Genomic DNA, 56,323 nt, shown 5'->3' on the forward strand with positions numbered 1-56,323 from the left:
GGGCTCCACTCGGCTCCAGAAGGCATCCGACAATTCCCAGCTCGCCAATCGCGACATGGCTGACTCCTCCAGTTGTGATGGAGGAAGCTGGCTCAACGGAATCGAAATGTCAACCTATTTACGGATAAGCTCTAAGTCCGATGGCACGATCGTGGCATGGGGATCAAACATAGAGTATGGCGGCGGCGGTTATACTGGCCAATGCGATGTCCCGGCGCCCAATACGAACTTCATAGCGATCGCCGGTGGCGAGAACCACAGCTTGGGGTTGAAGACGGACGGTTCGATTGTGGCATGGGGGAGTAACGAGGCTGGCCAGTGCAATGTCCCCGCGCCCAATGCGAACTTCGTGGCGATCGCCGCTGGCGAGCTTCACAGCCTGGGCCTGAAAGGCGACGGATCGATTATGGCCTGGGGAGCCAATTGGGATGGCCAATGCAATGTCCCCGCGCCCAATACGAACTTCATAGCGATCGCCGGTGGCCTTCTTCACAGCAGCCTGGGCCTGAAGGCCGACGGCTCGATTGTGGCCTGGGGGTGGAATGAGTATGGACAATGTGATGTCCCCGCGCCCAACGCGGACTTCGTGGCGCTCGCCGGAGGCGCGTACCATAGCCTGGGACTGAAGGACGACGGCTCGATCGTGGCCTGGGGCAGTAACGAGTATGGTCAATGCAGCATTCCCGCGCCCAATGCCGGCTTCATGGCGCTCGCGGCAGGCGGATACTCCTCACTGGGATTGAAGTCCATGAGCACCGGAATCGAAGCGCCTGACTTGGTTTCGTCAACCCCCAGCGACATCCAGATTCATGCGCTATCCCCGAATCCCTTCAACCCATCCACCTTGCTCTCCTTCGCCACATCCATTCCTGGACAAATGACCCTCGGTGTGTTTGATCTGGCCGGGCGACAGGTGATGCGGCGGGACCTGGGCACGCTGGGGACCGGCTTCCATCATGTGAGATGGGATGGTCGAAGTTCCGACGGCCACAATGTGGCGTCCGGGATCTATGTGTTTCAGTTGTCGCACTCCTCAGGGGAATCACGAACAGTAAAGGGGATGCTCCTTCGTTAGCAGAATCCGAGACATCACGTTGACCAACACGTGTGAGGTCTCCCGAGTCAAGCTGGCGTAGAGATCCTTTCCGGCTCTGCTTCGCTTCTTTGGCGTGACGGGGCAGGGCGGATCCCGGCGCGGTCCCGAGCGCTGGCGCAAAGGATGATGGCCGGGCCGGTCTCGACATCCATCCGTCATATGGCTTGGCCCAGCATGAGGCCCATGACTTGAGGGCAACCAGGAGGAAGCGGCCATGAGGCGCGTCACCGGCATCGGCGGAATCTTCTTCAAATCCAGGGACCCCAAGGGCCTGGCGGCCTGGTACCAGACACACCTGGGCCTGCAGGTCGAGGAGTGGGGTGGGGTCGTCTTCCCCTGGGCCGGCCCGGAGAATCCGGCGGGGACGGGCACGACGGTTTGGAGCCCCTTCGCGGACGACACGGACTACTTCGCCCCGGGCGCGGCGCCCTTCATGATCAACTACCGGGTGGAGGATCTCCACGCGCTGCTGGCCCTCTTGCGCGGCGAGGGGTGCCAGGTGGTCGACCAGGTCGAGCAGTCGGAGTTCGGCACCTTCGGCTGGGTGATCGATCCGGACGGAAACAAGCTGGAGTTGTGGGAGCCGCCCGCCGGCCGCTGAGGGCCGGGTTGTCACAACTTCAACCGCTCCAGAGTGGCGTGCCCGCGCGGCAGGTGCCAGCTTGGCCCGGCCGGGACGCCACGCCGCTGGGCGCGGCGGCAGCCGGCCCACCTCCCAACGCAAGCGAAAGGGGCCGTCCCCATGCCCACCGGCACCGCCCGCCTGCAGCGCATCCTGCGCTGCCCGCCCGACCGCGCCTACCGGGCCTTCCTGGATCCCGCCGCCCTCTGCAAGTGGATCCCGCCCTACGGCTTCACCTGCACCGTCCACGAGCAGGACCCGCGCGTGGGCGGTGGCTTCCGCATGTCCTTCGCCAATTTCGGCAGCGGGCACAGCCACAGTTTCGGCGGCGCCTACCAGGAGCTGGTCCCCGGCGAGCGCCTGGTCTACACCAACCGCTTCGACGACCCCGCCCTGCCCGGCGAGATGAGGACCACGGTCTCGCTGCGGCCCGTCTCCGGCGGCACGGAGCTGACCATCGTCCAGGAAGGCCTGCCTGAGATGGTGCCCGTCGAGCTGTGCCTGCTCGGCTGGCAGGAATCCCTGGCCCAGCTGGCCCGCTTGGTCGAGCCCGAGATTCCCGACGCCTGACCGGCCGCGCTGGTGGTGGATCCAGGCGGATCGATCGCCGGCGAAGCGGGCGTCGACGGCGGGTGGACTGCCGCTCGCGGGATGCCGGATCTGGCGGCGCGGCCCATCGCACGCCCTCCGCGGGCAACCTGTCGCCGGCAAGCGGCCGATCACGCCACTGGGTTCACTAGCTTGCCGCCCGATTCCGCCAGTAACAGGGCAGGGGAGGGACCGGTGACACGCTTGGGAGCCCCGGAGGCGATCCAGGAACAGGGCTACGACTTTCCCTACCACTACATCCCCAACTGGGACGGGAAGCGCTATTCCCATCATCGCTCCCTGGCCTGGGGCCATGAGTACTTGAGCTACCTGGGCTTTCTGCTGGACCTGGCGGGGCGGGACCCCCACGGTTCCCTGCTCGACGTGGGATGCGGCGACGGCCGATTCCTGGGGCTGCTCCACGCGCGGCATCCCGGTGCCCGCCTGACCGGCATCGACTTCTCGCCGCGGGCCATCGCCTTTGCCCGGGCCTTCCATCCGGACCTGGACTGGCGCTGCGAGGACGCGGGAGACGATACGCTGCTGCCCGAACGCCATGACCTGATCACGCTGGTGGAGGTCCTCGAGCACATCCCGCCGGCGCAGGTCGGCGCCTTCCTGGCTAACCTGCGCGCCCGGCTCGCCGACGAGGGCCGGCTCATCCTCAGCGTGCCCAGCACCAACATCCGGGTCAGCCGCAAGCACTACCAGCATTTTGACGAAGGCAGCCTGCGGCAGACCCTGGCTGAGACCTTCGCCATCGAGGAGCTGCATCATCTCAACATCCGCTATGCACCCTCCCTCCAGCTGATGCGACTGCTCCTCCACAACCGTCTCTTCATCCTCAACAACCGGACGCTGCTGGCGTGGTGCTATCGCTTCTACACGCGCCGCCACCTGCACGTGAAGGAATCCAACTGCCGGCGGTTGATTGCAGTCTGTCGACCGCTGTGGTCAACCGTCGCGTGAGTTGAAACCAAGCGTCCCCGTCCACCCAGGCTGGCGGGAGGTGTCCAGGTTGATAGACGGTGTGCATAAGGTGCCAGGGCAACACCAGGGCAACACCAGGGCAGCACCAGGGCAACACCAGGGCAGCACCAGGGCAGCACCAGGGCAACACCAGGGCAGCACCAGGGCAGCACCAGGGCAGCACCAGGTGCAATAGAGGGTCCACCATGAGGTCTTACATCATTCTATTAGTCTACCTGCTGGCAGCTCGGAACGGTGAAACACGCGAAAGTGCTCACCTCAACGCCACCCTCTGGACCCAGCGGGCGCCCGAGCATGGCGCCACCCTCCGGTCGCTCTTCGAACTGGCCCGGCAACGCCTGGATGAGGCGCTGCGGGACAGCGCCTGGACCGCCACCCCCGCCGAGCAGCTTCCCCCCTATGCCCACAAGCCGCCGGCCGTCATTCTCGACCTGGACGAGACGGTGCTGGACAATTCACCCTTCGTCGCCTGGCTGCTCCTGCAAGGTCGACACTACGACGAGGCCGCCACCGCGGACTGGGACCGCTGGGTGGGGACGGCGCGGGCGGAAGCCCTGCCCGGCGCCCTGGAGTTCATCCAGCAGGCCAGGGAGCGGCAGGTGGCCGTCTTCTTCATCTCCAACCGGGAGGCGGCGCAGGAGGAGGCCACCCGTCGCAACCTGGCGGCCCTTGGGGTGGCGCTGGAGGCGGACGTGGACGAGATCCTGCTCAAAGGCGAGCGGCCGGCCTGGCGCTCCGACAAGGGGTCGCGCCGCCGGCTGGTGGCGGACTCCCATCGGGTTCTGCTCATGGTGGGGGACAGCCGGGAGGATTTCCCCGACAACTCGCGGGAGCAGGCCTTGACCAGCGCCGGGCTGGGCGATCCCCATGCAGCACGCTGGGGGCGGGAATGGATCATGCTGCCCAATCCCATGTACGGCTTGTGGGAGGAAGCGGCCGGCCAGGCGGGATCCTGGCCGCGCCATGAGCAGATCAGGGCCATGCGGGAGGAGCTGCGCCCTTGGGACGGGAACTGAACCAGTCGTCCAGGGCGCGGGGCTGGCCATGCCCGATGGATCGGTGCGAGCGGGGGATGTCCAATAATCATTGGCGATCAAGCAAAGTGTCCGACCCATGGTCGGACACTTTGGCAAAATTTGCCCCTGTTTCAGCCCCGCACCGCCTACGAAGCTCCCGCACGTGACGTGGACTCGCGCGTTTTGGTCTTCCTCGCGTGGTCCGGCGTTCGCACCGCGACTGCCAGTGTCAATCATGCAGGACAAGTTTACACGTGGTGTCCGACCATGGGTCCGACACCCTGGCAATTGTTTCCCATCCCGCCGACTGGTGCCATCTTGCGGCAAAGCAGAGGACGCCGCCATGACCCGCCCGCTCGTACCCGACTACATCCGAGACCTGACCCCCTACAAACCCGGCAAACCCATCCGGGAGGTGCAACGTGAACTCGGGCTGGAGCGGGTGGTGAAGCTGGCCAGCAACGAGAATCCCCGCGGAGCAAGTCCCCTCGCCCTGGAGGCCATCCGAAATAGCCTGGCTGAACTGGCCCGCTACCCGGACGTGGGTGCCCTGGACCTGCGCGACGCCATCGCCGCCCACTACCAGCTGCGCCGGGAGAACGTGATCTGCGGCGCGGGCTCGGAGAGCATCCTGGCCACCATCCTGCGCACCTTCCTGGACCAGGACGACGAGCTGCTCACCAGCGAGGGGACCTTCGTCGGCTTCTATGTCCTGGCCCAGAGTCGTGGCCTGCCCCTGCGCACGGTGCCGCTCAAGGACTACGCCTTCGACCTGGAGGCCATGGCGGCGGCCATGGGTCCGCGGACGCGCCTGGTTTACCTGGCAAACCCCAACAACCCCACCGGCAGCATTTTCTCCAAGGCCGCCTTCACGCGCTTCATGGAGCAGGTGCCCTCCCACACACTGGTCGTCCTGGACGAAGCCTACATCGATTATGTGGAACCAGGCGCCAGCTACCCGGACAGCCTGCTCTACCGCTTCGACAACGTGCTCACCCTGCGCACTTACTCGAAGGCCCAGGGCCTGGCCGGCCTGCGCCTGGGCTACGGCTTCGGCCACGGCGACCTCATCGCCAACCTGATGAAGGTGAAGCTCCCCTTCGAGCCCAGCATCCCCGCCCAGTCGGCGGGCATCGCGGCCCTGTCCGACGGCGCCTTCCTGCAGGAGACGATCGCCTTGAATGCGGCGGGCCGCCGCCGCTTGATGGACCTCCTGACGGCCAAGGGGCTGGCGCCCGTGCCCAGCCAAGCCAACTTCGTCATGTTCCCCCTCGCCGACGAGGAGGAGGCCGACCACTTCGCCCGTCACTGCCTCTTGCGCGGCGTGATCGTGCGGCCCCTGGGCGCCTTCCGCCTGCCCCACTGCATCCGGGTCTCGACGGGCCTGCCAGAGGAGATCGAGGCTTTCGCCGAGGCTCTCGCCGCCTGGTAGACGCCGGGCCATTCTGGCGGGGCGATGGGTCATCGTTGCCCGAAACTAGATCACGACGGGGATGGGGAATGGAAGGCCGCCTCAACATCCAGTTCCAGCCCGATGACACGGCCTGCGGACCCACCTGCCTGCATGCCGTCTACTCCTACTGGGGCGACATGGTGACCTTGCCCCGCCTCGTCCGCGAGATCCCCCGCGTGCGCGGCGGCGGCACCCTGGCCGTCATGCTCGCCTGCCACGCCCTGGAGCGGGGCTACCGGGCCACCCTCTACACCTACAACCTGCACCTCTTCGATCCCACCTGGTTCGCGCCGCCCGTGCCCGACCTGCCGCGCCGCCTGCGCGAACAGGCCCTCATCAAGGACAAGGGCCGGATCAGAGTGGCCACCCAGGCCTATTTGCGCTTCCTCGAGCTGGGGGGCGAGCTGCGTTTCAAGGATCTCACCAAGCAACTGCTGCGCGGCTTCATCCAGCGCGGACTGCCGGTGCTGGCCGGCCTTAGCTCCACCTACCTCTACCACGCCGTCCGCGAGCGCGAGGAGGACGGCGACGACGACGACCTGGGCGGCAAGCCCACGGGTCACTTCGTCGTCCTCTGCGGCCACGAGCACGGCGGCTTGGTGCGGGTGGCCGACCCCTATCCGCAGCATCCCCTCGCCGACAGCCCTTACTACACGGTCTCCATGGACCGGGTGCTGGGCGCCATCCTGCTCGGCGTGCTGACCCACGACGCCAACTTTCTCATCATCCGCCCGCGAACCAAGCGAGAGTAGCGACGCATGGACGTGCTCGTCGTAGTCAACAACCCGGAAGACTGGCCGCTCAAGCCGGCCAAGGTGCAGGTGATGGCGGCCCGCGACTACCTGACCAACCCCGGCCTGGTGGAGCGCAAGAGCCTGCGCGTCTTCAACCTGTGCCGCTCCTACCGCTACCAGAGCACGGGCTACTACGTGTCCCTGCTGGCCGAGGCGCGCGGCCACCGCCCCTTCCCCGACCTGACCACCATCCAGGACCTCAAGTCGAGCGCCATGCTGCGCATCCACTCCGAGGAGCTGGACGAGGACATCCAGCGCGCCTTCGCCGGGCTGCGCTCCCCGGAGCAAATCCTCAGCATCTACTTCGGACGCAACCTGGCCCGCAAGTACGACCGGCTCTGCCAGCAGCTCTTCAAGTCCTTCCAGGCGCCCTTCCTCCGCGCCCACTTCACCTGGCACGAGGGGGAGGAGCGCTGGCAGCTGCAGGGCATCCGCCCCATCGCCGCCAGCGAGATCCCGGCCGACCACCTGCCCTTCGTCCGCGAGCGGGCCGCCGAGTTCTTCGCCGGCCATCAGCGGGTGTCCCGGCCACGCCACCGCTGGCGCTACGACCTGGCCATCCTCTACAACGAGGAGGCCACGCAAAAACCCTCCAACGCGCGGGCCATCCGCCACTTCGTGCGCGCCGCCGAGTCCCTCGACCTGGCCACCGAGCTGCTGGGGCGGGAGGATTCCGCCCGCCTGGCCGAGTTCGACGGCCTCTTCATCCGCGACACCACCAACGTCCACCACTACACCTATCGCTGGGCCCGCCGCGCCGCCGCCCAGGGCCTTGTCGTGGTGGACGATCCCGTCTCCATCCTCAAGTGCTCGAACAAGGTCTTCCTGGCCGAGCTGCTTCAGAAACACCGCGTGCCCATCCCCCGCACCGTGACCTGCTACAAGGAGATCAGCCCGGAGCTGCTGCGCGAGCTGGGCCTGCCCTGCATCCTCAAGCAGCCTGACTCCAGTTTCTCGCAGGGCGTGGTGAAAGTGGAAAGCCGCGAGGAGCTGCTGGCGGAGGGGGCCCGCATGTTCGCCAAGAGCGACCTGCTCATCGCCCAGGCCTTCCTCCCCACCACCTTCGACTGGCGGGTGGGCGTCTTCGACCGGCAGCCCATCTATGTCTGCCGCTACCACATGGCGGACAAGCACTGGCAGATCGTCCATCGCGACGAGACGGGCGACACCACCTACGGCCGGGTGGACTCCATCCCCGTGGAGCACGCCCCCACCCCGCTCCTGAAAATCGCCCTCAAGGCGGCCAACCTGATCGGGGACGGTTTGTACGGCCTCGACATCAAGCAGATCGGCGACCAGTTTGTCGTGATCGAGATCAACGACAACCCCAACATCGACGCCGGCTACGAGGACGAGATCCTCAAGGACGAGCTCTACCTGCGCATCATGCGGGTCTTCCTGCGCCGCATCGAGCACAGCAAGACGGGAGGGTACGTGGCGTGACGGATTCGCCGCTGCATCTGCTGCAGGGCTTCGGCCTGGAGCTGGAGCTGATGGTCGTCGACGCCCGCACCCTGGATCCGCTGCCCGTGGCCGACGCCCTGCTCGCCGCCGCCGCCGCCGAGCCGGACGCCCGCTGCGAGTGCCAGCCCGGGGAGGCCGTGGACGATGTGGAGTTCGGGGACTTCGGCTGGTCCAACGAGCTGGTCCTGCACCTCATCGAGTTCAAAACGGCGGGGCCGGTGGCCTCGCTGGCCGGGGTCGAGCGCGGCCTGCAGGAGCAGGTGGCGCGCGCCAACCGCCTGCTGGAGCCGCTGGGCGGCCGCCTGCTGCCCGGCGCCATGCACCCCTGGCTGGACCCGGCTCGCCACACCCGCCTGTGGCCCCACGGCAACCGCGAGGTCTACGCCGCCTACGACCGCATCTTCGGCTGCGCCGGCCACGGCTGGAGCAACCTGCAGAGCGCGCACCTCAACCTCGCCTTCGCCGACGACGCCGAGTTCGCCCGCCTGCACGCCGCCGTCCGCCTCGTCCTCCCGCTCATCCCCGCCCTGGCCGCCGCCTCGCCCGTGGTGGAGGGCCGCGCCACGGGCTGGCTGGACACGCGCCTGGAGGTCTACCGCGGCAACCAGGCGCGCATCCCCTCCATCGCCGGCCTGCTTGTGCCGGAGCCGGTCTGGACGCGGCGCGCCTACGAGGAGCGGATCCTGCGCCGCATCTGGGCCGACATCGCCCCCCACGACCCCGACGGCCTGCTGCGGCACGAGTGGCTCAACTCCCGGGGCGCCATCGCCCGCTTCGACCGGATGGCGCTGGAGATCCGCCTGGTGGACGCCCAGGAGTGCCCCGCCGCCGACGCCGCCGTGGCGGCGGCCATCGGGCAGGCCGTGGCCCATCTCGTCCAGGAGCGCTGGGCCTCCCTGGCCGCCCAGCAGGCGCTGTCCACGGAGGCTCTGGCGGAAACACTGTGGGCCTGTGCCCGCGACGGGGAGCGGGCCCTGGTGCACGACGAGTCCCTGCTCGCCTGCTTCGGCCGCGGCCGGCCGCTGGAGGGGGGGGATCTATGGCGCTGCATCCTGGCCGAGCGCCCCCTGATGGACCCCGCCCATTCCGCCACGATCGACCGTCTCCTGACAGCCGGCCCCCTCGCCCGCCGCCTGCTGGCCGCGCTGGGGCCGGATCCGGACGGCGCCCGCTTGAAGGATGTGTGGGAGCGGCTGGCGGACGGCCTGGCGGCGGGGCGGCTCTTCCTGCCCTGAGGCATGAAACCGGGGATTTGTCTTCAGCTTCCCTCTTTCGGTGTCCAACCGGCAGCGCCACGTTCGGCGATCAACCGGGTAAAGGTCAGCACGTCGTCCAGTCCTTCCGTGATGACCCAGTCAACGATGTCCAGGTCCAGCTCCATGTACTGATGCACGGCCGTGTTGCGGAAACCCACCATGGCCGCCAAACTGCGACGCAGGGTGGCCTCGATCACGTGGTCCCGCTCCAGCAGAAGAAAGCTCTCGGCGCTGGTGGCGGGAATGCCCAGTCCCCGCTCCCTGACCACATGGTTGGCCAGATCAATGGCCTGCTCGCAGGCCCGCGTGATGTTGAGCAGGGCCGCGTCCTGTCGCGTCCAATCGACGCGGAAGCCCGAGCCAGCCGCGCTGCGCTCCTGGCGCGCGCGTTTCACGCAGCGCTGGATGCTCTGGATCTTCTGGGTCACCACATCTTTCAGCATCGGTAGGCCCGGCCGGTCCTCTGGAATTGCTCCAGAAGCGCCCTCCGCTCCTGGTTCAACTTCTGATAAAGGGAAATGGCATACATCTCGAAGGTGGCCACCGCCACAGGGTCCAAGCAGATCAGACGGCGCCCGCGCAAGACCTGCATGCGCAGGACCGCATCAGCCCGCCTCAGGTCCAGCAGGTCCACGCGACGCTGAATGGCTTCCTCGCACAAGGCCCGCACGGCCATCAGACGGAGGCCCGGGCGATCCCCCCTCTGCCCCCGCGCCAGAAGCACGGCCAGGTCCAGGTCGCTCCCGGGATGGTCCCCCCCGTCGACTCGTGAACCGAAGAGGTAGAGTGCCTGCAAGTCCGGCAGCTCCCTCCGAAGGATGGGTTGGATCAAGTCCAAGGCTTGCGTCGTGTCGTTCATGGTCGAAATATGGCGTTCGCGACGGCCTTGGTCAGCATGGATTGGCTCGGCCCTGAAAGAAGTCGCCAGGGCAAGCGCCAGGCGAAGCTCGGCAGTCCCACACAATCCATCGTGCATTTGAGCGGACCTATTCCCGGGCAAACAGCTCGCGGTAGCCCGGTTCGCGGGCCAGCAGCTCGTCGTGGCGGCCCTCGTGGATGAAGCGGCCTTTCTCCAACCACAGGACGCGGTCGGCGACGCGGGCGGTGGCCTCGCGGTGGGTGGCCACCAGCACGCCGGTGGCGGGCAGCTCGCGGCGCAGGCGCTCCCAGAAGAGGCGCTCGGTGGCGGCGTCCAGGGCGCTGGTGGCGTCGTCCAGGAGCAGGAAATCGGGGCGGGTCGCCAGGGCGCGGGCCAGGGCCACGCGGCCGCGCTGGCCGCCGGAGAGGCCGACCCCGCCCTGCTCGATGCGCCGCTCGGGCGGAAACTCGTCGGCCACGCAGGCCGTCGTCAGGGCGTGCCGGATGGCCTCCCCGTCCACCGCCGGGCGGTCCAGGCGGACGTTCTCGGCCACCTCGCCCGAGAAGAGCAGGCTCTCCTGGGGCACCCAGCCCAGGCAGCGGCTGCGCGCCGCGGAGGTCAGCGCCGCCACCGGAGTCCCGTCCAGATGGACCTGGCCCCCGCCGGCGTCCTGGATGCCCGCCGCCAGCTCGAGCAGGGTGGTCTTGCCGCAGCCCACCGGCCCCACCACGGCCACCGTCTCCCCCCGCCGCAGGACCAGGTCGAGGCCGTCCAGCAGGGGTGGCGCCTCGGATGTCCAGGCGAAGCGCAAGCCTTCCAGGTGGAGGCGGCGGCAATCGACCGGCCGCGCCTCGCCATCAGTGCGCTCGGGCAAATCCTCCACCTGACGCATGCGGTCCACCGAACTGGAGACCACGTTGGTGGAGACGAAGAACCAGGAGATGGTCCAGAGCGGGCCGGTCAAGCTGCTCAGGTAGGCGACGAAAGCGTAGAAGTCGCCCAGGGTGATCTGCCCTTTCATGAGGAAGATGCCGCCGGCGAAGAGCACGATGATGACGCCGCTCTGGTTGAGGAGGGAACCCAGCCCCTCCAGCACGGCGCGCAGGGTCAGCACATTCTTCTCGCTGCGCACGCGGCGCTCGAGGGCCCGCAGGAAGAGCAGGTCCTGGGCCTTTTCCGCCGCGTAGCCGAGCACGATGCGCACGCCGCTGAAGGCGGCCTCCAGCACGTCCACCGTCTCGCTCGTGCGCTTCTGGCGCTCCGAGTAGTGCTTCTCCTGCAGATGCTCGGTGCGCGTCATGAGCCAGACCACCAGCGGCAAGGGGGCCACCGAGAGCAGCGTGAGGCGCCAGTCCAGGCTCATCATGACGGCCAGGGCGAAGACGAGGCGTAGCACGGCCTCGATGGGCCGGAACACGCCCGAGCAGGAGTACCAGGCCAGCTTGTCCTCCACGTCCACGTCGTCGGTGAGGCGCGTCACCAGGTCCCCGCTGCGGAACTTGGCGAAGAAGGCCGCCGTCTTGCGCAGGATGCGCCGCAGCAGGGCGAGGCGGATCTCCATGGCGTTGCCCAGGTTCTGCGCGGCGCGGGAGACGGGCAGCAGCCATTGCAGCACCTGTTGGAGCAGGCCCGCGCCCAGCAGGGCCAGCACCCACTGGCGGGCCGCCAGCGGATTGTCCTGCTGCACCAGCTCGTCCAGGACGAACTTGAAGAGGAGAGGATAGACGGTGTTGGCCGCCACGCCCAGGGCGGTCAGGGCCAGGACCAGGACCATGCCGCGCCGGCGCAGCCGCCAGTACGGCGTGAACCAGGCCACCACCTTGCGCAGGACCTTCATCGGCCCGCCTCCCCCCCGGCGGCGGGGGCCTGGGGATCGTCGTGCAGCGGAACGCCCGGCAGGGCGCCGGGCAGGTGGGCGAGGCTTCCGGCCAGGGCGGGCTCGGCGGCCGGGGCCGGCGCCTCCGGGCCGCCGGGGCCGGCCTCCGGCGGCGCTTCCGCGTCGGACCGGCCATCCTGGCCCATTTGCTGGGTGCGCAGCAACTCGGCGTAGTGGCCGCCGGCGGCGAGCAGCTCATCGTGGCTGCCCTGCTCCGCCACCCGGCCCTCCACGATGACGAGGATGCGGTGGGCGTGGCGGACGGTGGAGAGGCGGTGGGCCACCACCAGCGTCGTGCGGCCCGCCGTGAGCGCCTCCAAGGTGCGCTGGATGTGGCGCTCGGTGCGCGGGTCCACGCTGCTGGTCGCCTCGTCCAGCACGAGAATGGGCGGATCCACCGCCAGGGCGCGGGCCAGGGCCAGCAGCTGGCGCTGGCCGTAGGACAGGTTGGCGCCGCGCTCGGCCAGGATCGCCTCGTAGCCCTGGGGCCGCCGCAGGATCTCCTCCTCGATCCCCGCCACCTGGGCCGCCTGCCGCACCCGCTCCGCCGGCACATCCTCGCGGAAAGCCCGCAGGTTGTCCTCCACGCTGGCCGGAAAGAGGTAGAGGTCCTGCAGGACCAGGCCGAAGAGGCGGCGGTACTGGCGCGGATCATGCTCGCGGATGTCGACCCCGTCCAGCAGGATGCGCCCGGCGCTCACGTCGCGCAGGCGGGTGGCGAGATTTAGGATCGTGCTCTTGCCGCCCCCCGTCGGTCCCACCAGGGCCACCGTCTCCCCCGCCTCGACGCGCAGGTTGAAGTCGCGCAGGACGGGCTTGTCCGCCACGTAGCCGAAAGTCACGTCCTGGAACTCGAGGACGCCGGGCCGCGCGGGCAGGGGCCGGGGCCGGGCGGGGTGGGGCACCGTGTCCGGCGTGTCCAGCATGGTGAAGATGCGGTCGGCCGCCCCGCCGGCGCGTTGGATCTCGGCCAGCTGCTCGGACAGCTCGATGATGGGCCAGTAGATCATGCCCGCGTACTGGGCGAACATGACGAGGGTGCCGGTGGTGAGCGAGCCGTCGGCGATCCACACGCTGCCCAGCCAGAGGGCGAGGCAGGTCATGAGGATCTGCACGAGGCCCATCCCGCTCCAGAGCGAGTACTCCAGCAGGTTGAGCCGCACCACGAAGCGCTTGTAGCCGCGATTGCGGGCGGCCAGCCGCTCCTCGGCCCAGGCCTCCACGCCCAGGGCCTGGATGAGCCGCGCCGCCGGCGCCAGCTCCGCCACCTCGCCCGAGATCTGGGCATAGCGGCGCCGCTCCTCGCGGAAGCGGGCGCGCATGCGGGAGAAGATGATCCAGGTGCCCACCAGCATCACCGGGAGAAAGGCGAGGCTGATGTGGAAGAGGCGCGTGTCCACCCGGCCGATGATGACGACGGAGCCGATGATCATCACCACGGCGCTGAGGATGCGCACGGCCATGGTGCTGGTCAGGTTGACGAGGCGCTGGCTGTCCGACTCGATGCGCGAGACGAGGGTGCCCACCGGCTTGCTCTCCACCCAGGCGAGGCCCAGGGCCAGGGCCTTGGCGAAGAGGTCCCGCTTGATCACGTTGACCACGTCCACGCCGCCCCGCCCCAGCATGACGGTGGCCAGGCCGCCCGCCAGGCTGCCCCCCGCCATCAGGCCCAGGTAGGCCAGGGCGCTGCGCAGGAGGCCGCCCGTGTCGCCGGCGGGGAAGTCCACGTCGACGATGCGCTTGAAGATGACGGGTTGGAGCAGCATGAGCCCCACGCCGAGCAGGGCCAGCAGGAAGGCGGCGAGGAAGACCGGCAGGTGCGGCCGCACATAGGGGTGGACGCGGCGGAGCATGCCCCAGGTGGGCAGCGCGCCCGCCTGCGGCTCGATCTCGTTGTCCCGTTCCCACCACATGGCGCGCTCTCCCAAGCCGGCATACCGCGTCCGTCCCCGCGTCACCACACAAAAACGCCGGCGGCAAGCCGGCGGTCATGGGGGCGGCTGGGGGGCAAGTCGGCCTCCATCCTAGCAGAGCATTCAGCCAATGTCAAGCAGGGTGCCGCGAGGGGCGGCGCTCAGACCGGTCCGGGCCGGGTTTCCACCGGACCGGGATCGGCCAGGCGCAGGGCCAGCAGGATGAGCCCGCCCCCCGCCCACTCCAGCGGTCCCAGGCGCTCGCCCAGGATGAGCAGGGCCATCAACGCGGCGAAAACGGGCTCGAAGCTGTAGACGAGGGCGGCCCGCTCCGGCGTGGTCTGCGGCTGGTAGCGTAGCTGCAGGCCCAGCGCCACCACCGTGCCGAACACGCTGTTGATGAAGAGCGAGACGGCCAGCTGGGCGTCGGGCCGCCAGCGCGCCTCGCCCAGCAGCAGCCAGCCCGCCGCGGAGAGGGCGGCCACCGTGGCGATCTGCCAGAAGTGGAGGGTCCACACCCGGCCGGCCACGGGCAGGCGGTCGGCCAGGATGATCTGCAGGGCGAAGAGGGCGGCGCAGAGGATGGTGAGGGCCTCCCCCAGGCCCAGGTCGAGGCGCTGCCCGCCCGTCCCCAGGCCGCTCAGCAGCGTGACGCCGCCCAGCGAGACAAGGGCGGCGCTCAGAGTCCGCAGCGAGGGGCGCCGCCGCTCCCAGCCGGCCAGCAGCAAGGGGACCATCACGATGTAGAGCGCGGTGAGGAAGCCGGAGCGGGAGGCGGTGATGCTCTGCAGGCCCAGGGTCTGCGTGAGGAAGGCGAGGAAGAGGACGGCCCCCAGCCAGAGGCCGCGCCGGCGCGTCGTCTGGTCCCCCAGGTCGATGTGGCGGCCGAAGAGGAGCAGACAGGCGGGAATGGCCAGGCCGAAGCGCAGGGTGAGGAAGAGCCAGGGGTCGGTCCCGTCCAGGCTCTCGCGCACGAGGGAGAAGGTGCTGCCCCAGATGACGCACATCAGGGCCAGGTTGAGTTCGGCCTTGAAGCGTGGGGTCACGGCCGGGCCGCGGGGGCCTGGGGCGGATCCTCGAGCAGGGCCAGCAGCCAGCGGCTCCATGCCTCGGGGTGGCTGCGCTGGCAAAGGTGGGCGCCCCCGGGCAGGATCTCGACGTGGGCCGGTCCTCCCAGCGCCGCCCCCAGTTCGTGGGCGTGGCGATCCGGCACGATGCCGTCCAGCTCGCCCTGCAGGACGGCGACGGGACAGCGCACGGCCGCCAGCTCCGCCTCGATGCTCCAGCCCTGGGCGCAGATGGCGAGCCAGTCCGCCAACCAGGCGCGCAGGGTGCGCTGCTGGTGCGGCTCATCGGGCGCGGGCGGGCCGTGTTTGGCCGTGAAGCGCTCCTGCATGTCAAGCAGGACGGGGACCATGGTGGGCTCGGTGCGGTAGTGGGCGCCGTCCACGGCCAGGGCGGCCACGCGCCGACCCCAGCGGGCGGCGGCCAGCAGGGCCAGGGTGCCGCCGTCGCTGGTGCCTTGCAGGACAAGAGGCTCCCCCGGCGCCAGCACGTCCAGCGCCTCTTCCAACTGGGCCAGATCCTCGTCAAAAAAACCGGGCGGGAAGCCAGTCGGCCGGGGATCGCTCAATCCGTAGCCGAGGCGGTCGACGCGCAGGACGCGCCAGGGCATGGGGCCGGCGACCAGCTCGGGAATGGGGGCAGGCCAGGGGTCGGACCCGTAGCCGCCCCCGCCGTCGTGCAACATCACCAGGGTGCGGCCCGCCGTGCCCAGCTCCCCCACGTGCAAGTGGCCGCCCTGCGTCCGGATGCGGTGCGACCGCCCTTCCATGTGGTCGGGCTCAGTCCCGCAGGCGGCGCGACTCGCGCCACCAGAGCCAGACGGCCATGGCCAACAGGACGAGGTTGCGCCCGACGGAGAGCGGGGTGACCTTGCCGGCCAGCACGCTCATGTAGACGCCCAGCTTGCCGAAGCAGCCGCAGTCCACCTCCAGGCCCAGGACCAGCACCCAGATGAAGAGCCCCAGGAAGCCGGCCAGGAGAATGGCCAGCCAGGCGGCGGCGCCGCGGCGCCAGGGTCCGGTGATGAGCAGGAGTCCGGCCAGACCCTCGACCCAGGGCAGGGTGATGGCCGGCACGTTGGTCCAGGCGATGGGCAGGACATGGAACTTGCGGATGGCCGCCGCGAACTCGACGGGGTTCTGGATCTTGCCGAAAGCGGCGAAGAGGAAGAGGCCCCCCAGCACCAGACGAAAGATCCAGGCGAGCGCGTCCTCCCAGCGGGGATGCCTGCCGCTCATCGCTCCACCGGCTGTCCCATGGCGTCCCATTCCGCCCAGCCGCCGGCGTAGACCCGGACTTTCTGGAAGCCCGCGTCCGCCATGAGCTTGGCCAGGTCATGGGAGGTCTCGCAGTCGGCGCCGCTGCAGTAGACCACCACCAGACTGCCCTTGGGGACCAGCAGCTTTTGCTTGCCGGTCTTGAAGTCGTCCGGCGTGATGTTGACCGCGCCGGGGATGCGCCCCTTGATGAAATCGACCGCATCCCGCGCGTCGACGAAGATCGCCAGCTCCTTGCGGTAAAGGGCGTCGGCCTCCTCGAAGCCGATCACCGCCAGCTTGACGGTGGCCACGGCCAGGGTGTCGGCCCCACCCGCCTGCTGTGTCAGCATGGGATCCGCCTTGATCGGCAGGCTGCCGGCACGCAGGGAGTTGAAGCCAAAGCCCCCCGCCAGTCCAATCAACCCGATGAGGATGAATTGCTTCCACGTGGCCACAATCGACTCCTTCCTGGTGGTTCGGATCCATTGCCATCGGAGCTTGTTGCGTCCGCGGCCTTTAGCGCGCGACGTCCTCCGTCAATCGCAGCGGATCTCCATGGCGGGACCTTTCTGGCTCGGCAAATGCCGCGTATCCAGGCGAAAGCCCCGACTCTGTCCAAAGATCTGGTTGAGCATGGGCAGCAGCATGGTGCCGGCCGGCATGCCGTTCATTCCGGTGGCCACTGGCCCAGGGAGCCGGCTTTGCAGCCGCCGCACCACCCAATAGAGTGGCGTCTTGAGCGGTGGCAGCCATACGGCCAGGGGACGCCTCCCATCCTCCCGCGGCAGGAAGCTCAGGTAGCGCGCCCGGCCCGTGGCGCCCTGCACCGTCCCCTGGAGCCGGCGGGGGTAATCCCAGGCCAGGCCAAGGCGGATTCCGCCAAACAGCACGAACCAGGCGGCGCCCGCCCACCAGTTCAGGCCAAGCCAAGCCCAAAGCAGAAGCAAGGCCAGGCCCAGCGAGGCCACGCTGTAGCGGCGGGGCCCTCCCAGCACCACGCAGCTGAGCAGCGCCAGGAGACTGAAGGGGACCAGCAAGATCAGGATCCACATGGCGGCGAATATACCACCGGCTGAGCTTTCGCCCCCACGACCGCCCCGGCCTGTTCCGAACCACGACGACAAGGGGCTTGGGCCGGGACGCGCCGCCGTTCTGCCGTCCTGTCGGACGGCCGCCCACCCAACACCATATTGGGCGAGCCCCTCCAACAAAGGATGGCGGCCCCAGGTTCCGTCAGGAGACGAGTCACCCATGCTTTCGCGCCTGACGGAGGCCATCCGTCGACCCGCCGACAGCACCATACCGGACTGGCGGCGCATCTACGGCCTGGCCTTGCCGGCCGCGGGCAGTGCCATCTTCGGCACCTTGTTCAGCATCAACGATTTTCTCTGGGCGCGGCTGCTGGGACCCTCCGCCACCTCGGCCCTCGGCCTGGTGGTGATGGTCACCATCTTCAACGCCGGCCTGATGGCCCTGGTGCAGAAGGGCACCCTCAGCATGGTGGCCCGTCTGCGCGGCATGGAGGATCCGGCCGGCCTGCGCCGCGCCGCGCTGCAAGGCTTGATCCTCGGCTTCGGCTCCTCCCTCGTCTTCGGCGCACTGGGCATCATCTTCTCGCCGCGGCTTCTGGAGGCCATGGGCGGGAGCGGCGAGGTGCTGGAACTGGCCTCCCGCTACCTGCGCCTCCTCTATGCCGGCTTCCCCCTCATGAGCCTGGCGATGGTGATCGACGGCATCTTCATCGGCCTGGGCGACACCAAGACCCCCTTCCGCCTCCAGGTGGGCGGTGTCTTCCTCAACGCCGCCCTCTCCGCCGTCGTGCTGCTTGGCCTGGGGGCGGGCATCCGCGGCATCGCCCTCGCCTCCATCTGCACGCGCGGCCTGGTGGGCGCCACCGGCGCCCTCATCCTGGCCCACCGCCTGGCTCCGGGAGCCGCCCGCGCCATGATCGCACGCCGCCGCGCCCTGCCGCGGCCCGATCTGCGGCTGTGGGGGGAGATCCTGCGCGTGGGCCTGCCGGTGGCCGCCTCCATCACCTTCTACTCGGGCATCTTCATGGCCCTCAACCGCGTCTTGTCGCAGTTCGGACAGGAGGCCTTCAGCGTGCTGGGCATCGGCATCCGCGGCAACGAGGCGGTGGGCTACATGGTGCTGGTCGGCTTCGGCGCCGCCGCCTCCACCCTGACCGGCGCCGCCATGGGCCGCGAGTCGCGCCAGGCCACGTCAGACCTGGCCGGCCATGTACGCGGCACCGTCCTGCGCGTCCTCGTGGCCGCCGCCCCGGTGGCACTCCTCTTCTCCACCCTTTGGCTGATCGTGCCCGAGCCGCTCTGCTCCATCTACACGGACGACCCGCACCTGATCGAGCTGTCCTCCGCCTACTTGAGGCTGGCCGCTTTCGCCAACCTCTTCCAGCTCCTGGAGATGGTGCTGGGCGAAGGCATGACGGGGGCCGGCATTTCCAGCTATCCCTTGATGGTGACGGTGCCGGGCAACCTGCTCCGCATTCCCCTCGCCCTCGCCCTGGTGGCCTGGACGCCCTGGGGCATCAACGCCGTGTGGGCGGCCATCCTCGTCTCGTGCATGATCAAGGGGCTGGGCATGCTGTGGATCTTCCATCGTGCCGACTGGCCGGGCCAGGCCGCCCTTCGCACCCGCGAGCTGGGCCGGAGGGTGGCGGCGGCCCGCGCCTGAGTCCGGCTCCCCCGCGTCACCGACGCTTGGGAAGCGGCCGGGTCAGTGGACGAGGTCGGCGATCCAGCGGCTCAGCTCGCGGATCTGGATCGGTTTCATGAGGAGCGGCACGCGGGCGATCTGCTCCAGCCGCCGCACGTTCTGCTCGCCGGCGAAGCCCGTCACGACCAACACCGGCTGGTCCGCCCGCCGCGCCCGGATGCGCCGCAGGGCCTCCATCCCGTCCATGCGGGGCATCATCAGATCGAGCAGGATGAGATCCCAGGCGTGGGGATCCTGCAGGAAAACCTCCACCGCCGCCAGGCCGTCCGGCATGGCCTCGACCTCGTAGCCCAGCGTGCGGATGAGATCACACATGGTGCTGCGCACCACCTCGTCGTCGTCCACCACCATGATGCGCCCCCGCCCCGGGGCCTTCTCCCGCGGCGCGACGGCGGCCTGGGGCGCCAGGGCCGGCATCGCCCTTCCCGCCGCGCCGGCGCGGAAGACGCTCCAGCCCTTCGCCTGGCATTGGCCGGCTTCGCCAGAGTCCGCCGCGGCCCGCACTACGCCGGGCGGGACGAGCCAGGCGGCGCGGCGCTGGTCGGCCAGCCGCTCCTCCAGGCGCGCCCACATCTGGCGCAGGCCGCCCTCGCTCTGGGAATCGCCGTCGGCAGTGGGCAGGGACATGGGCGCCTCGAGTTGGACCAGTTTCACACCCGTTGCAATGGCCACAAAGCGGTGTCAGGAGGATATCGGCAAGCTGCAAGGCAGGTTTTAGCCAGGGACGGATGAGCAAAGCCTCCCTGGCGGCGGTCCAGGGAGGCTGGTCTGGGCAGGCTGGGAGGAGACTCAGGCCACCGTCACCTCGGGGCAGAGATAGACATCCTGCACGGCGTGGATGATCTCGACGCCTTCCTTCATCGGCTTCTGGAAGGCCTTGCGACCCAGGATGAGGCCCATCCCGCCGCCGCGCTTGTTGATCACCGCCGTGCGCCCGGCCTGGGCCAGATCGTTCTTGCCCGACGCGCCGCCCGAGTTGATCATGCCGGCGCGGCCCATGTAGCAGTTGACCACTTGCCAGCGCACCATGTCCACCGGGTGGTCGCTGATGAGCTCGCCATACATGCGGGGGTCGCTCTTGCCGAACTTGAGGGCGGGAAAGCCGCCATTGCATTCGGGCTGCTTCTGCTTGATGATGTCCGCCTCGATGGTGACGCCCAGGTGGTTGGCCTGGCCGGTGAGGTCGGCCGCCACATGGTAGTCCTTGTCGCCCTGGGCGAAGGCCGGGTTGCGCATGTAACACCAGAGAATGGTGAAGAGCCCCTGCTCGTGGGCATAGGCGAAGGCCTCGGCCACTTCCATGATCTGGCGGTTGGACTCGGGGCTGCCGAAGTAGACGGTGGCGCCCACGCCCACGGCCCCCATGTCGATGGCCTGATCCACCTGGGCGAACATGATCTGGTCGAACTCGTTGGGATAGCTGAGCAACTGGTTGTGGTTGAGCTTCACCACGAAGGGGATGCGGTGGGCGAAGCGCCGGCTGACCATGCCCAGCACGCCCAGGGTGGAGGTGACGCCGTTGCAGCCCGCCTCCATCGCCAGTCGGACAATGTTTTCAGGATCGAAGTAGGCCGGGTTGCGGGAGAAGCTGGCACCGGCGCTATGTTCGATGCCCTGGTCCACGGGCAGGATGGACAGGTAGCCCGTGCCACCCAGCCGGCCACAATCATGCAGGCTTTGCAGGTTGCGGAGGACACGGTTGTTGCGGTTGCTGTGGGCGAGCACCTTCTCCACGTGGTCGGGACCCGGCACGATCAGCCGGCTGCGCTCCACGGTGGTGCAGGCATGCTCCAGCAGGTGGGCCGCCTCGTCGCCAAGCTGGCGCTGAATCTGTGCGATCATGGTTCATCCTCCGCCTATTGTTGCTGGAAAAAGCTAGGAATTGGTTGGCGAAGAAGACTGGTATATCCGGCAAAGCCTCCATACATTGGCCGCGTGGCCATGCGCGACAAGGGTTTCCACTGAAGGCCACCAACCACGACCGTTCTGTGACCCATTGGTCGTTTCCCATGGCGACTTTCGAATGGAGGTTGTGGACTGACCGACAACTATTCACCTGCATTAACTGATGGGGACCGCCATGCAACGCAAGAGAATCGATCCACAGGCCAGGGTGATCCACACCCAGGTCGGCAAGACACTGCGCAAGCTCATGAACGACAACGGCGACGGCAAGGGGATTGGCATCATCCGCCTGGCCAAGCAAGCCGGAATAGGCGTGGGCAGTGTCCAATCAATCCTGAATGATCCGGACCACAGCCCCAGCTTGCGCGTGCTCGACCGTCTTTCCAAGTATTTCAAGCTGAACGGCGTCTGGACCCTGGTCCGCGGCCTGGAGTACGAGGATGAGGTCAACACCTGGCTGGCCAACAACAAGCTGCCCTTCAAGCTGACCCAGGAGGACATCCTGCGCATCCAGCGGCTCTGCCGCAAGATCCAGAGCTTCGATGCCGTGTCCTTCGCCCTGGGAGCCGCCCAGGACATGACCCGCGAGGAGTTCGAGACCTTCCTGGCGCGTCTGGAGAAGGCCGCCGGCTAGCCGCGCAGGTCCCCCATTGTTCCACCCAACCAGGAACGCCGGCTCGTCCGGCGTTCTGGTTAAAAATGGACCGTCGATGAAAGACACCACCCGCAGCACCCTGGGGATCTCCGCCATCATCGTCGTCCTGGGCGTGGCCGGCTTCTTCCTGCTCATGCACCGGGGCCGGCCCGGCGAGGGGCCGCCGCGCGGCGCGCCGGCCCGCTCCGTGGACCTGCAGGTGGTGCGCTACGAGCCGCAGGCCACCACCGTCCGCGGACTGGGACGCGTCCAGAGCGCCGGCGACTTGGTGCTGGCGGCCCAGGTGGGAGGCCGCGTCCTGGCCACGGCCCACCCCCTCGGCCTCAAGCCGGGACTGGCCGTCCCCCGCGACGGCCTGCTCTGCCTCATCGACACGACGGACTACGCCCTGGAGGTGCGCCGCCTGCGCGGCCAACTGCGGCAAAGCGAGGAGCAACTGGAGCTGGCCCGCGCCGCCACGGCCCTGGCCCGCATGGACCTGGAGCGCCTGGAGGCCCTCCTCAAAGCGGACAATGCCAGTCCCCAGGCCGTCGAGCAGGCCCGTTTCACGCTGCTGGGCCGGCAGGAGAAGGAGATCGGGCTGGCCGCCCAGACCGGGCCGGAGGGCAGCGTCACCCTGGCCCTGCGCAAGGCCGAGCTGCAATTGGAGCGCTGCCGCATCACGGCGCCCTTCGACCTGGAGGTGGGCGCGGGCGACCTGGTGCCGGGGACGCTGCTGGCGCCGGGTCAGACCGTGGCCCGCGTGCTCAACCTGGCCGATCTGGAGCTGCGCGTCCCCCTGCGGGACAGCGAGGCCGCCTGGATCAGCCAAGCCCCGGCCGACCGGGAGGTGCGCCTCTCCTCCACCGAGAACAGCGGGGCGGACCAGGTCTGGCGTGGTCGGCTGGCCCAGCTTTCCGGCAGGCTGGATCCCACCCAGCAGACCCGCGAGGCCGTGGTGCACGTGCCGGGCGGCCAGGCGGGGCTGCGCGCGGGCATGCTTGTCGAGGCTGTCTTCACCGGTCGCGTGCTGGAATCCGCCCTGCGCATTCCGCGGCGGGCCCTGCGCGAGAATGACCGCGTACTCCTCTGGCGCGGCGGACGGCTGGAGATCGCCCAGGTGGAGGTGGCCTGGACAGGCCGCCACGAGGCGCTCCTGATAGGCGGCGTGGCCGAGGGCGACACCCTGGTGCTCACCGCGATCCAGGATCCCGTGCCCGGCATGCTGCTGCGCGCCAACGGAGCGCCCGCCCCTGCCGACGGTGCCGTGCCGGCAAAGGGCGAGGGTTCCGGGAAGGCCGGAGGCCGCCCGTGACCTCCCTCCTGCGCTGGGGCATCCGCAACCTGCTCACCATCAACGCCATCATCGCCCTCGTGCTGATCTTCGGCGTGATCAGCATGCGCACCATCAATCGCGAGACCTTTCCCACCGTCATCCCCGACCAGGTGGAGATCAGCGTGCCCTTCCCCGGCGCCTCGGCCCAGGAGGTGGAGGAAGGCATCATCCTCAAGCTCGAGGAGGCGATCGAAGGCATCCCCGAGATCGAGGAGGTGCGCGCCACGGCCATGGAGAACATGGCCTCCATGCTCGTCATCCTGCGCACGGGGGCCAGCGTGCAGGACCGGCTGCAGGAGCTGAAGAACGCGGTGGACGGCATCGTGGGCCTCCCGGCCGACGCCGAGCGGCCCATCGTCTCGCTCCAGCGGCGCGTCTCCCGCGTGATGACCCTGGCCCTGCATGGATCGGCGGACCGCGAAAGCCTGCGCCGCACGGCGGAGCGTCTGCGCGAGGAGCTGCAGGACCTGGACGCCGTCTCCCTGGCCAGCGTCCAGGGCGTGCCCGAGCGCCAGATCGCCATCGAGCCGCGCGAGGCGGACTTGCGCCGCCTGGGTCTCAGCTTCGACGAGATCACCAGGCGGGTGCGCGACTACAGCCTCAACCTGAGCGGCGGCAGCATCAAGACAGATGTGGAGGAGCTGCGCCTGCGCGTCTACGGACGCCGCTACGAGGCCGCCCAGTACGCCGACATCCCCCTGCGCGTGCTGCCCTCCGGCGCCATCATCCGCCTGGGCGACGCGGCCGACGTGCGCGAGGACTGGGAGGACCGGCCCGACGCCCTGTGGTACCAAGGCAAAACCGCCGTCACCATCCTGGTCGAGAAGACGAACGACGAGGACAGCATCACCATCGTCAAGGCGGTCAAGCAGTGGCTGGCGGAGGCCACGAACCAGCTGCCCGGGGACCTGGAGCTGACCATCGTGCGCGACACGACCATCGGCCTGCGCCAGCGCATCCAGCTCCTGGCGACCAACGGCCTGCAGGGGCTCTTCCTCGTCCTCTTCACCCTCACCCTCTTCCTCAACCTGCGCCTCGCCGCCTGGGTGGCCCTGGGCATCCCCGTGGCCTATGCCGGCATGTTCTTCCTCATGGGTTTCACCCCGGCCACGATCAACGTCATGTCCCTCTTCGGCATGATCCTCGTGCTGGGCATGCTGGTGGACGACGGGATCGTGGTGGCCGAGAACATCTACACCATGACCGAACAGGGCGTGCCGCCCCACGAGGCGGCCATCCGCGGCACGCGCGAGGTCATTCCGGCCGTGGTCGCCTCCATCTCCACCACGGTGATCGCCTTCATCCCCTTCTTCTTCATGGAGGGGCGGATGGGCATGTTCATCTGGCAGATGGCCCTCATGGTGATCCTCGCCCTCGCCTTCAGCCTGCTCGAGTGCATCTTCCTGCTGCCGCCCCACCTGGCCCACAGCCGCGCCCTGCGCGCCAACCACAAGCCGGTCGGAGCCCTGCGCCGCCGGATCAACGGCTGGATCGATCTGGTCATCCGCCGCTGGTTCTCGCGCAGCCTGGCCGCCATCCTGCGCGTCCACTGGGTGACGGTGAGCATCGGCTCAAGCGCGCTGCTGCTCTCCATCGGCATGCTGACCAGCGGCCGCCTGCCCTTCCAGTTCTTCCCGCGCATCGACCAGGACGACGTCATCCTCGAGCTGCGCATGGCGGCCGGCACCCGCGAGCGCCGCACGCTGGAGGTCTTGCAGGAACTGGAGCAGGTCGCCCTGGGCATGGAGGAGTGGCTGCAGGCCGCCCAGCCGGACGGCCAGCGCGTGCTGCAGTCCATGACGGTCGAGTTGGGGCCGCAGAGCGAGCAGGGGCGCGTCACCCTGCGCCTGCTCGATTCCGAGGTGCGGGCCATGGCCAGCCAGGATGTCGTGCGCGAATGGCGCCGCCGCCTGCCTCCCGTGCCCGACGCGGAGGACCTGACAGCCGGGCAGTCCGGCCGCAGTTTCGGCCAGCCCGTCAACCTCCGCATCTCGGGGGCCGACCCCGCGGAGCTGGACCGGGCGACGGAATGGCTCAAGGCGCGCCTCAAGCAGCTGCCCGCCCTCACCGACATCAAGGACAACCGCAGCCTGGGCAAGCGCGAGCTGCGCCTGCGCATGAAGCCCCAGGGCGAGGCCTTGGGCCTGACGCTGAGCGAGGCGGCCCGCCAGGTGCGCCAGGCCTTCTATGGACAAGAGATCCTCCGCTACCAGCGTGGCAAGGACGAGATCAAGGTCTGGGCCAGGCTGGGGGCGGCCGACCGGGCCAGCGTGGAGCAGCTGCGCGACATCCGCCTGCGCACCCCCAGCGGGGCGCTGGTGCCCTTCGGCGAGGCGGTGGATTTCGAGATCGGACCCTCGCTGCAGGAGATCCGCCACGTCAACGGCCGCCGCGTCATCGAGGTGAGCGCCGACGTGGATGAGAAATCCCCGGGGGCCGCCTCCGTGCAGGCGGATCTGCGGGCCCTGGTCCTGCCTGAACTGGCGCGCGCCCATCCCACCATCCGCAGCGCCTGGGGCGGCGAGCAGGAGCAGCAGGCCATGTCCAGCGCCAGCATGAGGCGCACCTTCCCCATGGCCCTCCTCGGCATCGCCTTCATCCTCATCGCCACCTTCGGCAGCCTGGTGCAGATGGGCATCGTCCTGGCCATGATCCCCCTGGGCCTGGTGGGGGCCATCTTGGGCCACCTGCTGCTGGGCAAGCCCCTCTCCATCCTCTCCGTCTACGGACTGGTGGGATTGGCCGGCATCATCGTCAACGCCTCGGTCGTTTTCGTGGACCGCATCAACCGCGAGCTGGAACTGGGCAACTCCGTCCGCGACGCCGTCTACCAGGCCGGCCTCAAGCGCATCCGGCCCATCCTGCTCACCACGGCGACAACGGTGGCGGGCATGATGCCCATCATCCTGCAGACCAGCCGCCAGGCCCAGTTCCTCATCCCCATGGCCATCTCCATCGCCTTCGGCCTGCTCTTCGGCACCATCTTCACCCTCTACATCATCCCCTCGCTTTACATGGTCACCAACGACCTGCGCCGGCTGGGGGCCTACTTCGTCAACCGGCTGGCGGGACGCTTCGTGATGGGAGAGCCGCAGGAGCCGGGCTCCTGGTGGCCCACGGCCGAATCGCTCGAACCGGCCGTGATCCGAGCCCGACAGGAGACACAGCCATGATGAGCCTGCGCCATTGGCCGGCCGTCCTGGTCCTGGCCCTGCTGCCGGCCGTCCGCGCCGCCGCCCCTCCCCTCGACCTGGCCGGGGCGGAGCGGGAGCTGCTGGCCGGCCATCCCCGGGCCCTGGCCGCCGCGGAGGAGCTGGCCCGCGCCCGCAGCGCGGCCTGGGCCGGCTGGTCGGGCCTGCTGCCGCGGGCGGACCTGAGCAGCAACTGGACCCGCTACGAGGCGGTGCCCGCCGGCGGTGTCTGGCGCGAAGACGACGAGACGCAGCGCCATGTCCTGGCCCTCAGCCAGCCCCTCTTCGCCGGAGGCCGCCTGGCCGCGGGCGCGGCGGCTGGCAGCGCCGGCCTCAAGGCGGCCCGCGAGCGGCACCGCGCCGCCCTGGCGCAACTGGTCTACGATCTGCGCGCCGCCTGGGTGGACTGGCTGGCCGCCCGTGAGCTGCTGCAGATCGCCCAGGCGGGGGAGGAATTCGCCCAACGCCAGCTGCAGCGGGCCCTCCAGCAGGAGGAGCAGGGCGTGGCCAGCCGCATCGACCGCCTCTTCATCGAGAACTCGCTGGCCCTGGCCGGCTTGCAGCGCGAGGACGCCCTGACGACGGAGCTGACGGCGCGTCTCCGCCTGGAGGCGCTCCTGAGGACGGAGCTCTCCTCCGAGGCGGAGCTGGAGGACCTGGCCCGGCTCCTGGCCGGCCTCGGCGCCCCCCCGGCGGAGGCGGGGGAGGCTTCGCCCGAGCTGGCCTCCCTGCGCTGGGACATGCGCCAGGCCGCCTGGCAGGGCGTGGCGACGGCCGGGTCGCTCTGGCCCACGCTCAGCGCCGGGCTGACCTGGAGCAACGAGGGGAGCGATCCCTTCACCTACGACAGCCGCCACACGACGCGCACGGTGGGTCTCAGCCTCAGCTGGAACATCTTCCGCGGCGGCGCCAACAGCCTGGCCAGCCTGGGCGCACTGGCCACGGCCCGCCGGGCGCGGCACCTGCTCGACGCGGGCGAGCTGGGCCTGCACGTGGAACAGGAGACGCTGGGCCGCCAGGAGGAGGCGCAGCGGCGCAAGCTGGAGCTGGCGGAGCGCTCCCGGGCCATCTCCCGGGAGAACCTGGGCCTGCTGGAGCAGAAGTACGGACTGGGGATGGTGCCGGTGACGGACCTGCTGCAGGGCGAGCAGAACCTGCGCGGCGCCCACGGCGGGCTGGTCCAGGCCCAGTCCGCCCTGCTCAAGGCGCACTGGTCGCGAGAACGCCTGGCGGGACGCTGGTAGGGATCGACAACCATGACGCAGAGAACCTTCTTCAGCCCCCCGATCCCGGCAACACCTCCCAAGGTCCTGGTCAGCCGCTGCCTGACCGGGGAGCGCTGCCGCCACGACGGCGCGGCGCGCCCGGCCGCCGCCCTGGAGCTGTTGCCCCGCCATTGGCTGCTGCTCGACCTCTGCCCGGAGAGCGACCTGGGCATGGGCGTGCCGCGTCCGCCCATCGGCCTGCTCACGGAGGGGGGTCGCCTGCGCCTGGTGGAGCGCAACGGCGGGCGTGATTGGACGGAGGAGATGGAGTCCTGGTGCGCTCTCCTGGCGCGCGTCCTGGTGGCGGACGGGGTGGCGGGGGCCGTGCTCAAGGCGCGCTCGCCCAGCTGCGGCCTGGGGGACGCCGATCTCTTCTCCAGCCGCGCCCTGATGGCCTGGCCCGGCCCGCCCGAGGCGGCCCTGCGCCGGGACGCGGATGGCCTGTTGACCCTGGCCCTGCGCGCCCACGACGGCGGCCTGCCCCTCATCGGCGATGAGAGCCTGGCCGGGGAAGCGGCCCGCGCCCGTTTCATCGAAGCCGTGGAGAGGCGGCACCGCGCCGCTGCCCCGACCCAGCCCTGGTTTTGAGGCCTCCGTCTTGCCTGCGCGGACGGCCCGACGGACCGTTCCGCCCGCCGCCGGTCCCCCGCCCTGGTCATCCTCCCGAGTCCGACCGCCCGACCCGGCCTCAGCGGATGAGCGTGACGGGCAGGCTGTGGCCTCCCGCCCGCACCACGTAGGGACCGCTGGGGGCCGGGCGTCCCCGCTGGTCCAGGCCGTCCCAGATCAGCTCCAATGGACCGGCGCCGCCGAGGGGAAGCCGCCGCACCTGCTCCCCTGCCAAGTTGTGGATCGTGAGCGCCTCCGGCAGCGGCCCCAGGTCCAGGCGGATGCGACAGGCCGGATTGAAGGGATTGGGCCAGGCGCTGAGGGCGGACGAGCGGGGAAGGAGACCGGGATCCAGCGTGGCCGGATTCGCCCCCCAGCACACCAACTGGGCCAGGCCCGTCGACCAGTACCAGTTGAGCAGGATCTCCTCGCTGGCATCGCCCTCGATGTTGCCCGTCCAGGGTCCGGAGAGATAGCCCGCCCCTGTCTGTTCGGCCAGCACCACCGCCCCGGTGGCCAGGCGGCGCACGGTCCAGGTGCTTGTCCAGGTGCTGCCATTCCAGGAGTGCCAGCTCCAGGCCAGCTCCAGCTGGCCGTCCCCGTCGAAGTCGCCGATACCGCCCTCCGTGATGTTCCCGGGCAGCAGGGCCGTGCTCCAGGCCGGGGCGGCCGCCCCGTTCTGATAGATGAAGAGACGGGCCTGCTGATCCGTGGCATTCTGCTGGCGGAAGACGCACCAGCCGTCCCGCTGCAGCCACAACTGGAAAGTGGTGCTGGCGGTGGGGGCGGGATCCTCCACGGTCCAGACCAGGGTGTAGGCATCCGCCCCGTCGAAGAACCAGCAGCCGGTGCCGTCCTCCTGGATCAGCTCGCGGACGCCGTCGCCGTCCAGGTCGGGCCAGGACCAGCTCACCACCACGTCGTTCTCCACCACCGCCCACTTCTGGACGATCTGCGCCTGGGTCGACCCGGCCAGGCCCAGAAGCAGGCCAAGGAGGGACACGATTGAAAGGTTCATGATGCCTCGCTCAGCTATCCTGCAGATGGAAGTCGGCCACCGGCGCGCCGCTCCCGGTGGTGACGCGGAAACGGACCAGGCCGCGGTGCGCCTCGGCGCTGAACTCGCCCAGCAGCACGGCGCGGCCTCCCGCCTCCACGCGTGAACGTGCCGCCAGCCCAGGGAGCGGGTCGTCGACCCGGCGGAAGTCAGTGGTCAGCAGGCCGTCGCTCTCCAAGGAGAGCAGGCGACGCCAGCCCCGGGCCAGACCGAAGGAGCGGAGGTCGCAGGTGGCATGCAGCTCCTCGGGACCCCGGCAGGGCAGGCAGGAGGCCAGCAGCAGCAGCAGGTCGACCAGACTGTCGCGGCCGCACAGGCGGCGGCGCTCCGGATCGCCCTCCGGCAGGGGCAGCAGTTGGACCCAGCCCGGCCACCAAGCCACCTGGGCCGTGCTGTCGCCGTCGTCCAGGATGAGCCGCCCTCCACCTCCAGCCCGCAGCGTCAGCTCCCCGGTGCGTTCGGGTCCGCCCTTGCCCATGCGGCAGGTCCAGCGCCAGCTTCGTCCCGGCACGGCCAGCGGGAAGAAGGCGCTCCAGTCGGGCCAGTCCAGGTCGGCCAGCGCCGCCACGCGCATGCCCTGCCGCGGGCGGCCCAGCGGATGGAAGAGGGGCGGCGCCCCGTCGCGCAGCTCCACCCAGGATCCGAAACGGGCGGGCAGGCTGCGCGAGGCGAGCCAGGGACCCTCGTTCAATTGAAGGTGCAGGTGCGGCTCCGGGCTGCGGCCGCTGTTGCCCAGCTGGGCCAGCTCCTGGCCCCGGGCCACGCGCTGTCCGGGCAGGACGCGCAGGCTGCCGGCGCGCAGGTGCGCCAGGAGGCTGGCCGTGCCGCCATCGTGGCCGATCATCACCCAATTGCCCCAGGGATTGGCCGTGTCGGCGGCATGGACCGGGTTGTCGGGCAGGCTGCCCTCCACGGCGATGACCCTCCCCTCCGCCGGCGCCTTCACGGGGCAACCCCAGCCGTGGAACTGGTCCACCTCGCTTCCGGGCCAGTCGGCGGCCCTGCCCTCGGCGTCCAGCAGCATGAGATCCCAGGCCTCGGCGCCGGGCAGCGTGTTGTGCGTCAGCTCGCCGCCCGGCCCCTGGGTGACGGTCCAGATGCCGAGGAGGGGCAGGCTGAGCACGGGGGCCGGCACGAGGCGGTCGCGCTTCCAGCGCTCGAAGGCGCGCAGGTTGTCCTCGGCCCGGCCCACCAGCTCCAGCGGCGGAGCCCAGATGTCGAGCCGCTCGCAGTCGAGGCCGCCCTGCCGCAGGGGGAGGAGGAAGAGCCAGACGGTCAGGGTGAAGGGGAGGGCGAGCACGGGCAGGCCCAGCACGGCCAGCGGCGTGTGGAGTCCGATGGCGACCAGCATGGTGGCCGCCACCGCCAGGGCCGCGTAGACCAGGCTGCGCGGGCTGAGGGCCAGGAAGAGGCCGCAGAGCGCGCCGGCGGTCAGGATGGCGTTGAAAGCCACGAGGCCGAACGCGGCCTGTTGGATGGCGCCGCCGGCCAGGACCTGCAACAGGACGGTGCCCAGGACGCCGCCCAACACCATGGCCAGGGCCGTGATGCGGGAGCCCAGCAGCAGGCCGGTCAGGACCAGCAGGCCGCCCGTCAGGGAGGGCAGGAACAGCAGGGAGCCAAAACTGCGCAGGTATTGCTGGACGAGCAGGGGCAGCCACCGACCCAGCTCCGCCTCCGCCTGGTCCAATCCAGGCAGCAGCGGCTGCAACTCGGGCCAGGGCAGCGGTCCGTGGTGGAGCACGACGGCGCCGGCCAGTCCGGCGAAGGTGGCCAGCACGAAGGGCATGGCCAGGACGGGCAGGCCGCGCCGCGCCAGCAGGGGGCCCAGCACTGTGACGAGCAGGGCGGCCAGGGCCGCGATGAAAGGCACCAGCAGCAGGGAGCCGGCCCCCGCCGGCAGATAGGTGGCGAGGGCGGCGCCGCTGAGCAGCCCGGCGCCGTGATGGAGGCCCAGCCGGTGCCAGGGGGAGTCCGGCGCCAGGAGACGTCCACAGGCGGCCGCCGTCGCCAGGCCCAGCAGGCCGAATCCGGCGTGGCGTGGACTGCCCGCCAGGGCCAGCAGGAAGAAGAGGCCGCTGCGCCGCCGGGAGGTGAAGAGCACGCCGCCCACGGTGCCCAGCAGCTCATCGGCCAGACGGAAAGGCAGGGGTCGCGGCGGCGGGGCGCCTGGCTCCCTCATGGGCGGGATGTCCCGTCCTGCAAGTGCGGTGGCAGCTGGTCCAGCTGCCGCCAGTAGGCGGGAGTCTCCGCCTGGCGCACGAGATGGCGGCCGCCGCGGGGATCCACCAGGACCACCGCCGGCCGGCCATGGATGAACTGCAGGCTCTGGCTGAGGTTGTAGGCCCCGATATGGCGCACCACGAGCAGGTCCCCGGGTCGCAGGGCGGGCAGGGGCACGCCCTTGCGCAGGACGTCGATCTGCATGCAGAGGTTGCCCAGCAGGGTGGTGTCCTCGAGGATCATCGAGCCCTGGCTGCCGACGGGGAGGATGTCATAGCGGTACCAGGCCGTGCTCGAGAGCAGATTGACTCCGGCGTCCACCACCAGGGCGCGGCTGCCGTCCCCCAGCCGGCGCTCCGAGACGACGCGCACCAGCAGGTGCATGGCCTCGTCCACCAGGGCGCGACCCGTCTCGAAGAAGAGCTCGGGCAGCTCCTCCCCGGGCTCCAGCGGCAGGGTGGCCAGCACGGGGCAGATCGCCTCGGCGTACTGCTGCAGGCTGGGACAGGTCACCTCGCCGCCCTGGTAGGCCCAGTGCAGGGTGTTGCGCGTGGCGAAGCCGCCCCCCATGTCCCACCAGCGCAGGCGGGCCCCGGTGAAGCGCCTCACCCAGACGGCCAGCTCCACCAGCCGTCCAGCGGCTCGCCGGTAGAGGTCCACGTTGTCCACGTAAGTGCCGATGTGCGTGTGGAGCCCGGCCAGTTCCAACTCGGCGCTGTCGGCCAGGCGGCGCGCCGCCTCGTGGGCCTGGCCCGATTCCAGGTTGAAGCCGAAACGGTCCCAGTGCTGGGCATCCAGCTGCATGTTGACGCGGATGGCCACGGGCAGCCGGTCCCGGCCTGCCGGCAGGCCGACCTCGCGCACCAGGGCCTCCAGGCGGGGGATCTCCTCCAGGTGGTCGAGGTGGATCCTGGCTCCGCCGGCGATGGCGGCGCGCAGGGAATCGTCGTCCTTGTCCGGTCCGTTGTAGATGATGCGGTCGGCGGGGACATCCAGCTCCCGCGCCAGGCGGAACTCATGGCCGGAGACGACCTCCGCCCAAGAGCCCTCCTGCTGCATGATGCGACAGACCGCGCCCAGGTAGTTGGTCTTGTAGGACCAGGCCAGCCGCACCCGGGGATAGCGCGTCTCGAAGGCGCGGCGGAACTGCTGGACCTTGCGGCGCAGGGCGCTCTCGGAGAGCAGGTAGAGGGGCGTGCCGAAGTCCCGGGCCAGCCCGGCCAGCGGAACCCCGTCCAGCTCCTCCATCACCCGGAGGGTGGGCAGCTTGCCAAACTTGTTCTGCAGGCCGGCCTGGTGGCGGATCAACACGGGTTTCTCGTAGAGGCGGCGGGCTTCAGCGCTCATCGGTCGGCTCCCCGGCAGGGCGATGCACGGCGCGGCCGGAGATGCTCAGGCGCTCCAGCACGTCCAGATCACAAATGACGTCCACGGCGGCGCGGCTGTAGATGACCCCGCTGCGGGCGGGCGCCAGCGGCTCGCAGCGGCCCTCGAGGGCGAGACGGGCCAGGGCGGCTGGCAGGTTCTGCCCGGCCCCCGCGCAGAGGTAGCACCAGGCCGGAAAACGCGGATTGATCTCGATCAGGGCCAGCTCATCGTTCTCCTCCGCGCAGAGGATCTCCAGCTCGCAGGGGCCGCGCCAGCGCAGGGCGCCTATCATCCGGCGCGCCAGGTCCAGCAGGCGCGGCTCGCCCACCGTGACGCCGGACCAGGCCTTGCCCTTGTCCGTCACGCCCAGCTTGCGCATGGGCACGGCGCCGATCAGGCCGCCCGCCCCGTCCCCCAGGCAGCAGATGTTGTACTCGAAGCCGGGCAGGCCCCGCTGGGCGATGACAGGCAGGCCCCAGCGGGCGGCGATCTCGATGAAGGCCGCTTCCGCCTGCTCGAGGACCCAGGCCTTGCGCGCCTCGTAGAAAACGCCCTTGATGTAGACCGGCTCCCGTCCGCCGGGATCGCAGAGATCCTCCCAGACCTCGCGCAGTCCCTCCAGGCTGTGCACCACCTCGGTGGGCGGCACGGCGAAGCCATGCTGCCGGCAAAACTCGGCCAGGCGCGACTTGGCGCGCATGGCGAGGCCCTGCTCGTCGGGCAGCAGACAGCGCACGCCCAGCTCCTCCAGCTCCGGCTGCAGGGTCAGGTAGAGCTCCATCTCGCTGTCCAGGGTGGGCAGGACCAGATCGAGCGGACCGTCGGCCCGCACCTGGCGCAGCTGGCCCATCAGGGCGTCGGACCCGCGGCGGGGGAAGGGCACGAGGTAGACCTCGTCGAAGAGCGACCCGCTGTAGACGCCGGCATCCATGGGATCGTAGGCGAGGCCGACGAGGCGCCCGCGGTGCCCGGCCTCCCGCAGGCTGCGCGCCACGGCGATGCCCGGCGCCGGATTGTCCGCCGCGTTGAGGCCGCTGACGGCGATGCCGGCCCGGCGCCAGTCGGCGATGGGCTGCGGTCTCATGCCGCCGCCTCCTGCTTGTCGCGCGGCAGGACGCGGTGGCGGCGCAGGGCCTGGACGAACTCGTCGAGATCGGTCGCCGCCTGGTCGGGGGCGACCTCCCAGGACTCGACCAGGGCGCGCAGGATGTCCGCCCGCGTCCGGCCCTGGATGAGGCGATCGAGGATGAAGGCGCCCGTGCCATTGGTGCTGAAGCTCAGTCCGCTGTGGTGATCGAAGAGGAAGCCCTGCGGATTGAGATGAAGGTGGGCCAGCGCGCCGGCCGCCCCGTCACTTGCCATGGGTCTGGGCCTTTCCCGCCCCCGCCGAGGCCGCCAGGCTGCCGTAGAGATAGAGCATCTGGTTCTCGAGGTGGTAGCCGTTCTTGTGGCACCATTCGCAGGGGCCGGCGCATTGGGCGGCGGCCACGCGCTTCTCCCAAAGGGCCACCTCCACCCCGCCGCCCGTCAGGCGGTCCGCCACCTGGAAGGCGTGCTCGAAGCGGCCGGCGGGCACCTGGAGGACCTGGTGGCTTCCATCAGCCAGCACGTTCTGGGTGCCGTAAGGGTAGAAGGAGATCCCCAGCCAGGCGGCCTTGTCCGTCCTTCCCGACACGAAGACCTTCTCCGGCTTCTGTCCCTTGGCGTCCAGTTTGAGGGTCATCCCCAGTTCCTGGGCCGTGGCGGCCTGGACCACCAGCAGCAGTCCCAGCAGCACTGCTTTCATGTCCGTCTCCCCCCTTGCCCTTGGCCATCCCCGTTCATGGCACGACGGCCCAGATCTGGCGGCTCCACCTCGTCCCCAGATAAAGCCAGCGGCTCTCGTGATCCTCCACCCGCTCCCAGCCGGTGGCGGCGGACAGGCTCCAGCCCGCCCCCATCTTGAAGTCCAGGCCCACGCCGATGGCCGCCCGCAAGGGGCGCGGCCCATCGTGCACGACCAGGCGCTCCACGTCGTACCAGTGGTCCAGCCGGCCGGCCAGCAGGCTGGCATGGAGACCCAGCCGACCAGCGCCCACCACGGCCGCTCCCCGCGCCAGGCCGGCGAGCTTGAGGCCCTCTTCCGACCGCGTGGCCAGCAGGGCGATCCGTCCGCTGCCGGCGCCGAGCGGACGTCGCAGGTTCAACTCGGCGACGTGGATGCGGCCCCCCTCCGCCTCGCGGTGGGCCGGCCGCAGCCGGGCCAGGCGGATGCCCAAGACGAGCGGACGCCCGGTGGCGGGATGCGGGGACCAGGACAGCCCTCCCCCGACCAGCCAGCCGTGGCGGCTCTCCTCCCTGGCCCGTCCGGCCTCGGTCCAGGCCAGGCGCGTCGAGCTGCCGTGCCCCAGCGCCTCCACGCCCCAGCCCGGTGTGACAGCGCGGGTCAGCCACAGCGTGCGCTGCAGGCCGCGGTACTCCCAGCCATCCTCCTCCAGCCAGGCGGCGCTGCCCTCCTGGCGGAGGCGTTGGTCCGTCCAGCCCGCGGCGGCCAGCCAGCGCTCCCCGGCCCCCGCGCTGCCGAAGAGGGAAGAGCTGAAGGCCTTGGCGCGCTGGAAGCGGAAGGGGTCCTCGTCGGCGTAGCGGGCCGCCTCCAGACCGCCCCCCAGCGTGAGCCAGCGGTGTTCCATCGCCGCCCTGGCCCGGCCGCCGGAAAGGACAAGCAGGAGAAGCAGCGCCACCGACCATGACCAGACTCCCATCACATCTCCCCTCTTCGCCGCGGAAACTGTCATCTTGGCGCCGCCGCCGTGTGGCAACAATGTGACAAGTCCCCGCCGCCGGGGGAGCCGGGCGCATTCCACCAAACGAACGACAGGGGAGATGATTGCATGTCCGCCGCCCGCATCCTGATCGTCGAGGATGATCCCCACGTCCGCGACCTCATCCATCGCGCCCTGGAGGACGAGGGGCTGTCCTGCGCGGTGTGCGGCGACCTGCGTTCCGCCTTGCAGTCCCTGCACGCCGGATTGCCCGACCTCCTTGTCCTGGACCGCATCCTGCCCGGCGGCGACGGCATCCGCATCCTGCACAAGGTGCGGGAGATCGGCTCCCTGCCCGTCCTCATGCTGACCAGCCTCAAGAGCGAGGACGACAAGGTGGAGGGGTTGGAGGCCGGCGCCGACGATTACCTGGGCAAGCCCTTCTCGCTGCGGGAGCTTAGCGCCCGCGTCCACGCCCTCCTCCGCCGCAGCCGCGCGCAACCGGGCACGAACCTGAGCCTGGGCGCCCTCAGCCTGGACAGCGACGGCCGCCAGGCCCGCCGCCACGGCCAGCCACTGGACCTGAGCCCCCTGGAGGTGCGGGTCCTGCGCATCCTGCTCCTTAACCAGGGCCGGGTCCTGGGCCGCGACGAACTGATCGAGCAGGCCTGGGGCGTGGACTACGAGGGTTACGACCGCGCCGTGGACACGCTCATCGTCCGCCTGCGCCGCAAGATGGCCGGTCCCGGCATGCCCCAAGTGCGCACGGTGCGGGGCCGTGGCTATTCCCTGACCCTGGACGAGGACTCGTGAGCCGCCCGCGGCGCCTGCCCGTCAGTCTGGCCGCCCGCTTCGGCCTGCTGCTGCTCCTCCTGCTCTGCCTGCAGGCCCTCCTCACCGGCCTGCTCGTCTCCCGCTGGATCCGCGCCCGCGACCTGGCCCTGCACCAGGTGGAGCTGCGCGAACAGGCCGGCCTCATCCTGCCCGCGGTGGAGGACAGCCTGCGGGCCTGGGCCGGGATGGGCCCCCTCATCAGCCGGCGGGCCGAACTGCGCCACCGCATGCAGCTCAGCCTGGGACGGCCCCAGGTGATGAGCCTGGTCTGGCTGGACGCCGGGGGCAACCTGGCGGCGGCCGGCTTCCTGGCGGAGGATCCCCGCCTGGGCGAACTCAAGGAGCTGGCCCTGGCCGGACTATCCCCCGCCGCCCTCGAGCGCTGGGCCGCCGCGCGGGAGCTGGCCCTGGTGGCGCGCCCCGCCGCCGAGGGCTGGCTGCTGCTGGCCGGGTCGCGGGGAGGCGGCCTCTGGCGGTCCGGCGGACAGGGGCTGCTCATCGCCATCCTGGCGGTTTCGGCCGCCATCGCCGGCCTGGCCGCCTGGCTGCTGGCCCGTCCTCTCCTGAGACGCCTGGGCCAGTTCCATGCCGCCTTCATCCGCCTGGGCCGGGGGGAGATGGACAGCCGCCTGCCGACGGGACGCGACGACGAACTGGGCGGGTTGGCGCGGGAGTTCAACCGGATGGCGGCCCGCCTTGAGGACCTGACCGCCGAGCTGGAGAAAGGAGACCGCCGCCGCCGGCAGCTGGTCAGCGAGGTCAGCCATGAGTTGGGCGCCCCCCTGACCACGATCATGGGCAACCTGGATCTCCTCCTGCGGCAGCCATTGCCAGACGAGACCCGCCGCGCCATCCAGCTGTGCATGGCCCAGGCCCGGCGGCTGGACGCCCTCGTCACCGACCTGCTCGACCTGGCCCGGCTCGACGAGGCCGGCCTTCACCTGCAGCGGCGACCGCTCGATCTGGCCGACCTGGTGGACGGCGAGATCGCCGCCGTCGAGCTGGCCTGCCTGGACCGGGGCATCGCCCTGGAGTGGAGGCGTCCCGCCACGCCGGCCCTGGTCCTGGCCGACGAGTCCCGCCTGGCGCAGGTGCTGCGCAACCTGCTGCGCAATGCCGTCAACCAGTTGGCGGCCGGGCCGGAGGGCGAGGCCCGCCTTGCCGTGCGCCTTGAGACAGCTGAGGATCAGGTCCGTCTGGAGGTGGAGGACAACGGCCCCGGCATCCACCCGGCGGACCTGGCTTACATCTTCGATCGCTACCACCGGCCCCACAGCAGCCGCGGCGAGGGCAGCGGCCTGGGCCTATGCATCAGCCGGCGCCTGGCGGAACTGCATGATGGCGCGCTGGAAGGGCTCTCCCGGGGAGTGAGCCAGGGCGCCGTCTTCGTGCTGACACTGCCCCGCGCCCATTGATCAGAAGGCCTGCCCTCTGAAGGTCCGCCCGCGGACGGCGGCCACCGCGGCGCCCCTTCCCCCAGGGCGCGGGGGAAGGGGCGCCACTCGGCTCAATAGATGGCCAGGTAGCGGTCCAGCTCCCACTGTGTGACTTGCGTGCGGTAGGCATCCCACTCCTTGGTCTTGGCCACGAGATAGGACTGGAAGAGATCGTCGCCGAAGACGCGGCGGATGAGGCGGCTCTTCTTGTACTCGCGCACCGCCTCCCCCAGGGAGCCCGGCATGGACACCATGCGCATGCGGCGCGCCTCGGAGACGTGGAAGAGGTCCTCCTCGGCGGCGCGGGGGGCCGGCAGCTTGTTCTTGACGCCGTCCAGTCCGGCGGCCAGCATCACGGCGAAGGCGAGGTAGGGGTTGGCCGAGGGATCCGGGCAGCGCAGCTCGATGCGGGTGGCATTCTCGCGGCCGGGGCTGATGCGCGGCACGCGGATGAGGGCCGAGCGGTTCTGGCTGGCCCAGCTGACGTAGACCGGCGCCTCGTAACCCGGCACCAGGCGCTTGTAGCTGTTGACCAGCGGCGCGATGACGGCGCTCATGGCGCGGGCGTGGCTGAGCTGTCCGGCGATGAAGTGCTTGGCCAGCTCGCTCAGGCCGTGTTGGTCCTTCTTCCCGATGAAGGCGTTGCGGCCATTCTGCCAGAGGCTCTGGTTGGTGTGCATGCCGGAGCCGTTCTCGCCGTGGATGGGCTTGGGCATGAAGGTGGCGTAGAGCCCGTGCTTCTGGGCGACGGCCTTGACCGCCAGGCGCAGGGTGATGGCCTTGTCCGCCGTGGCCAGGGCCTTGTCGTACTTGAAATTGATCTCGTGCTGGCCGATGGCCACCTCGTGGTGCAGGGCCTCGATCTCCAGCCCCAGTTGCACCAGGTGGTCCACCATGTGGCGGCGCACGGTGTGGGCCAGGTCGGTGGAGACGTCGAAATAGCCGGCGCGGTCCTGGGGCAGCAGCGGGAGCAGGCTGCCGTCCGGCTGGGGCTTGAAGAGGAAGAACTCCAGTTCGGTGCCGGTGAAGTAGGTGAATCCCTCCGCCTCCGCCGCCAGGACCATGCGGCGCAGCACGCGCCGCGGGTCGCCCTCGAAGGGGGAGCCGTCGGGGTGGTGGACGTCGCAGATGACGCGGGCGGTGGGCACGTCCTCGTCCCAGGGAATCTGCACGAAGGTGGGCAGGTCGGGCACCAGCATCATGTCGCTCTCGGCGATGCGGGCAAAACCCTGGATCGAGCTGCCGTCGAACCATTGCCCGTGGTCCAGCACGTCCTGCCACATGCTGACCGGGATCCCCACGCTTTTCACAATGCCGCTGATGTCCGTGAAATGGAGATTGATGAAGCGGATGCCCGCTTTCTTGATCAGCGCCGTGACCCTCTCCACCTGTCCCTTGTCGTGGTTCATGGTGCGACCCGCCTCCTTGTAAAAGTTTTTTCACTTCTTCGTTCAACTGGAGTTCAAACCACTTGAAAAGCGATTTGAGCTAGCTGGAGCACAGATTGGCAATCATTCATGGCCATGTCAAGCGGAAGATTGTCCGACTCCTTGCGGAATAGGTCCACCTGTGAAGGCAAAGGACGAGGCAGACCTTCCATCGCCAGAAAGATTGATTTTTTTAATTCTTGCGCCAGCAAATATTGATTTTCTAAAATCCAACATTATCTTTTGTCCAAGGAGGTCGGAAATGGACAGCTGGCAACGCCTGACCCACTGGACCCAGGGCAAGGAGTTCCGCATCGAACGGGTGCGGCTACCCGGCGAGGACCTGGTCATCGAGGGCTCCTTCGAGCCCTCACCCCTGGCCCGCCTCAAGGCGGAGGACCAGGTCTTCATCGCCGCCTTCGTCCGCTCCCATGGGTCCATCAAGCAGATGGAGGAAAGCTTCGGCCTCAGCTACCCCACCATCAAGAACCGGCTCCGCCGCCTGTCGGAGGAGTTGAGCTTCCTGGACGTGCAGATCGAGCGGGAGGCGGCGCCCCCCGCCGCCGGCCGGGTGGGGCGGCTGCTGGATGGCTTGGAGCGCGGCAGCCTGAGTGTCAAGGAGATCCTCGAACAACTGGAGACCTCGGGGTCCGATCCGGAATCCCCGGTGAAGTAAAGGAGGTGTGGACATGGACGAGCGGAAGCGGATCCTGGAACTGCTGGCGGAAGGCCGCATCAATGTGGACGAGGCCGAGCGCCTGCTGGAGGCCGTCAAAGTGGAGGAGCGGGGCAACCCGGCCGTCGCCGCCGGGGCAGCGGAGACCCACAGGCAGGCCGAGAGTGGCGCTGCCAAGGCGAGGTTCCTGCGCGTCCTCGTGGTCAAGGAGGGCGGCGAGAAAGTCAATGTGCGCGTGCCGTTGAGTCTGTTGCGGGCCGGCATCAAGCTGAAGGGGCTCCTGCCGGACAGCGCCCGGGCCAAGGTGGACATCGCCATGCAAGAGAAGGGGTTGAACTTCTCCGTGGACGACCTGGACGGCAAGGCCCTTGATGAGATCGTGCAGACTCTCCAGGAGACCGGCATCGACGTGGAGGGCGACGGTGAAACCGTGCGTGTCTACTGTGAATAGGCGCCGGGTCGAGGAGTCGACCGGCTGGCCCCTCCGGAGTGCCGGGCCACGCCACGACCAGTCCCGGCCATGCTCGCGCCGCCCCCTGCCTCCCGCCCCGGCGGGAGGCGATCCCTTTCACAGGGCAAAAACCCGTCCGGAACAGCGCCCGGCGCGGCCGCCCTCCCAGTTGATCCTGCCCCGGGGCCTTGATTGATGAAAGTCATGGCCGATTCATTCCATGAGCATTATCATGTTGGCTTTCGTTTCGCGCCGCGCCGAATCTCAGCCGCCGCCCAGGCCCTCGCGTCGCCCGGGCGCCGAAAACCGAAGGCAGACAGAAGACCATGCAGGCAGTTGACCGCTTCCTTCGCGTTGGTCTGCCGTTGACGGTGGTCAGTGTGCTGATCACCGTCATTCTGGTGGGCTGGAACACCCAACCGGACCGCTATCACATGGGTTACGCCCCGGAGCAGCCCATTCCTTATTCCCACAAGGTCCATGCGGGGGACAACCAGATCCCCTGCGAGTACTGCCACAGCGGAGCCCGCGAAGGCCGCCATGCCATGGTGCCGGCCCTGGAGGCCTGTTTCAAGTGCCATGAGCTCACCCTGCCGGACAGCCCGCACATCCAGCGCCTGAAGGCGGCCCTGGAAGCGGGCGAGAGCTTCCCCTGGAAGCGGGTCCACGACCTGCCCGACCACGTCTATTTCGACCACAGCCCCCACGTCGCCCTGGGCATTGCCTGCCAGGAGTGCCACGGCCCCGTGGAGCGCATGGAGATCGTGGAACAAGTGCTCAACATGAGGATGGGCGCTTGCCTGCAATGCCATCGCGGCCAGCGCGAGTGGTCCACCCCCGTGCCGCCGCCCCGCGAAGGAATGGTGGCCGCGGCCGCGGGCCACCCCACGGGGCCCACCAACTGCAACGCCTGTCATCGTTGACCTGAACAAGACGCAGGAGGATCCGTGCTGATGGAGCGCACCAGTCGACGCGAGGCCCTGGGGACCCTGGGTGGCCTGCTGGCCGCCCTGGCCCTTGCCCCCCTGGCCGTGGCGCCGGCCTCCGCCGACCCGGTTCCGGCCATGGACCCTGCGCGGGAGGAATCCCGCGCCGGCGCGCCGGCCGTCCGTCCACCCCGCCATGCGGTGCGGCGTCATGGATAATCGACCCGCCTCCCTTGATCCGTCCCGCTTCTGGCGCCTGGCGGACGAGCGGGCCGGAGATCCGCGCGTGGCCGGCCTGGCCGCCCGCGAGTTCGTCCCGGGCAGCGCCCAGGCGCCGGAGGATCCGGCCGCCGGCATGTCCCGCCGCCGCTTCCTGGGACTGCTGGGCGCCTCGGCCGCCCTCGCCGCCGGCACGGCGGGTTGCGGCCGCGACATCGATCGAGGCAGCATCGTGCCCTACACGCGGCGTCCCGAGGACGGCCAGCCCGGGCGGGCCGTCTGGTACGCCACCTCATGGGCGGAGGGCTGCTGGGCCTTCCCGTTGCTGGTGAAGACGCGCGAGGCGCGCCCCATTCTCATCGAAGGGAACGACCGGCACGGCGACAGCCAGGGCAGCGCTCCCGTGCGCGCCCAGGCCGAACTGCTCGCCCTCTATGATCCGGAGCGGCTTCAGGGTCCGCGGCGCGAGAGCGCCGCCGTCACCTGGGAAGAAGCGGAGACGGCCCTGGCCGCCGCCCTGCGCGGCGGCCGCGCGCTGCTGGTGGTGCCGGCCGTGCTCTCACCTGCCCGCCAGGCCTTGTTGGAGCGCCTGGAACAGGCCCTTCCCGCCCTCGAGATCGTCTCCTGGGAGGCGGCCGCCCCCCACGGCGCCCTGGCCGCCTCCGCCGGGTTGAGCGGGGCGCAGCTGCTGCCCCGCCTTCACCTGGACCGGGCCCAGGTCGTGCTTGGCCTCGAGGCCGAGCTCTTCTCCGGCGAGGGCGAGGTGACGCGCCAGATCCGCGGCTTCGTGGCCGGCCGGCACTTCGAATCCCGCGAGGGGGCCTCCCCCCGGACCATGAACCGGCTGTGGGCGGCGGAGTCCCGCATGACCCTCACCGGCGGCAAGTCCGACCAGCGCCTCCCCCTGCGCGCCTCCCGTCTGGGAGCGCTGGGCTTCGCCCTGGCCCGCCGCCTGGGTGAACTGGGCCGGACCCTTCCCGCCGGCCTGCCGGCCGGTCCCTCGCTGGCGGAACTGGCCGCCGCCGAGGGCCTGGACGCCGCCCTCCTCGAGCAGTTGGCGCAGGATCTGCAACAGGCGGACCGCGCCGCCCTGGTCGTGGCCGGACACAGCGCCGACGCCGACGCCCATGCCGCCGCTTGGCTGCTCAACCACATGCTGGGCGCCGAGGGCCACACGGTCGAGCTGCGGCCCGCCGCCCTGCGGCCCCTGGCCACCCCGGCCGCCCTTGCCGCCCTGGCCGGACGCCTGGCGCGCGGCGAATACAGCGCTGCCGTGCTGTGGGAGGCCAACCCCCTCTACGACGCCCCCGGCGACTGGACCCAGGCTCTGGCCGGCGTCGATCAGCGCTTCCGGCTGGGCACTCTGCCCGATGAGAGCGCGGCCGCCTGCGCCTGGACCCTGGCCACCCACCACTGGCTGGAGAGCTGGGGCGACCTGGCGGGCGGCCTGCTGCAGCAGCCGGTGGTGGCGCCGCTCTACGACACGCGCCAGGGTGAGGACCTCTTCCTCGCCGTGCTGCGCGGCCTGGGCCAGGATGTCCCCACCTCGGCCGAGGACTGGCTGAAGTCCCGCTGGCGCGGGGAATGGACCCGCCTGAACAGCCCGCTGGCCTTCGAGGCCTTCTGGCATTCCGCCCTGCACGACGGGTTCGCCACCCAGCCCGCCGCAGTCCCGCCGCCGGCCGGACGTTGGGAGGCCCTGGCCCGCCTCGCCCCCGCCGCCGCGCCGACGGAAGGCCTGGAACTGGTGCTCCACGCCGACCGCCACCTGGGCGACGGGCGCGGAGCCAACATCGGCTGGCTGCAGGAGCTGCCGGATCCGGTCACCAAGTGCACCTGGGGCAATCCCCTCGCCCTCTCCCCCGCCGACGCCCGCCGCCTGGGCCTCCAGGACGGCGACTCGGTGCGGTTGGCGGCGGCCGGGCACGAGCTGGCCTGCACGGCGCTGGTGCAGCCCGGCCAGCGGGAGGGCACCATCGCCCTGGCGCTGGGACACGGACGCCGCGCCCTGGGCGTGGCCGAGGGGATCGGCGTCAATGCCTTCCCCCTGTTGGCGGATGGGCGTTTCATCCTGTCCGCCCGCCTGGAGCGCGCCGGCGGCAAGGGGAGCGTCCACACCACCCAGGAGCACCATCTGATGGAGGGCCGCGATCTGGTGCGCAGCCTGTCCGTGGCGGCCTACGCCGCCGGCGGGACGGGCGCCCCCGACCATGGCGGGGGCCATGACGCGACCCTGCCCACCGGCCACGACCACGGCGTGGCGATGGAGGAGCAGGCGCCCCTCTCCCTCTACCCGGACCACGAGTACAAGGGCCACAAGTGGGGCATGGTGATCGACCTGACCGCCTGCGTGGGCTGCGCCGGCTGCGTGATCGCCTGCCAGGCGGAGAACAACATCCCCGTGGTGGGGCCGGAACGCATCGACGAGGGGCGCGAGATGCACTGGCTGCGCATCGACCGCTACTACGAGGGCGGCCTCGACAACCCGGACATGGTCTTCCAGCCCATGCTCTGCCAGCACTGCGACCACGCCCCCTGCGAGAACGTCTGCCCCGTGGCGGCCACCACCCACAGCGAGGACGGTCTCAACCAGATGACCTACAACCGCTGCGTGGGCACGCGCTACTGCGCCAACAACTGCCCCTACAAGGTGCGCCACTTCAACTACTTCGACTACACGGGCGGCCTGGCCGAGGTGCTGCAGCTGGCGGCCAACCCGGAGGTGAGCATCCGCCCCCGCGGCGTGATGGAGAAGTGCACCTTCTGCGTGCAGCGCATCCAGGTGGTGAGGAGCCAGGCCCTGAGCGAGGGACGCCCCGTGGCGGACGGCGAGGTGCGGCCCGCCTGCGCCGTGGCCTGCGCCGCCGGGGCCATCACCTTCGGCGACCTCAACGGGGAGACGCTGGTGGCGCGCCGGGCCGCCTCCGATCGCCGCCACAAGGTGCTGGAGGAGCTGGGCGTGCGCCCGGCGGTGACCTACCTGGCCGAAGTCCGCAACCCGATCGCCGCGGGAGACGCCCATGAGTCCTGACGCCATCCTGGCCGAGGTCCGCCCCAAGCCAATTGTCGTGGGCGAGGTCAGCCTGGGCATGGTGGACGATGCCGTCTTCCAGCCCATGGAGCGCAAGCCGCCGCTCGCCTGGTGGGTGGCCATCGCCTTCACCACGGCCCTCATGCTGGCCGGCTTCGCCCTCATCGGCTACACCTTCTACATGGGGATCGGGGTCTGGGGCAACAACGACCCCGTCTTCTGGGGCTGGGACATCACCAACTTCGTCTTCTGGGTGGGCATCGGCCACGCCGGCACGCTGATCAGCGCCGTGCTCTTCCTCTTCCGCCAGCGCTGGCGCAACGCCATCGCGCGTCTGGCCGAGGCCATGACCATCTTCGCCGTGATGTGCGCCGGCATCTTCCCCGCCATCCACGTGGGCCGGCCCTGGCTCGCCTTCTGGCTCTTCCCCTACCCCAACCAGCGCGGCATGTGGATCAACTTCAACAGCCCGCTGGCCTGGGACGTCTTCGCCGTCAGCACCTACTTCACCGTCTCCCTCTTCTTCTGGTACGTGGGCCTCATCCCCGACCTCGCCAGCGCCCGGGACCGGGCCAAAGGAGTCGTCCAGCGGGCGGTCTACGGCGCCCTGAGCCTGGGCTGGCGCGGGGCGGCGCGGCACTGGAACCACTACGAGAAGGCCTACATGATCCTGGCCGGACTGGCCACGCCGCTGGTGCTCTCCGTGCACAGCATCGTCTCCTTCGACTTCGCCACCAGCGTCATCCCCGGCTGGCACACCACCATCTTCCCGCCCTATTTCGTGGCCGGCGCCGTCTTCAGCGGCTTCGCCATGGTGGTGACCGTCCTCGTCTTCGTGCGCCGCATCATGGGCCTCGAGCACCTCATCACCATGGACCACATGGAGGTGATGAACAAGGTGATCCTGGTGACGGGCTCGATGGTGGGCTACGCCTACGGCATGGAGTTCTTCATCGCCTGGTACGGCGGCGTGCCCTACGAGCACTTCGTGTTCATGAACCGCGCCACCGGCCCCTATGCCTGGGCCTACTGGACGATGGTCAGCTGCAACGTCATCGCGCCGCAGCTCTTCTGGTTCCGGCGCATCCGCCGCTCGCTGGCCGCCATGTTCGCCATCTCCATCGTCGTCAACATCGGCATGTGGTTCGAGCGCTTCGTCATCATCGCCACCAGCCTGCACCGGGACTACCTGCCCAGCGCCTGGGGCTACTATCGGCCCACCCTGGTGGACATGGGCATCTTTGCCGGCACCTTCGGCCTCTTCTTCACCATGATCCTGCTCTTCGCCCGCACCCTGCCCGTCATCGCCACGGCGGAGCTGAAGGCCGTGCTGCCCGGCGCCCAGCCCCGGCATGGAGGCCACCATGAGTGATCGTCCCTTCCTGGTCCTGGGCCTCTACGAGGACGCCCAGCGCCTGGTGGAGGCGGTGCGCGCCCTGCGCCCCACCTTCGGCGAGCGTCTCGAGGCCTACACGCCCTATCCCGTCCATGGACTGGAGAAGGCGCTGGGGCTGCCCAAATCCCACGTGGGGAAGATCGTCCTCGTGCTGGGCCTGGCCGGGCTGGCCATCGCCCTGGGCTTCCAGACCTGGGTCTTCACCACCGACTACCAGATCCAGTTCGGCGGCAAGCCCTACTTTTCCTGGGCCAGTTTCATCCCCATCGTCTTCGAGGTGACGGTCCTGCTCGCCTCCATCGTGGGCGCCGTGTTCGGCATGCTGGCGCTGGCCAACAAGCTGCCCCACTACTCGCACCCCATCCTCGCCAGCCGCTCCATGCCGCGCATCACGCGGGACCGCTTCGCCCTGGCCGTCAGCGTCGCCACGCCGGAAGAGGCGGCGGCGGCCGAGGCCGCCCTGCGCCAGGCGGGAGCGCCCGAGATCGAGCACGTGACCGGCAGCGACGACCTGGGCACGGGCACCCTGCTGCCGCTCAAGCCCGTCCTCGCCACCGTGCTCATTTGCGTGCTGGCCGGGATCGGCACCTGGCACCTGGTGCGGCTGTGGAACGTGATTCCCCTCATCGCCGTGATGGACGAGCAGGAGCGGGTCCAGCCCTTCCGCCCGGCCGCCTTCTTCCCCGACGGCCAGTCCATGCGGCAGCCGGTGGCGGGCACGGTGGCGCGGGGCGCCGCCCATGCCGCCTGGACCACCCCCGAGGAGGCCGGCCGCCTCCTGGCCAACCCGCTGCCGCCCTCCGCCGAGATCCTCGCCCGCGGCCGGCGCGCCTACGAGACCCATTGCCTGGTCTGCCACGGCCAGTTGGGGGACGGCGCCAAGCTCCTCTCCGACAAGTACACGGGCGCCCCGGCCAACTTCCACACGGCGCTGCTCAAGGGCGTGCCCGACGGGCACCTCTACGCGGTGATCAGCCAGGGCAAGAACACGATGGCGGGCTACGGCAAGGATATCAAGCCCGATGACCGCTGGGCGCTGGTCCACTACCTGCGCGCCCTGCAACGGGCCCTGGACGCCCCCGAGGGCGACCTGCGCCACGCCGCCAGCCAACCGGCCGAGGGAGGACAGCACTGATGGACAAGGCCAGGCTTCATCCCTTCGTCCTGGGCATGACCATCCTGGGCGCCCTGGGCGTGGCCGCCTCCTGGTTCGCCGGCGGCCTGCCACGCTTCGGCGCCAACTGGATCATCTGGTCGCTCCTGCTGCTGTCGGTGGCCCTGGGCTCCCTCTTCCTGGTGGCGCTGGAGCACCTGACCCGCGCCCAGTGGAGCATCGTGCTGCGCCGCGTGCCGGAGCGCCTGGCCGGCCTGCTGCCCGCGCTGGCCATCCTTTTCGCCATCGGCGCGGCGCTGGGCCTGGGCGGCGCCTTCGGCTGGGCCACGCCCGAGTTCCGCCAGGCCATGGTGACGGAGCACCACCAGCACAGCAAGGCCATCTGGTACGCCACACCCTTCTTCCTGGCGCGCCTGGCCGCCATCTTCGCCATCTGGCTGGTCTCCTGGCGCCTGCTGGCGGGCGGCTCGGTCAAGCAGGACGAGAGTCGCGACCCGCGCTTCAGCCTTTTCGCCAAGCGCTACAGCGCGCCCTTCATGTGGCTCTTCGCCCTCAGCGTCACCATCCTCGGGGTGGACTGGTTGATGGGCATGTCGCCGCGCTGGTTCAGCACCATGTTCGGCATCTACACCTTCGCCGGCGTCTTTCTCAGCGGCTTGGCCGCCACCACCCTGGGCATCCTGCACCTGCAGCGCCGGGGACGCCTGACGGAGGTGCGCGGCGACCACCTCTACAGCCTGGGCGGCTTCCTCTTCGCCTTCACCGTCTTCTGGGCCTACATCGCCTTCAGCCAGTTCATGCTCATCTGGTACGCCAACCTGCCCGAGGAGACCTTCTGGTTCCACGCGCGGCTGACGCAGGGCTGGTACCCGGTGACCATCCTCCTGGCCGTGGTGCGTTTCGTCATCCCCTTCTTCGCCCTCCTCTCGCGGGAGGTGAAGATGGACGCGCGCCGCCTGGCCTGGGTGGCTTGGCTCATCCTGGCCGGGCAGGCCCTCGACCTCTACTGGCTGATCTTCCCCGAGCTGGGTCTGGGCTTCGTCCTGGGTTGGCAGGAGCTGGCCTTCGCCCTCTGCTTCACCGGCCTGGGTCTGATCCTGGCGCAGCGCCGCATGGCCGTGGGGAAGGACCTGCCGGTGGGCGACCCCAATCTCGACACCAGCCTTCACTATCACTTGTAGGAAACGCCCATGGCGCACAGCGACCGCCCATCCCTGCTGCCGACCCTGGCCTGGAGCCTGGCCATCCTGCTGGCCATGGTCATCTTCTTCGGCCTGCTGGTGGGTCCGGCGCTGACCCGGCCCGCCTCCCTGGCCGGCCACGGCTACCAGCCGCCCGCCGCCCCCGCCGATCTCACCGAGTTCGCGCCGGTGCCGGGCCGGCAGGCCCCGGGGATCGATCTGGCCCGCGCCCTGGCCGGGGATCCGGAGCTGCGCGGCTGGGCCAAGGCCGAGTACGACAAGATCTGCGTCGCCTGCCACGGGCCGCAGGGCAAGGGTGACGGTCCCGCCGGCGCCGCCCTGGGCGCGCGGGACTTCTCGCAGGCGACAGGCTGGAAAAACGGCCCCGCCTTGACCGGCATCTTCGAGACGCTGACGCAGGGCCTGCCCCCCGGCATGCCCGCTTATGACACCTACGGACCCGCCCAGCGCCTGGCCCTGGCCCATGTCGTGCAGTCCTTCATGGCCTTTCCAGCGCCGGTGGCCGGGGCGGCCGAGGTGGCGGCGTTGGACGCGCGCCACAGCCTGAGCGCCGGCGTGCGCGAGCCGGCCCGCGTGCCGGTCCGCGTGGCCCTGGCCCGTCTGGCGGAGGAGGCCGTCGCGCCGACCCTGCGCCGTGAGACGCTGCCCGCCGATTTGCGCCATCTGGTGCTGGATGCGGGCCGCGCCGGGGCGACCCTGGCCGGTCTGCGCGGCCGGAGCGGCCCCGAGCTGGCCGCCGCCCTGCATGCGGGCGCGCCGGGCAACGGCTTCTCCCTTGCCCTGGGCACGCTGGGTGGAAGTGACTGGCAGCGCCTCGCCGCCGCCCTGCCGGGTGCCCTGGAGCTGGCCGCGGCACACTGACCGACAAGCGGGAGGCTGCCCGCCGCCGGATGGGCAGTCCTTTTTTGATCTTGATTGTTTGGCTTGGCTAAGTTTGTTGGAGAAAAAACAGGTGAGGAGCGCCATGCATGGGCCAACACGATCCCGCGGCCGCCTGCCCGCCGCGCTGCTGGGGTTATGCCTCGTCCTTTGGCCGGTGGCCGGATCCCTGGCGCGGGCCGGGGCGGGGGAGGCCACGGAGAGCGGGGCGGGCGAGGGGGTATTCTTCGATGAGCAGCTGGGCGGCGTCCTGCCCGGCGACATCGAGCTGGTGGACGAGGCGGGCCGCCCGGTGCGCCTGGCGGAGCTGGTGGACCGTCCCACCATCCTCACCTTCGTCTACTTCGACTGCCCGGGCATCTGCACGCCGCTCCTGAACGAGATCGCCGACGTGCTGGGCAAGACGGACCTGGACCCGCGTCAGCAGCCCTTCCAACTGCTCACGGTCAGTTTCGAGCCGCGGGACACGCCGGCGGTGGCCGCCGAGAAGCGGGCCAACTACCTGGCCCAGCTGAGCCGCCCCCTGCCCCCCGAGACCTGGCGCTTCCTGACCGGGGAGGCCGGGCAGCTCCAGCGGCTGACCAAGGCCGCCGGCTTCTCCTACAAGAAGGCCGGCTTCGAGTACGTCCATCCGGGGGGCCTCGTCCTCCTCTCGCCGGAGCGCAAGATCGTGCGCTACCTCTACGGCACGGAGTTCCTCCCCTTCGATTTAAAGATGGGCGTGATGGAGGCGGCCAAGGGCACCGTGCTGCCCACCACGGCGCGCCTGCTCACCATCTGTTTCAGCTACGACCCCCAGGGCCGCACCTACGTCTTCAGCACGATGAAAGTGGTGGGCAGCAGCATGCTGCTCACGGTGGGGCTCTTCGCCGGCTTCCTGGCCGCCACCGGCCACCGCGGCCGGCGGGGCCTGGGACGGCGCCCGGACACGACGCGCGGCACGGACAGCAGGGGACCATCCACAGGGGAGGGGGCATGAGCAGGGACACGAGCGCGGCGGCGGTGCCGCGCGGATTCTTCGGGCCGGCGGGCGGCGGAGGCAGGATCCTCACCTGGATCTTCTCCACCGACCACAAGCGGGTGGGCATCCTCTACCTTTTCTCGCTGCTGAGCTTCTTCAGCATCGGCGTGCTGCTGGGCCTCACCATCCGCCTCGAGCTGCTCATGCCGGGCCAGCAGTTCATCAGCCCGCGGGTCTACAACAGCCTCTTCACGCTGCACGGCGTGATCATGATCTTCCTCTTCATCGTGCCGGGCATCCCCGCCATCCTGGGCAACTTCATGCTGCCGCTGCAGATCGGCGCCGAGGACGTGGCCTTCCCACGGCTCAACCTGGCCAGCTGGTGGGTCTACCTGGCGGGCGCCGCCCTGGCCGTGACCAGCCTCTTCGCCGGGGGCGGCGCCGCCGACACGGGCTGGACCTTCTACGCGCCCTATTCCCTGCGCACCGGCACCAACGGCAGCCTGGCGGTGCTGGCCGCCTTTGTCCTGGGCTTCAGCAGCGTGCTGACCGGCCTCAACTTCATCACCACCATCCACCGCATGCGGGCCAAGGGCATGGGCTTCTTCAGGATGCCCCTCTTCGTGTGGAGCCTTTACGCCACCAGCTGGATCCAGGTCATCGCCACGCCGGTGGTGGGCATCACCCTGGTGCTGGTCGTGCTGGAGCGCACCCTGGGCATCGGTTTCTTCGACCCGGCGGCAGGGGGCGACCCCATCCTCTACCAGCATCTCTTCTGGATCTATTCCCACCCGGCCGTCTACATCATGATCCTGCCGGCCATGGGCGTCATCAGCGAGATCCTGCCCACCTTCGCCCGCCGCACCATCTTCGGCTACCGGGCCATCGCCCTCAGCTCCATGGCCATCGCCGCCGTGGGCTACCTGGTGTGGGGGCACCACATGTTCACCACCGGCATGAGCGACACCAGCCGCGTCGTCTTCAGCCTGATGACCTTCCTGGTGGCCATCCCCACCGGCATCAAGATCTTCAACTGGGTGGCCACCCTCTACAAGGGCAGCATCAGCTTGGACAGCCCCATGCTCTATGCCATGGCCTTCATCTTCCTCTTCAGCATCGGCGGCCTGACCGGCCTCGTCAACGGCGCCCTCTCCACCGACATCCACGTCCACGACACCTACTTCGTCGTGGGCCACTTCCACTACGTGATGTTCGGCGGCACGGGCATCGCCCTCTTCGCCGCCCTGCACTACTGGCTGCCCAAGATGTTCGGGCGGATGGTGCACGAAGGCCGCGCCAAGACGGCCTTCTGGCTGATCCTGGCCGGCTTCAACCTGCTCTACTTCCCCATGCTGGTGCTGGGCATGATGGGCATGCCGCGCCGCTACCACGACTACCTGCCCGGCTTCCACCTGCCCCACGCCATCTCCAGCGTGGGATCCTGGGTGCTGGCCAGCGGCCTCCTCCTCATGTTCTGGAACCTGTGGCACAGCGCGCGCCGGGGCGCGCCGGCGGGGGACAACCCCTGGGGCGGCACCACCTTGGAGTGGCACACGAGCAGCCCGCCGCCCACCCTCAACTTCGACGGCCCCGTCGAGGTGACGACGGAACCCTACGACCACACGACGGGGAGGACGGCATGAGGCAGGCCGCCACCACCGCCGCGGCGGCGACCGTCGCCGCCCACGCCCCGCACAAAGACTACGAGGGCGCCAAGACGGGGATGTGGATCTTCCTCTTCACGGAGCTGCTCCTCTTCGGCGGCCTCTTCCTCATCTACGCCGTCTATCGCACCCTCTACACCCACGATTTCCACCTGGCCGCCATGGAACTCAACGTGCCGCTGGGGGTGACCAACACCTTCGTCCTGCTCACCAGCAGCCTGACCATGGTGCTGGCCGTGACGGCCCTGCAGAAGGGGGACCGCGCCTCCGCGCTCAACAGCCTCTTCTGGACCATCTTCCTGGCGGGCGTCTTCCTCGTCATCAAGTTCTTCGAGTGGAGCGCCAAGTTCGTCCACGGCCTCAATCCGGGCGCCGAGCACCTGAAGTCCCTGCCCGCCGGCGAGGGCCTCTTCTACGGCCTCTACTTCGTGATGACCGGCCTCCACGGCTTCCACGTGGTGGTGGGCATGGTCCTGCTCACCGTCATCGCCCTGCAGGTGAAGAGCGGGCGCATCCACCAGGGGGACTTCGTGAAGCTGGAGAACGCCGGCCTCTACTGGCACCTGGTGGACCTCGTCTGGATCTTCCTGCTGCCGCTCTTCTACCTGACGAACTGAGGAGGACGCCATGCCCGACCACGCGCACGACCAGGCCGGCGCCCATGACGATGGCCGCGTCGCCACCCACGCGCCCCAGCCCTACTCGACCTTCATCGGGATCTGGGCGGCGCTGATGCTCCTCACCTGCGTCACGGTGACGGCCTCCATCCACTGGCCCGGCGCCGTGGGCACGGCTGTGGCCATGATGGTGACGCCCATCAAGGCGGCCCTCGTGCTCCTCTACTTCATGCACCTGAAGTGGGAGCCGCCCGTCTTCAAGATCATGTTCCTGGCCGCCGTGGCCCTGATGGCGGTCTTCATGGGCCTGAGTTTCTTCGACTACCTCTACCGCTAGGAGCCCGTCATGCAGGGAGCCTCAAGCTATTCCGGCATCGTCGACCAGGCCTTCTGGTACATCCTGGGCATCTCGGCCTTGCTGCTGGTGGGCATCACCGCGGTGATGATCTGGTTCGCCGTGCGCTACAGCCGCAAGCGCAACCCCCATCCGGCGCAGATCCACGGCAGCGTCCTGCTGGAGACGCTCTGGACGGTGATCCCCACCCTCCTCGTCCTCAGCATGTTCTGGTACGGCTGGACCGGTTTCAAGGTGATGCGCAAGATCCCGGCGGACGCCATGCCCGTCAAGGTGACGGCCCGCATGTGGAGCTGGAGTTTCGAGTACGAGGACGGCCGCCGTTCCAGCGAACTGGTGGTGCCCCAGGGCCGCCCCGTGCGCCTCGAGATCGAGAGCCGCGACGTGCTGCACAGCTTCTTCGTGCCCGCTTTCCGCCTGAAGGAGGACGCCGTCCCCGGCCGCACCAACAAGGCCTGGTTCCAGGCCGACCGGGTCGGCGCCTACGACCTCTTCTGCGCCGAGTACTGCGGCGACCAGCATGCCCGCATGCTGAGCAAGGTCCATGTCCTGCCCGAGGCCGAGTTCGCGGTCTGGCGGGCCAATCCGCCCGCCCTGCTGCGCGGACCGGACCTGCTGGCCGCCAAGGGCTGCGTCACCTGCCACAGTCTGGACGGCAGCCGCCTGATCGGCCCCTCCTTCAAGGGCCTGCCCGGCCGTCGCACCCGCGTGACCAGCGGCGGGGCGGACCGCGAGATCACGGCGGACGAGGCCTACCTGCGACGCTCCATCCTGGAGCCCAGGGCGGACCTGGTCAAGGGCTACGATCCGGTCATGCCCGAGCAGCGGGACCTGCTGACCGACGAGGAGCTGGACGAGATCATCGCGACGCTGCTGGGCCTGTAGCGCAGGCCAGCCACAGAAGTTGGCCCACGTGGGAGGAGCCCGACCATGATCCATCCGGACACGGACGAAGGCCGCATCTCCATCGCCGTCTATCGGCCCAAGCCCGGCCGCGAGGCCGAGCTGCTCCGGGTCGTCGCCGGGCACCTGCCCCTCCTGCGCGCCGAGGGGCTGGCCACGGCGCGGGAGGCCATCGTCATGCAGGCCGCCGACGGCACCATCCTTGAGGTCTTCGAGTGGGTCTCCGCTGCCGCCATCGATGAGGCGCACCACAATCCGCTCGTGATGGCCCATTGGGAGCGCCTCGGCGAGGCCAGTGACCACCTTCCGCTCAAGGATCTGGCCGAGGCCGTGTCGCTCTTCGCGGGCTTCCGCCCGCTCCCGGCGGGAGCGACATGATGGCCCGGACGCCAGGCGGGGGACGGCGATGAAAGCCCTCTTCGAGTTGATGAAGGTGAAGATCACGGTGGCCGTGACCTTCACCACCGCCGTGGGATACGTACTGGCCCGGGGCTCCTTCGACCCGGGCATCATCCTCACCCTCCTCGGGCTCTTTCTGCAGGCCGGCGGGGCGGCCGCGCTCAACCACGTGCAGGAGGCGGACATCGACGGCCGGGTGTCGCGCACGGCGGGACGGCCCATTCCCGCGGGACGGGTGACGCGGGCGCGGGCCACGGTCCTGGCGGCGGGCTTGTTGGCGCTGGGCAGCTTCCTGCTCTGGCTCCAGGGCGGCTGGGCGCCCATGGCCATCGGCCTGGCCACCGCCCTGCTCTACAACGGGGTCTACACCCCGCTGAAGCGGATCACGCCCTTCGCCGTGCTGCCGGGCAGCCTCATCGGCGCCCTGCCGCCCCTGGCCGGCTGGGCGGCCGGCGGCGGACACCTGCAGGATCTCACCATCCACCAGGTGGCCTTCTTTTTCTTCATCTGGCAGGTGCCGCACTTCTGGCTGCTCCTGCTCTTCCACGAGGGCCACTACCGGGCCAACGGCCTGCCCAGCCTTTTCGACCGCTTCGAGCGGCGCCAGATCCTGCGCCTCACCTTCGCCTGGACGGCCGCCACCGCCATCGCCGGCCTGCTCATGCCCCTCTTCCGCGCCGTGCGCCACGACCTGACCGGTTGGCTGATCGCCCTCTGCGCGGCGGCTCTCATCGTGCTGGCGGCGCGCTGGCTGCGGGCGGGCTTCCGCCCCGTGACCCAACAGGAAGCGTCCACCGGGGAGGTCGGCGACCGCGCCTTCATCCGCTGCTTCATGGCGATCAACAGCTATGCGCTCTTCGTCATGGTGGCGCTCATTGTGGATCGGGTGCTGTAGCGCAGGCGGGGAGGAGTCGCGTCGGATCTGGTTGACACCCGTCCGGACGACGGGGGAGCCATGGCCTGTCGAGGACAGCTGGATGGACAGGTGTCGGACGAAGGGTCGGACGACGTGGAAGAAGCTGCCCTGCCTCAATTCTCTGCATGTCAGCAAGTCCAGCCACTGCGACGCCCGGCCTGCCTCACGAGCGCTGGATGACCCAAGCACGCCACAGATGGTCTCGGCCCCCCGCAAGACTGGCCAGGAGCGAATGGACAGGTCGGGCCATGTGTCAGGAAGATGATGGCCAGCTATCCATGTGGGCGAACAGGTGTCCGACCCATGGTCGGACACCTGGGCAGCTTCTGCCCGTCCCGGCGCTCCCGCCTTCCGTCGAGCCTGGACACCGGATGATCCTGGAGCCGGCGCCGGATCCTGTGTTCCACTGGCCGGACATGACCGGATGCGGGCAGCCTGCTTGATTAAGGCGCCTCGCTGTCCCTTGCGCGGCTTGACACGCCCCGTGGCGGTCAGGGCGCCGTGCGGCAGAGGCGGAAGCCCATGTTGGAGTAGAGCTGGCCCGGACTTGCCCCATAGCGGTTGTAGCTGTAGATGCCCCCTGGCTGCTCATCCCAGCCGCCGCCGCGGAAGAGGCGCGTGCTGCCCGTGGCGGGACCCACTGGATCCGTCTGCGACACGGGGGTGAACTGCCACCAGTCGTTGCACCACTCGTGGACATTGCCTGACAAGTCCAGCAGGCCCAGGGCCGAGGCGCCGTCGGGGAGGCTGCCCGCCGGCATGGTCCAGCCCACGCAGCGGTGCAGGTTGGGCAAGCCCGCGTAGTTGGCCTTCGCGCAACTGGGCGAGCTGTCGCCCCAGGGATAGCGCCGCATGTCGTTGGGATAGCGGGCGGCCAACTCCCACTCGGCGTCGGTGGGCAGGCGGTAGCCTTCGGCCAGGTAGGGGTTGTCGGGGCTGGGGATCTGGCTCCACTGGCCATTGTAGTAGGGCGGCAGGCCGTCCATCTGGCTGCGCCAGTCGCAGTAGCAGGCCGCGCCAAACCAGGACACCCACTTCACCGGATGGCCCGCCGGGTCGTAGCCGGCCGGATAGGCGTGGCCCGGCCCCCAACTGCAGGGCGTGGCGCAGCCGCCGCCCGAGATGTGGGTTCCGGCATGCAGATAGAACTGCTGGCTGTTCGCGTCGAAGCGGATCTCATGCCAGTCGGCGCCGCTCTGATTGATGCGCAGCAGGTTCTGGCCATGTTGGCGGACATGGTCCCCGACAATGGAGAGCAGGCCCTGGTCCCAAGCCCACTGGAGGGCCTCCAGGTATTGCTGATTGGTCACCGCCGTCCGCCCCAGCAGGAAATCCCGCGTGATGACCATGTCCACCCAGAATTGGGGCGTGCTGGGGTTGCCCATGGTGATCACACCAGCAGGGATCAGCAACAGATCAAGCGGGCTCCCCGCCGCGCAGCTCCGGGCCAGCACCCGGTAGTAGCCGGCCTCCCCCGCCAGCGCCAGGTCCAGCTCCGTGGCGCTGGTCGTGGTGATCCAGGTGGCCTCCTCCGGCTCGAACCTGGCCGAGCTGGAGCCGTGCAGCGCGTACTCCACGCAGGCGAGGGGCTGGCCATCCAC

At 69.7% G+C, this 56,323-nt stretch carries 53 protein-coding genes (1 of these 53 cut by a window edge); 33 read left to right on the forward strand and 20 right to left on the reverse strand.

The annotated features are described in order from the left end of the window. The 9 genes from Q8O14_07320 to Q8O14_07360 form a co-directional block, all read left to right on the forward strand. The coding region (locus Q8O14_07320) for a FlgD immunoglobulin-like domain containing protein (protein ID MDP2360546.1) at positions 1-1,075 on the forward strand (1,075 nt) is incomplete at its 5' end. Positions 1,076-1,310: 235 nt separating this feature from the next. Then, complete coding sequence (locus tag Q8O14_07325; GenBank protein MDP2360547.1) at positions 1,311-1,697, forward strand: VOC family protein; 387 nt, start codon at positions 1,311-1,313, stop codon at positions 1,695-1,697. Between the two features lie 141 nt (positions 1,698-1,838). Beyond that, positions 1,839-2,288 carry an SRPBCC family protein gene (locus Q8O14_07330; protein MDP2360548.1) on the forward strand — a complete coding sequence of 150 codons (450 nt, stop codon included), beginning with the start codon at positions 1,839-1,841 and terminating at the stop codon, positions 2,286-2,288. Between the two features lie 213 nt (positions 2,289-2,501). Then, the gene (locus Q8O14_07335) at positions 2,502-3,275 is read left to right on the forward strand and encodes a methyltransferase domain-containing protein (protein MDP2360549.1); all 774 of its coding nucleotides are present in this window, start codon (positions 2,502-2,504) and stop codon (positions 3,273-3,275) included. 206 nt (positions 3,276-3,481) lie between these two features. Beyond that, positions 3,482-4,312 (forward strand): HAD family acid phosphatase, encoded by an 831-nt coding sequence (locus Q8O14_07340; protein ID MDP2360550.1) that lies wholly within the window; start codon positions 3,482-3,484, stop codon positions 4,310-4,312. Between the two features lie 343 nt (positions 4,313-4,655). Further along, positions 4,656-5,744 carry a histidinol-phosphate transaminase gene (gene hisC, locus Q8O14_07345; GenBank protein MDP2360551.1) on the forward strand — a complete coding sequence of 363 codons (1,089 nt, stop codon included), beginning with the start codon at positions 4,656-4,658 and terminating at the stop codon, positions 5,742-5,744. 68 nt (positions 5,745-5,812) lie between these two features. Beyond that, positions 5,813-6,517 carry a hypothetical protein gene (locus Q8O14_07350; protein ID MDP2360552.1) on the forward strand — a complete coding sequence of 235 codons (705 nt, stop codon included), beginning with the start codon at positions 5,813-5,815 and terminating at the stop codon, positions 6,515-6,517. A 6-nt stretch (positions 6,518-6,523) separates the two neighbouring features. Further along, complete coding sequence (locus Q8O14_07355) at positions 6,524-8,002, forward strand: RimK family protein (protein ID MDP2360553.1); 1,479 nt, start codon at positions 6,524-6,526, stop codon at positions 8,000-8,002. After that, complete coding sequence (locus tag Q8O14_07360) at positions 7,999-9,258, forward strand: glutamate-cysteine ligase family protein (GenBank protein MDP2360554.1); 1,260 nt, start codon at positions 7,999-8,001, stop codon at positions 9,256-9,258. Before Q8O14_07355 ends, Q8O14_07360 begins: the two co-directional genes overlap by 4 nt. 23 nt (positions 9,259-9,281) lie before the next feature. On the opposite strand, the gene Q8O14_07365 is transcribed toward Q8O14_07360, so the two are convergent. The 9 genes from Q8O14_07365 to Q8O14_07405 all read right to left on the reverse strand — a co-directional run bounded on the left by Q8O14_07365 (position 9,282) and on the right by Q8O14_07405 (position 17,303). Further along, the gene (locus Q8O14_07365; protein MDP2360555.1) at positions 9,282-9,707 is read right to left on the reverse strand and encodes a DUF86 domain-containing protein; all 426 of its coding nucleotides are present in this window, start codon (positions 9,705-9,707) and stop codon (positions 9,282-9,284) included. An 8-nt stretch (positions 9,708-9,715) separates the two neighbouring features. Continuing rightward, positions 9,716-10,138, reverse strand: a complete 423-nt coding sequence (locus tag Q8O14_07370; protein ID MDP2360556.1) for a nucleotidyltransferase domain-containing protein — start codon at positions 10,136-10,138, stop codon at positions 9,716-9,718. A gap of 127 nt (positions 10,139-10,265) precedes the next feature. Continuing rightward, positions 10,266-11,975, reverse strand: coding sequence for an ABC transporter ATP-binding protein (locus tag Q8O14_07375; GenBank protein ID MDP2360557.1), 1,710 nt, complete (start codon positions 11,973-11,975; stop codon positions 10,266-10,268). Beyond that, complete coding sequence (locus tag Q8O14_07380) at positions 11,972-13,927, reverse strand: ABC transporter ATP-binding protein (GenBank protein ID MDP2360558.1); 1,956 nt, start codon at positions 13,925-13,927, stop codon at positions 11,972-11,974. Before Q8O14_07380 ends, Q8O14_07375 begins: the two co-directional genes overlap by 4 nt. Positions 13,928-14,088: 161 nt before the next feature. Continuing rightward, entirely contained in the window at positions 14,089-14,973 is an 885-nt protein-coding gene (locus tag Q8O14_07385; GenBank protein ID MDP2360559.1) for a DMT family transporter, read from the reverse strand. After that, positions 14,970-15,761, reverse strand: coding sequence for an alpha/beta hydrolase (locus tag Q8O14_07390; GenBank protein MDP2360560.1), 792 nt, complete (start codon positions 15,759-15,761; stop codon positions 14,970-14,972). Before Q8O14_07390 ends, Q8O14_07385 begins: the two co-directional genes overlap by 4 nt. A gap of 10 nt (positions 15,762-15,771) precedes the next feature. Then, positions 15,772-16,230, reverse strand: coding sequence for a MauE/DoxX family redox-associated membrane protein (locus Q8O14_07395; protein ID MDP2360561.1), 459 nt, complete (start codon positions 16,228-16,230; stop codon positions 15,772-15,774). Beyond that, positions 16,227-16,706 (reverse strand): rhodanese-like domain-containing protein, encoded by a 480-nt coding sequence (locus Q8O14_07400; GenBank protein ID MDP2360562.1) that lies wholly within the window; start codon positions 16,704-16,706, stop codon positions 16,227-16,229. Before Q8O14_07400 ends, Q8O14_07395 begins: the two co-directional genes overlap by 4 nt. Before the next feature lie 81 nt (positions 16,707-16,787). Then, positions 16,788-17,303 (reverse strand): hypothetical protein, encoded by a 516-nt coding sequence (locus Q8O14_07405; GenBank protein ID MDP2360563.1) that lies wholly within the window; start codon positions 17,301-17,303, stop codon positions 16,788-16,790. A gap of 199 nt (positions 17,304-17,502) precedes the next feature. Between Q8O14_07405 and Q8O14_07410 the strand changes: the two genes are divergently transcribed. Continuing rightward, complete coding sequence (locus Q8O14_07410) at positions 17,503-18,945, forward strand: MATE family efflux transporter (GenBank protein MDP2360564.1); 1,443 nt, start codon at positions 17,503-17,505, stop codon at positions 18,943-18,945. Positions 18,946-18,987: 42 nt separating this feature from the next. On the opposite strand, the gene Q8O14_07415 is transcribed toward Q8O14_07410, so the two are convergent. Together Q8O14_07415 and Q8O14_07420 are read right to left on the reverse strand one after the other, a co-directional pair. Continuing rightward, positions 18,988-19,614: a response regulator gene (locus tag Q8O14_07415; protein MDP2360565.1), complete on the reverse strand. Its 627-nt coding sequence runs from the start codon at positions 19,612-19,614 to the stop codon at positions 18,988-18,990. A 162-nt stretch (positions 19,615-19,776) separates the two neighbouring features. Further along, positions 19,777-20,829 (reverse strand): class I fructose-bisphosphate aldolase, encoded by a 1,053-nt coding sequence (locus Q8O14_07420; GenBank protein MDP2360566.1) that lies wholly within the window; start codon positions 20,827-20,829, stop codon positions 19,777-19,779. Between the two features lie 238 nt (positions 20,830-21,067). Between Q8O14_07420 and Q8O14_07425 the strand changes: the two genes are divergently transcribed. The 5 genes from Q8O14_07425 (at position 21,068) to Q8O14_07445 (ending at position 27,906) form a co-directional block, all read left to right on the forward strand. After that, a complete protein-coding gene (locus Q8O14_07425) occupies positions 21,068-21,526 on the forward strand; it encodes a helix-turn-helix transcriptional regulator (protein ID MDP2360567.1) in 459 nt (152 codons plus the stop codon). A 76-nt stretch (positions 21,527-21,602) separates the two neighbouring features. Next, complete coding sequence (locus tag Q8O14_07430) at positions 21,603-22,841, forward strand: efflux RND transporter periplasmic adaptor subunit (protein ID MDP2360568.1); 1,239 nt, start codon at positions 21,603-21,605, stop codon at positions 22,839-22,841. Next, positions 22,838-26,035 carry an efflux RND transporter permease subunit gene (locus tag Q8O14_07435; GenBank protein MDP2360569.1) on the forward strand — a complete coding sequence of 1,066 codons (3,198 nt, stop codon included), beginning with the start codon at positions 22,838-22,840 and terminating at the stop codon, positions 26,033-26,035. Before Q8O14_07430 ends, Q8O14_07435 begins: the two co-directional genes overlap by 4 nt. Beyond that, a complete protein-coding gene (locus tag Q8O14_07440; GenBank protein MDP2360570.1) occupies positions 26,032-27,297 on the forward strand; it encodes a TolC family protein in 1,266 nt (421 codons plus the stop codon). Before Q8O14_07435 ends, Q8O14_07440 begins: the two co-directional genes overlap by 4 nt. Positions 27,298-27,309: 12 nt before the next feature. Then, entirely contained in the window at positions 27,310-27,906 is a 597-nt protein-coding gene (locus Q8O14_07445) for a DUF523 domain-containing protein (protein MDP2360571.1), read from the forward strand. Positions 27,907-28,006: 100 nt separating this feature from the next. Here the strand turns inward: Q8O14_07445 and Q8O14_07450 are convergent, their stop codons facing one another. The 7 genes from Q8O14_07450 to Q8O14_07480 are packed head-to-tail and all read right to left on the reverse strand — an operon-like array spanning position 28,007 to position 35,316. Continuing rightward, positions 28,007-28,945 (reverse strand): hypothetical protein, encoded by a 939-nt coding sequence (locus Q8O14_07450; protein MDP2360572.1) that lies wholly within the window; start codon positions 28,943-28,945, stop codon positions 28,007-28,009. A gap of 10 nt (positions 28,946-28,955) precedes the next feature. Continuing rightward, on the reverse strand, positions 28,956-31,166 hold the full coding sequence (locus Q8O14_07455; GenBank protein ID MDP2360573.1) for an urea transporter: 2,211 nt from the start codon (positions 31,164-31,166) through the stop codon (positions 28,956-28,958). Then, the gene (locus Q8O14_07460; GenBank protein ID MDP2360574.1) at positions 31,163-32,554 is read right to left on the reverse strand and encodes an alanine racemase; all 1,392 of its coding nucleotides are present in this window, start codon (positions 32,552-32,554) and stop codon (positions 31,163-31,165) included. The genes Q8O14_07455 and Q8O14_07460 overlap by 4 nt, the downstream gene beginning before the upstream one ends. Continuing rightward, a complete protein-coding gene (locus tag Q8O14_07465) occupies positions 32,544-33,659 on the reverse strand; it encodes an ATP-grasp domain-containing protein (protein MDP2360575.1) in 1,116 nt (371 codons plus the stop codon). The genes Q8O14_07460 and Q8O14_07465 overlap by 11 nt, the downstream gene beginning before the upstream one ends. Further along, a complete protein-coding gene (locus Q8O14_07470; GenBank protein ID MDP2360576.1) occupies positions 33,656-33,937 on the reverse strand; it encodes a PqqD family protein in 282 nt (93 codons plus the stop codon). The genes Q8O14_07465 and Q8O14_07470 overlap by 4 nt, the downstream gene beginning before the upstream one ends. Beyond that, positions 33,927-34,361 (reverse strand): hypothetical protein, encoded by a 435-nt coding sequence (locus Q8O14_07475; GenBank protein MDP2360577.1) that lies wholly within the window; start codon positions 34,359-34,361, stop codon positions 33,927-33,929. The genes Q8O14_07470 and Q8O14_07475 overlap by 11 nt, the downstream gene beginning before the upstream one ends. A gap of 34 nt (positions 34,362-34,395) precedes the next feature. After that, positions 34,396-35,316, reverse strand: coding sequence for a hypothetical protein (locus Q8O14_07480; protein ID MDP2360578.1), 921 nt, complete (start codon positions 35,314-35,316; stop codon positions 34,396-34,398). Positions 35,317-35,445: 129 nt separating this feature from the next. On the opposite strand from Q8O14_07480, the gene Q8O14_07485 reads away from it, so the two are divergent. Both Q8O14_07485 and Q8O14_07490 read left to right on the forward strand, forming a co-directional pair. After that, positions 35,446-36,129: a response regulator transcription factor gene (locus tag Q8O14_07485; GenBank protein ID MDP2360579.1), complete on the forward strand. Its 684-nt coding sequence runs from the start codon at positions 35,446-35,448 to the stop codon at positions 36,127-36,129. After that, positions 36,126-37,565, forward strand: coding sequence for a HAMP domain-containing sensor histidine kinase (locus Q8O14_07490; GenBank protein MDP2360580.1), 1,440 nt, complete (start codon positions 36,126-36,128; stop codon positions 37,563-37,565). Before Q8O14_07485 ends, Q8O14_07490 begins: the two co-directional genes overlap by 4 nt. Positions 37,566-37,657: 92 nt before the next feature. On the opposite strand, the gene Q8O14_07495 is transcribed toward Q8O14_07490, so the two are convergent. Continuing rightward, positions 37,658-38,995 carry a glutamine synthetase family protein gene (locus Q8O14_07495; protein MDP2360581.1) on the reverse strand — a complete coding sequence of 446 codons (1,338 nt, stop codon included), beginning with the start codon at positions 38,993-38,995 and terminating at the stop codon, positions 37,658-37,660. Between the two features lie 280 nt (positions 38,996-39,275). Here Q8O14_07495 and Q8O14_07500 point away from each other — a divergent pair, with 280 nt between their 5' ends. The 16 genes from Q8O14_07500 to Q8O14_07575 all read left to right on the forward strand — a co-directional run bounded on the left by Q8O14_07500 (position 39,276) and on the right by Q8O14_07575 (position 54,701). Further along, positions 39,276-39,689, forward strand: coding sequence for a DUF2089 family protein (locus Q8O14_07500; GenBank protein ID MDP2360582.1), 414 nt, complete (start codon positions 39,276-39,278; stop codon positions 39,687-39,689). 13 nt (positions 39,690-39,702) lie between these two features. Further along, entirely contained in the window at positions 39,703-40,140 is a 438-nt protein-coding gene (locus Q8O14_07505) for a hypothetical protein (protein ID MDP2360583.1), read from the forward strand. 326 nt (positions 40,141-40,466) lie between these two features. Further along, positions 40,467-41,063 (forward strand): cytochrome c3 family protein, encoded by a 597-nt coding sequence (locus tag Q8O14_07510; protein MDP2360584.1) that lies wholly within the window; start codon positions 40,467-40,469, stop codon positions 41,061-41,063. A gap of 24 nt (positions 41,064-41,087) precedes the next feature. Beyond that, on the forward strand, positions 41,088-41,285 hold the full coding sequence (locus tag Q8O14_07515) for a hypothetical protein (GenBank protein ID MDP2360585.1): 198 nt from the start codon (positions 41,088-41,090) through the stop codon (positions 41,283-41,285). Beyond that, positions 41,278-44,316, forward strand: coding sequence for a TAT-variant-translocated molybdopterin oxidoreductase (locus tag Q8O14_07520; GenBank protein ID MDP2360586.1), 3,039 nt, complete (start codon positions 41,278-41,280; stop codon positions 44,314-44,316). Before Q8O14_07515 ends, Q8O14_07520 begins: the two co-directional genes overlap by 8 nt. Next, a complete protein-coding gene (gene nrfD / locus Q8O14_07525; GenBank protein ID MDP2360587.1) occupies positions 44,306-45,688 on the forward strand; it encodes an NrfD/PsrC family molybdoenzyme membrane anchor subunit in 1,383 nt (460 codons plus the stop codon). The genes Q8O14_07520 and nrfD overlap by 11 nt, the downstream gene beginning before the upstream one ends. Continuing rightward, positions 45,681-46,847: a DUF3341 domain-containing protein gene (locus tag Q8O14_07530; GenBank protein ID MDP2360588.1), complete on the forward strand. Its 1,167-nt coding sequence runs from the start codon at positions 45,681-45,683 to the stop codon at positions 46,845-46,847. The genes nrfD and Q8O14_07530 overlap by 8 nt, the downstream gene beginning before the upstream one ends. Then, positions 46,847-48,007 (forward strand): quinol:cytochrome C oxidoreductase, encoded by a 1,161-nt coding sequence (locus Q8O14_07535; protein MDP2360589.1) that lies wholly within the window; start codon positions 46,847-46,849, stop codon positions 48,005-48,007. The genes Q8O14_07530 and Q8O14_07535 overlap by 1 nt, the downstream gene beginning before the upstream one ends. 9 nt (positions 48,008-48,016) lie before the next feature. Further along, complete coding sequence (locus Q8O14_07540) at positions 48,017-48,889, forward strand: cytochrome c (GenBank protein MDP2360590.1); 873 nt, start codon at positions 48,017-48,019, stop codon at positions 48,887-48,889. Between the two features lie 103 nt (positions 48,890-48,992). After that, positions 48,993-49,886 (forward strand): SCO family protein, encoded by an 894-nt coding sequence (locus Q8O14_07545; protein ID MDP2360591.1) that lies wholly within the window; start codon positions 48,993-48,995, stop codon positions 49,884-49,886. After that, positions 49,883-51,511, forward strand: a complete 1,629-nt coding sequence (gene ctaD, locus Q8O14_07550) for a cytochrome c oxidase subunit I (protein MDP2360592.1) — start codon at positions 49,883-49,885, stop codon at positions 51,509-51,511. The genes Q8O14_07545 and ctaD overlap by 4 nt, the downstream gene beginning before the upstream one ends. Further along, the gene (locus tag Q8O14_07555) at positions 51,508-52,149 is read left to right on the forward strand and encodes a cytochrome c oxidase subunit 3 (GenBank protein MDP2360593.1); all 642 of its coding nucleotides are present in this window, start codon (positions 51,508-51,510) and stop codon (positions 52,147-52,149) included. The genes ctaD and Q8O14_07555 overlap by 4 nt, the downstream gene beginning before the upstream one ends. Positions 52,150-52,159: 10 nt before the next feature. Then, positions 52,160-52,486 (forward strand): cytochrome C oxidase subunit IV family protein, encoded by a 327-nt coding sequence (locus Q8O14_07560; protein MDP2360594.1) that lies wholly within the window; start codon positions 52,160-52,162, stop codon positions 52,484-52,486. Positions 52,487-52,495: 9 nt separating this feature from the next. Next, positions 52,496-53,389 carry a cytochrome c oxidase subunit II gene (gene coxB, locus Q8O14_07565; protein ID MDP2360595.1) on the forward strand — a complete coding sequence of 298 codons (894 nt, stop codon included), beginning with the start codon at positions 52,496-52,498 and terminating at the stop codon, positions 53,387-53,389. Between the two features lie 45 nt (positions 53,390-53,434). Then, entirely contained in the window at positions 53,435-53,785 is a 351-nt protein-coding gene (locus Q8O14_07570) for a hypothetical protein (protein ID MDP2360596.1), read from the forward strand. A 28-nt stretch (positions 53,786-53,813) separates the two neighbouring features. After that, positions 53,814-54,701, forward strand: coding sequence for a protoheme IX farnesyltransferase (locus tag Q8O14_07575; protein MDP2360597.1), 888 nt, complete (start codon positions 53,814-53,816; stop codon positions 54,699-54,701). 512 nt (positions 54,702-55,213) lie between these two features. On the opposite strand, the gene Q8O14_07580 is transcribed toward Q8O14_07575, so the two are convergent. Then, positions 55,214-56,323, reverse strand: partial view of an SUMF1/EgtB/PvdO family nonheme iron enzyme gene (locus tag Q8O14_07580; GenBank protein MDP2360598.1) — the 3' portion only. Its footprint extends 150 nt past the window's final position; the window shows 1,110 of its 1,260 coding nt (coding positions 151-1,260); its start codon lies off the right edge, out of view; the stop codon is at positions 55,214-55,216.

The sequence above is a fragment of the bacterium genome, assembly GCA_030685015.1.
Taxonomy (GTDB): domain Bacteria; phylum CAIWAD01; class CAIWAD01; order CAIWAD01; family CAIWAD01; genus CAIWAD01.

What these genes read in the sequence shown, in the direction of transcription:
- Q8O14_07530 (MDP2360588.1), top strand. Translation starts at nt 45,681, where the DNA reads ATGAGTGATCGTCCCTTCCTGGTCCTGGGCCTCTACGAGGACGCCCAG.
- Q8O14_07520 (MDP2360586.1), top strand. Translation starts at nt 41,278, where the DNA reads ATGGATAATCGACCCGCCTCCCTTGATCCGTCCCGCTTCTGGCGCCTG.
- Q8O14_07545 (MDP2360591.1), top strand. Translation starts at nt 48,993, where the DNA reads ATGCATGGGCCAACACGATCCCGCGGCCGCCTGCCCGCCGCGCTGCTG.
- Q8O14_07510 (MDP2360584.1), top strand. Translation starts at nt 40,467, where the DNA reads ATGCAGGCAGTTGACCGCTTCCTTCGCGTTGGTCTGCCGTTGACGGTG.
- Q8O14_07340 (MDP2360550.1), top strand. Translation starts at nt 3,482, where the DNA reads ATGAGGTCTTACATCATTCTATTAGTCTACCTGCTGGCAGCTCGGAAC.
- Q8O14_07535 (MDP2360589.1), top strand. Translation starts at nt 46,847, where the DNA reads ATGGACAAGGCCAGGCTTCATCCCTTCGTCCTGGGCATGACCATCCTG.
- Q8O14_07570 (MDP2360596.1), top strand. Translation starts at nt 53,435, where the DNA reads ATGATCCATCCGGACACGGACGAAGGCCGCATCTCCATCGCCGTCTAT.
- Q8O14_07450 (MDP2360572.1), bottom strand. Translation starts at nt 28,945, where the DNA reads ATGAACCTTTCAATCGTGTCCCTCCTTGGCCTGCTTCTGGGCCTGGCC.
- Q8O14_07500 (MDP2360582.1), top strand. Translation starts at nt 39,276, where the DNA reads ATGGACAGCTGGCAACGCCTGACCCACTGGACCCAGGGCAAGGAGTTC.
- Q8O14_07480 (MDP2360578.1), bottom strand. Translation starts at nt 35,316, where the DNA reads ATGGGAGTCTGGTCATGGTCGGTGGCGCTGCTTCTCCTGCTTGTCCTT.
- Q8O14_07415 (MDP2360565.1), bottom strand. Translation starts at nt 19,614, where the DNA reads ATGTCCCTGCCCACTGCCGACGGCGATTCCCAGAGCGAGGGCGGCCTG.
- Q8O14_07465 (MDP2360575.1), bottom strand. Translation starts at nt 33,659, where the DNA reads ATGAGACCGCAGCCCATCGCCGACTGGCGCCGGGCCGGCATCGCCGTC.
- hisC (MDP2360551.1), top strand. Translation starts at nt 4,656, where the DNA reads ATGACCCGCCCGCTCGTACCCGACTACATCCGAGACCTGACCCCCTAC.
- Q8O14_07350 (MDP2360552.1), top strand. Translation starts at nt 5,813, where the DNA reads ATGGAAGGCCGCCTCAACATCCAGTTCCAGCCCGATGACACGGCCTGC.
- Q8O14_07355 (MDP2360553.1), top strand. Translation starts at nt 6,524, where the DNA reads ATGGACGTGCTCGTCGTAGTCAACAACCCGGAAGACTGGCCGCTCAAG.
- nrfD (MDP2360587.1), top strand. Translation starts at nt 44,306, where the DNA reads ATGAGTCCTGACGCCATCCTGGCCGAGGTCCGCCCCAAGCCAATTGTC.
- Q8O14_07370 (MDP2360556.1), bottom strand. Translation starts at nt 10,138, where the DNA reads ATGAACGACACGACGCAAGCCTTGGACTTGATCCAACCCATCCTTCGG.
- Q8O14_07410 (MDP2360564.1), top strand. Translation starts at nt 17,503, where the DNA reads ATGCTTTCGCGCCTGACGGAGGCCATCCGTCGACCCGCCGACAGCACC.
- Q8O14_07395 (MDP2360561.1), bottom strand. Translation starts at nt 16,230, where the DNA reads ATGAGCGGCAGGCATCCCCGCTGGGAGGACGCGCTCGCCTGGATCTTT.
- coxB (MDP2360595.1), top strand. Translation starts at nt 52,496, where the DNA reads ATGCAGGGAGCCTCAAGCTATTCCGGCATCGTCGACCAGGCCTTCTGG.
- Q8O14_07440 (MDP2360570.1), top strand. Translation starts at nt 26,032, where the DNA reads ATGATGAGCCTGCGCCATTGGCCGGCCGTCCTGGTCCTGGCCCTGCTG.
- Q8O14_07555 (MDP2360593.1), top strand. Translation starts at nt 51,508, where the DNA reads ATGAGGCAGGCCGCCACCACCGCCGCGGCGGCGACCGTCGCCGCCCAC.
- Q8O14_07330 (MDP2360548.1), top strand. Translation starts at nt 1,839, where the DNA reads ATGCCCACCGGCACCGCCCGCCTGCAGCGCATCCTGCGCTGCCCGCCC.
- Q8O14_07460 (MDP2360574.1), bottom strand. Translation starts at nt 32,554, where the DNA reads ATGAGCGCTGAAGCCCGCCGCCTCTACGAGAAACCCGTGTTGATCCGC.
- ctaD (MDP2360592.1), top strand. Translation starts at nt 49,883, where the DNA reads ATGAGCAGGGACACGAGCGCGGCGGCGGTGCCGCGCGGATTCTTCGGG.
- Q8O14_07375 (MDP2360557.1), bottom strand. Translation starts at nt 11,975, where the DNA reads ATGAAGGTCCTGCGCAAGGTGGTGGCCTGGTTCACGCCGTACTGGCGG.
- Q8O14_07485 (MDP2360579.1), top strand. Translation starts at nt 35,446, where the DNA reads ATGTCCGCCGCCCGCATCCTGATCGTCGAGGATGATCCCCACGTCCGC.
- Q8O14_07455 (MDP2360573.1), bottom strand. Translation starts at nt 31,166, where the DNA reads ATGAGGGAGCCAGGCGCCCCGCCGCCGCGACCCCTGCCTTTCCGTCTG.
- Q8O14_07420 (MDP2360566.1), bottom strand. Translation starts at nt 20,829, where the DNA reads ATGATCGCACAGATTCAGCGCCAGCTTGGCGACGAGGCGGCCCACCTG.
- Q8O14_07575 (MDP2360597.1), top strand. Translation starts at nt 53,814, where the DNA reads ATGAAAGCCCTCTTCGAGTTGATGAAGGTGAAGATCACGGTGGCCGTG.
- Q8O14_07505 (MDP2360583.1), top strand. Translation starts at nt 39,703, where the DNA reads ATGGACGAGCGGAAGCGGATCCTGGAACTGCTGGCGGAAGGCCGCATC.
- Q8O14_07445 (MDP2360571.1), top strand. Translation starts at nt 27,310, where the DNA reads ATGACGCAGAGAACCTTCTTCAGCCCCCCGATCCCGGCAACACCTCCC.
- Q8O14_07540 (MDP2360590.1), top strand. Translation starts at nt 48,017, where the DNA reads ATGGCGCACAGCGACCGCCCATCCCTGCTGCCGACCCTGGCCTGGAGC.
- Q8O14_07325 (MDP2360547.1), top strand. Translation starts at nt 1,311, where the DNA reads ATGAGGCGCGTCACCGGCATCGGCGGAATCTTCTTCAAATCCAGGGAC.
- Q8O14_07560 (MDP2360594.1), top strand. Translation starts at nt 52,160, where the DNA reads ATGCCCGACCACGCGCACGACCAGGCCGGCGCCCATGACGATGGCCGC.
- Q8O14_07495 (MDP2360581.1), bottom strand. Translation starts at nt 38,995, where the DNA reads ATGAACCACGACAAGGGACAGGTGGAGAGGGTCACGGCGCTGATCAAG.
- Q8O14_07470 (MDP2360576.1), bottom strand. Translation starts at nt 33,937, where the DNA reads ATGGCAAGTGACGGGGCGGCCGGCGCGCTGGCCCACCTTCATCTCAAT.
- Q8O14_07405 (MDP2360563.1), bottom strand. Translation starts at nt 17,303, where the DNA reads ATGTGGATCCTGATCTTGCTGGTCCCCTTCAGTCTCCTGGCGCTGCTC.
- Q8O14_07430 (MDP2360568.1), top strand. Translation starts at nt 21,603, where the DNA reads ATGAAAGACACCACCCGCAGCACCCTGGGGATCTCCGCCATCATCGTC.
- Q8O14_07475 (MDP2360577.1), bottom strand. Translation starts at nt 34,361, where the DNA reads ATGAAAGCAGTGCTGCTGGGACTGCTGCTGGTGGTCCAGGCCGCCACG.
- Q8O14_07425 (MDP2360567.1), top strand. Translation starts at nt 21,068, where the DNA reads ATGCAACGCAAGAGAATCGATCCACAGGCCAGGGTGATCCACACCCAG.
- Q8O14_07380 (MDP2360558.1), bottom strand. Translation starts at nt 13,927, where the DNA reads ATGTGGTGGGAACGGGACAACGAGATCGAGCCGCAGGCGGGCGCGCTG.
- Q8O14_07390 (MDP2360560.1), bottom strand. Translation starts at nt 15,761, where the DNA reads ATGGAAGGGCGGTCGCACCGCATCCGGACGCAGGGCGGCCACTTGCAC.